General features: G+C 61.6%; 57 protein-coding genes (2 of these 57 running past the window's edge). 29 read left to right on the top strand and 28 right to left on the bottom strand.

Going from position 1 to position 55442, the window contains the following annotated elements; genetic code table 11:
* Both AB4O12_RS19865 and AB4O12_RS19860 read right to left on the bottom strand, forming a co-directional pair.
* Positions 1–561, bottom strand: the start of a protein-coding gene (locus tag AB4O12_RS19865; RefSeq protein WP_041476824.1) for a M16 family metallopeptidase. Its footprint begins 795 nt before the window's first position; 561 of the gene's 1356 nt are visible here — the first part of the coding sequence; it begins with the start codon at positions 559–561; its stop codon lies off the left edge, out of view.
* A 415-nt stretch (positions 562–976) separates the two neighbouring features.
* On the bottom strand, positions 977–1171 hold the full coding sequence (locus AB4O12_RS19860; RefSeq protein WP_056786354.1) for a hypothetical protein: 195 nt from the start codon (positions 1169–1171) through the stop codon (positions 977–979).
* Between AB4O12_RS19860 and ftsY the strand changes: the two genes are divergently transcribed.
* From ftsY to rpoH, 4 genes are all read left to right on the top strand, one after another.
* Positions 1170–2663 (top strand): signal recognition particle-docking protein FtsY, encoded by a 1494-nt coding sequence (gene ftsY / locus AB4O12_RS19855; RefSeq protein WP_460059607.1) that lies wholly within the window; start codon positions 1170–1172, stop codon positions 2661–2663. The two genes, AB4O12_RS19860 and ftsY, sit on opposite strands and share 2 nt — an antisense overlap.
* Complete coding sequence (gene ftsE, locus AB4O12_RS19850; RefSeq protein WP_016772715.1) at positions 2660–3331, top strand: cell division ATP-binding protein FtsE; 672 nt, start codon at positions 2660–2662, stop codon at positions 3329–3331. Before ftsY ends, ftsE begins: the two co-directional genes overlap by 4 nt.
* Entirely contained in the window at positions 3328–4353 is a 1026-nt protein-coding gene (ftsX, locus tag AB4O12_RS19845; protein WP_056786359.1) for a permease-like cell division protein FtsX, read from the top strand. Before ftsE ends, ftsX begins: the two co-directional genes overlap by 4 nt.
* 115 nt (positions 4354–4468) lie before the next feature.
* Positions 4469–5323 carry an RNA polymerase sigma factor RpoH gene (rpoH, locus tag AB4O12_RS19840; protein WP_016772717.1) on the top strand — a complete coding sequence of 285 codons (855 nt, stop codon included), beginning with the start codon at positions 4469–4471 and terminating at the stop codon, positions 5321–5323.
* A gap of 179 nt (positions 5324–5502) precedes the next feature.
* On the opposite strand, the gene mtgA is transcribed toward rpoH, so the two are convergent.
* Entirely contained in the window at positions 5503–6225 is a 723-nt protein-coding gene (mtgA, locus tag AB4O12_RS19835) for a monofunctional biosynthetic peptidoglycan transglycosylase (RefSeq protein ID WP_071172216.1), read from the bottom strand.
* Between the two features lie 74 nt (positions 6226–6299).
* Here mtgA and AB4O12_RS19830 point away from each other — a divergent pair, with 74 nt between their 5' ends.
* From AB4O12_RS19830 to trmB, 4 genes are all read left to right on the top strand, one after another.
* Positions 6300–6680, top strand: a complete 381-nt coding sequence (locus tag AB4O12_RS19830; RefSeq protein ID WP_460059603.1) for a DUF423 domain-containing protein — start codon at positions 6300–6302, stop codon at positions 6678–6680.
* Between the two features lie 71 nt (positions 6681–6751).
* A complete protein-coding gene (thiS, locus tag AB4O12_RS19825; RefSeq protein ID WP_038861193.1) occupies positions 6752–6952 on the top strand; it encodes a sulfur carrier protein ThiS in 201 nt (66 codons plus the stop codon).
* A 61-nt stretch (positions 6953–7013) separates the two neighbouring features.
* Positions 7014–7808, top strand: coding sequence for a thiazole synthase (locus AB4O12_RS19820; RefSeq protein WP_041476820.1), 795 nt, complete (start codon positions 7014–7016; stop codon positions 7806–7808).
* A gap of 9 nt (positions 7809–7817) precedes the next feature.
* A complete protein-coding gene (trmB, locus tag AB4O12_RS19815) occupies positions 7818–8543 on the top strand; it encodes a tRNA (guanosine(46)-N7)-methyltransferase TrmB (protein ID WP_024014663.1) in 726 nt (241 codons plus the stop codon).
* A gap of 129 nt (positions 8544–8672) precedes the next feature.
* Here trmB and AB4O12_RS19810 read toward each other — a convergent pair whose 3' ends face one another.
* The 10 genes from AB4O12_RS19810 to AB4O12_RS19765 all read right to left on the bottom strand — a co-directional run bounded on the left by AB4O12_RS19810 (position 8673) and on the right by AB4O12_RS19765 (position 16115).
* Positions 8673–9221 carry an RNA 2'-phosphotransferase gene (locus AB4O12_RS19810; RefSeq protein WP_460059600.1) on the bottom strand — a complete coding sequence of 183 codons (549 nt, stop codon included), beginning with the start codon at positions 9219–9221 and terminating at the stop codon, positions 8673–8675.
* A gap of 139 nt (positions 9222–9360) precedes the next feature.
* On the bottom strand, positions 9361–9684 hold the full coding sequence (locus AB4O12_RS19805; RefSeq protein WP_008083808.1) for a DUF3392 domain-containing protein: 324 nt from the start codon (positions 9682–9684) through the stop codon (positions 9361–9363).
* A 22-nt stretch (positions 9685–9706) separates the two neighbouring features.
* Positions 9707–10912 carry a radical SAM family heme chaperone HemW gene (gene hemW / locus AB4O12_RS19800; protein ID WP_460059598.1) on the bottom strand — a complete coding sequence of 402 codons (1206 nt, stop codon included), beginning with the start codon at positions 10910–10912 and terminating at the stop codon, positions 9707–9709.
* Positions 10909–11505: an RdgB/HAM1 family non-canonical purine NTP pyrophosphatase gene (gene rdgB, locus AB4O12_RS19795; protein ID WP_108225072.1), complete on the bottom strand. Its 597-nt coding sequence runs from the start codon at positions 11503–11505 to the stop codon at positions 10909–10911. The genes hemW and rdgB overlap by 4 nt, the downstream gene beginning before the upstream one ends.
* Positions 11502–11936 (bottom strand): DUF4426 domain-containing protein, encoded by a 435-nt coding sequence (locus tag AB4O12_RS19790; RefSeq protein ID WP_460059595.1) that lies wholly within the window; start codon positions 11934–11936, stop codon positions 11502–11504. The genes rdgB and AB4O12_RS19790 overlap by 4 nt, the downstream gene beginning before the upstream one ends.
* Positions 11937–11962: 26 nt before the next feature.
* Positions 11963–12583: a methionine biosynthesis protein MetW gene (metW, locus tag AB4O12_RS19785; protein WP_056786380.1), complete on the bottom strand. Its 621-nt coding sequence runs from the start codon at positions 12581–12583 to the stop codon at positions 11963–11965.
* 7 nt (positions 12584–12590) lie between these two features.
* On the bottom strand, positions 12591–13730 hold the full coding sequence (gene metX / locus AB4O12_RS19780; RefSeq protein ID WP_024014658.1) for a homoserine O-succinyltransferase MetX: 1140 nt from the start codon (positions 13728–13730) through the stop codon (positions 12591–12593).
* Positions 13731–13984: 254 nt separating this feature from the next.
* On the bottom strand, positions 13985–14575 hold the full coding sequence (locus AB4O12_RS19775; RefSeq protein ID WP_039757546.1) for a YggT family protein: 591 nt from the start codon (positions 14573–14575) through the stop codon (positions 13985–13987).
* Between the two features lie 11 nt (positions 14576–14586).
* Positions 14587–15405 carry a pyrroline-5-carboxylate reductase gene (gene proC, locus AB4O12_RS19770; protein WP_460059592.1) on the bottom strand — a complete coding sequence of 273 codons (819 nt, stop codon included), beginning with the start codon at positions 15403–15405 and terminating at the stop codon, positions 14587–14589.
* A gap of 23 nt (positions 15406–15428) precedes the next feature.
* Positions 15429–16115: a YggS family pyridoxal phosphate-dependent enzyme gene (locus AB4O12_RS19765; protein WP_071172225.1), complete on the bottom strand. Its 687-nt coding sequence runs from the start codon at positions 16113–16115 to the stop codon at positions 15429–15431.
* Positions 16116–16171: 56 nt separating this feature from the next.
* Between AB4O12_RS19765 and AB4O12_RS19760 the strand changes: the two genes are divergently transcribed.
* Positions 16172–17206 (top strand): type IV pilus twitching motility protein PilT, encoded by a 1035-nt coding sequence (locus tag AB4O12_RS19760; RefSeq protein ID WP_016772732.1) that lies wholly within the window; start codon positions 16172–16174, stop codon positions 17204–17206.
* 150 nt (positions 17207–17356) lie between these two features.
* On the opposite strand, the gene AB4O12_RS19755 is transcribed toward AB4O12_RS19760, so the two are convergent.
* Entirely contained in the window at positions 17357–17974 is a 618-nt protein-coding gene (locus AB4O12_RS19755; RefSeq protein WP_024014657.1) for a C40 family peptidase, read from the bottom strand.
* A 248-nt stretch (positions 17975–18222) separates the two neighbouring features.
* Here AB4O12_RS19755 and AB4O12_RS19750 point away from each other — a divergent pair, with 248 nt between their 5' ends.
* A complete protein-coding gene (locus AB4O12_RS19750; RefSeq protein WP_056786390.1) occupies positions 18223–18657 on the top strand; it encodes an NINE protein in 435 nt (144 codons plus the stop codon).
* Positions 18658–18740: 83 nt separating this feature from the next.
* On the opposite strand, the gene AB4O12_RS19745 is transcribed toward AB4O12_RS19750, so the two are convergent.
* From AB4O12_RS19745 to gshB, 7 genes are all read right to left on the bottom strand, one after another.
* Positions 18741–20012 carry a dihydroorotase gene (locus tag AB4O12_RS19745; RefSeq protein WP_024014656.1) on the bottom strand — a complete coding sequence of 424 codons (1272 nt, stop codon included), beginning with the start codon at positions 20010–20012 and terminating at the stop codon, positions 18741–18743.
* Positions 20009–21013, bottom strand: a complete 1005-nt coding sequence (locus tag AB4O12_RS19740; protein WP_016772736.1) for an aspartate carbamoyltransferase catalytic subunit — start codon at positions 21011–21013, stop codon at positions 20009–20011. Before AB4O12_RS19740 ends, AB4O12_RS19745 begins: the two co-directional genes overlap by 4 nt.
* A 27-nt stretch (positions 21014–21040) precedes the next feature.
* Positions 21041–21547: a bifunctional pyr operon transcriptional regulator/uracil phosphoribosyltransferase PyrR gene (gene pyrR / locus AB4O12_RS19735; protein ID WP_016772737.1), complete on the bottom strand. Its 507-nt coding sequence runs from the start codon at positions 21545–21547 to the stop codon at positions 21041–21043.
* 81 nt (positions 21548–21628) lie between these two features.
* Positions 21629–22066 carry a Holliday junction resolvase RuvX gene (gene ruvX / locus AB4O12_RS19730; RefSeq protein ID WP_041476809.1) on the bottom strand — a complete coding sequence of 146 codons (438 nt, stop codon included), beginning with the start codon at positions 22064–22066 and terminating at the stop codon, positions 21629–21631.
* Positions 22066–22638, bottom strand: a complete 573-nt coding sequence (locus tag AB4O12_RS19725) for a YqgE/AlgH family protein (RefSeq protein ID WP_150636915.1) — start codon at positions 22636–22638, stop codon at positions 22066–22068. Before AB4O12_RS19725 ends, ruvX begins: the two co-directional genes overlap by 1 nt.
* Before the next feature lie 355 nt (positions 22639–22993).
* The gene (locus AB4O12_RS19720; RefSeq protein WP_039757551.1) at positions 22994–23893 is read right to left on the bottom strand and encodes an energy transducer TonB; all 900 of its coding nucleotides are present in this window, start codon (positions 23891–23893) and stop codon (positions 22994–22996) included.
* A gap of 107 nt (positions 23894–24000) precedes the next feature.
* The gene (gene gshB, locus AB4O12_RS19715) at positions 24001–24972 is read right to left on the bottom strand and encodes a glutathione synthase (RefSeq protein ID WP_460059586.1); all 972 of its coding nucleotides are present in this window, start codon (positions 24970–24972) and stop codon (positions 24001–24003) included.
* 225 nt (positions 24973–25197) lie between these two features.
* Between gshB and pilG the strand changes: the two genes are divergently transcribed.
* From pilG to madM, 15 genes are all read left to right on the top strand, one after another.
* Positions 25198–25602, top strand: coding sequence for a twitching motility response regulator PilG (gene pilG / locus AB4O12_RS19710; protein WP_460059584.1), 405 nt, complete (start codon positions 25198–25200; stop codon positions 25600–25602).
* Positions 25603–25662: 60 nt separating this feature from the next.
* Positions 25663–26028: a twitching motility response regulator PilH gene (gene pilH / locus AB4O12_RS19705; protein WP_038359614.1), complete on the top strand. Its 366-nt coding sequence runs from the start codon at positions 25663–25665 to the stop codon at positions 26026–26028.
* Between the two features lie 10 nt (positions 26029–26038).
* Positions 26039–26578 carry a chemotaxis protein CheW gene (locus AB4O12_RS19700; protein WP_016772745.1) on the top strand — a complete coding sequence of 180 codons (540 nt, stop codon included), beginning with the start codon at positions 26039–26041 and terminating at the stop codon, positions 26576–26578.
* Positions 26579–26788: 210 nt separating this feature from the next.
* Positions 26789–28837 carry a methyl-accepting chemotaxis protein gene (locus tag AB4O12_RS19695; RefSeq protein ID WP_041476807.1) on the top strand — a complete coding sequence of 683 codons (2049 nt, stop codon included), beginning with the start codon at positions 26789–26791 and terminating at the stop codon, positions 28835–28837.
* 11 nt (positions 28838–28848) lie between these two features.
* Positions 28849–34758, top strand: coding sequence for an Hpt domain-containing protein (locus tag AB4O12_RS19690; RefSeq protein WP_460059581.1), 5910 nt, complete (start codon positions 28849–28851; stop codon positions 34756–34758).
* Positions 34751–35221, top strand: coding sequence for a chemotaxis protein CheW (locus tag AB4O12_RS19685; RefSeq protein ID WP_071172230.1), 471 nt, complete (start codon positions 34751–34753; stop codon positions 35219–35221). Before AB4O12_RS19690 ends, AB4O12_RS19685 begins: the two co-directional genes overlap by 8 nt.
* Positions 35222–35637: 416 nt before the next feature.
* Entirely contained in the window at positions 35638–37308 is a 1671-nt protein-coding gene (gene mdcA, locus AB4O12_RS19680; protein ID WP_016772750.1) for a malonate decarboxylase subunit alpha, read from the top strand.
* A complete protein-coding gene (locus AB4O12_RS19675; protein WP_460059578.1) occupies positions 37308–38165 on the top strand; it encodes a triphosphoribosyl-dephospho-CoA synthase in 858 nt (285 codons plus the stop codon). Before mdcA ends, AB4O12_RS19675 begins: the two co-directional genes overlap by 1 nt.
* Positions 38165–38464, top strand: a complete 300-nt coding sequence (locus tag AB4O12_RS19670) for a malonate decarboxylase subunit delta (RefSeq protein WP_056786420.1) — start codon at positions 38165–38167, stop codon at positions 38462–38464. The genes AB4O12_RS19675 and AB4O12_RS19670 overlap by 1 nt, the downstream gene beginning before the upstream one ends.
* On the top strand, positions 38457–39308 hold the full coding sequence (locus AB4O12_RS19665; protein ID WP_252877046.1) for a biotin-independent malonate decarboxylase subunit beta: 852 nt from the start codon (positions 38457–38459) through the stop codon (positions 39306–39308). The genes AB4O12_RS19670 and AB4O12_RS19665 overlap by 8 nt, the downstream gene beginning before the upstream one ends.
* Positions 39305–40090: a biotin-independent malonate decarboxylase subunit gamma gene (gene mdcE / locus AB4O12_RS19660; protein WP_460059575.1), complete on the top strand. Its 786-nt coding sequence runs from the start codon at positions 39305–39307 to the stop codon at positions 40088–40090. Before AB4O12_RS19665 ends, mdcE begins: the two co-directional genes overlap by 4 nt.
* Positions 40084–40704 (top strand): malonate decarboxylase holo-ACP synthase, encoded by a 621-nt coding sequence (locus AB4O12_RS19655; protein ID WP_252877044.1) that lies wholly within the window; start codon positions 40084–40086, stop codon positions 40702–40704. Before mdcE ends, AB4O12_RS19655 begins: the two co-directional genes overlap by 7 nt.
* Positions 40701–41621: a malonate decarboxylase subunit epsilon gene (gene mdcH / locus AB4O12_RS19650; RefSeq protein WP_460059573.1), complete on the top strand. Its 921-nt coding sequence runs from the start codon at positions 40701–40703 to the stop codon at positions 41619–41621. Before AB4O12_RS19655 ends, mdcH begins: the two co-directional genes overlap by 4 nt.
* A gap of 67 nt (positions 41622–41688) precedes the next feature.
* Positions 41689–42081, top strand: a complete 393-nt coding sequence (gene madL / locus AB4O12_RS19645; protein WP_016772756.1) for a malonate transporter subunit MadL — start codon at positions 41689–41691, stop codon at positions 42079–42081.
* Positions 42082–42086: 5 nt separating this feature from the next.
* Positions 42087–42851 (top strand): malonate transporter subunit MadM, encoded by a 765-nt coding sequence (madM, locus tag AB4O12_RS19640; protein WP_041476796.1) that lies wholly within the window; start codon positions 42087–42089, stop codon positions 42849–42851.
* A gap of 197 nt (positions 42852–43048) precedes the next feature.
* Here the strand turns inward: madM and AB4O12_RS19635 are convergent, their stop codons facing one another.
* Positions 43049–43969: a LysR family transcriptional regulator gene (locus tag AB4O12_RS19635; RefSeq protein WP_056786436.1), complete on the bottom strand. Its 921-nt coding sequence runs from the start codon at positions 43967–43969 to the stop codon at positions 43049–43051.
* A 140-nt stretch (positions 43970–44109) separates the two neighbouring features.
* Between AB4O12_RS19635 and trhA the strand changes: the two genes are divergently transcribed.
* The gene (trhA, locus tag AB4O12_RS19630) at positions 44110–44727 is read left to right on the top strand and encodes a PAQR family membrane homeostasis protein TrhA (RefSeq protein WP_039757573.1); all 618 of its coding nucleotides are present in this window, start codon (positions 44110–44112) and stop codon (positions 44725–44727) included.
* Positions 44728–44902: 175 nt separating this feature from the next.
* On the opposite strand, the gene AB4O12_RS19625 is transcribed toward trhA, so the two are convergent.
* Both AB4O12_RS19625 and AB4O12_RS19620 read right to left on the bottom strand, forming a co-directional pair.
* Complete coding sequence (locus tag AB4O12_RS19625; protein ID WP_460059569.1) at positions 44903–45622, bottom strand: 16S rRNA (uracil(1498)-N(3))-methyltransferase; 720 nt, start codon at positions 45620–45622, stop codon at positions 44903–44905.
* 152 nt (positions 45623–45774) lie between these two features.
* Positions 45775–47181: an adenosylmethionine--8-amino-7-oxononanoate transaminase gene (locus AB4O12_RS19620; protein WP_056786442.1), complete on the bottom strand. Its 1407-nt coding sequence runs from the start codon at positions 47179–47181 to the stop codon at positions 45775–45777.
* 224 nt (positions 47182–47405) lie between these two features.
* Here AB4O12_RS19620 and AB4O12_RS19615 point away from each other — a divergent pair, with 224 nt between their 5' ends.
* Positions 47406–49175, top strand: coding sequence for a flavin monoamine oxidase family protein (locus tag AB4O12_RS19615; RefSeq protein WP_236167701.1), 1770 nt, complete (start codon positions 47406–47408; stop codon positions 49173–49175).
* A gap of 362 nt (positions 49176–49537) precedes the next feature.
* On the opposite strand, the gene llpB is transcribed toward AB4O12_RS19615, so the two are convergent.
* Positions 49538–50035: a lectin-like bacteriocin LlpB gene (gene llpB, locus AB4O12_RS19610; protein WP_252877040.1), complete on the bottom strand. Its 498-nt coding sequence runs from the start codon at positions 50033–50035 to the stop codon at positions 49538–49540.
* A gap of 300 nt (positions 50036–50335) precedes the next feature.
* Here llpB and AB4O12_RS19605 point away from each other — a divergent pair, with 300 nt between their 5' ends.
* Positions 50336–50887 carry a cytochrome b gene (locus AB4O12_RS19605; protein ID WP_041476792.1) on the top strand — a complete coding sequence of 184 codons (552 nt, stop codon included), beginning with the start codon at positions 50336–50338 and terminating at the stop codon, positions 50885–50887.
* Between the two features lie 31 nt (positions 50888–50918).
* Positions 50919–51497 (top strand): YceI family protein, encoded by a 579-nt coding sequence (locus tag AB4O12_RS19600; RefSeq protein ID WP_039757580.1) that lies wholly within the window; start codon positions 50919–50921, stop codon positions 51495–51497.
* Positions 51498–51747: 250 nt separating this feature from the next.
* On the opposite strand, the gene AB4O12_RS19595 is transcribed toward AB4O12_RS19600, so the two are convergent.
* The 3 genes from AB4O12_RS19595 to AB4O12_RS19585 all read right to left on the bottom strand — a co-directional run.
* Positions 51748–53613: a DEAD/DEAH box helicase gene (locus AB4O12_RS19595; RefSeq protein WP_460059566.1), complete on the bottom strand. Its 1866-nt coding sequence runs from the start codon at positions 53611–53613 to the stop codon at positions 51748–51750.
* A 221-nt stretch (positions 53614–53834) separates the two neighbouring features.
* On the bottom strand, positions 53835–54647 hold the full coding sequence (locus AB4O12_RS19590; protein WP_095181348.1) for a substrate-binding periplasmic protein: 813 nt from the start codon (positions 54645–54647) through the stop codon (positions 53835–53837).
* 87 nt (positions 54648–54734) lie between these two features.
* A protein-coding gene (locus AB4O12_RS19585; RefSeq protein ID WP_460059564.1) for a hypothetical protein crosses the window boundary here: on the bottom strand, positions 54735–55442 show its 3' portion. Its footprint extends 375 nt past the window's final position; only the last 708 of its 1083 coding nucleotides appear in the window; its start codon lies beyond the right edge, outside the window; it ends in the stop codon at positions 54735–54737.

The following is a 55442-nucleotide window of genomic DNA, read 5'->3' as shown; positions in this document are numbered from 1 at the left end:
GCCGATGGTCGGCGTGTGATAACCGCTGGCCGGGTAGGCCATGGCCTTGTAGCGCTCGTAGGCCTTGGACATCGGCTTGTCATCGGTGCGCAGGCGGCGCTCTTCCTTGATGACTTCGATTTCCTTGGCGAACTCGTCGGCCGGCAGGCGCAGATTGGCCATGCGGTCGGCTTCCAGCTCAAAGGCCACGCCGAGGCGATCGCGGGCCAGCACCTGGTAATAAGCAGTGAAGTCGTCGCTGGTAAAGGCGTTCTCTTCGGCGCCAAGGTCGCGCAGGATCAGCGAGGCTTCGCCGGGGCCGACTTTTTCGCTGCCCTTGAACATCATGTGCTCAAGCGCGTGGGACAGACCGGTCTGCCCCGGAGTCTCGTAGCTGGAGCCGACCTTGTACCAGATCTGCGAAACGACCACCGGCGCACGATGGTCTTCGCGCACGACGACCTTGAGGCCGTTGTCGAGGGTGAATTCATGGGTCGGTTGCGGGTCGGCCGCCAAGGCCGAAAGGGGCAGGCAGACTGCGCTGAGCAGCAGGCCAGCAGCGCGGCGGGCTAGAGCATTCATTCGTTTTTCAACCTGTTGGGCTGCCCGCTTGGTCTTAGCGTCGGCGGGCGAGAGGTAGGGCGTGTCATTGATCATTACCAGTACCGCGCCGGCGCCTGATAGTGTGCAGGGCAAGGCGCGAGGAGTGTGGTTTGGTTGTTCCAAATAAACTCCGAGCAACGCAGCCCTGCACACTATCAGGCCCGGCCCTCCGGGTGGCGCCTGAAAACGGGCCATACTGCGTTGCAGTCCTTGGCAAGGAAAGCACATTCCCTGCGGCCTGCGCCTTGTCTGGCCCGTTTTCAGGCGGCCACGCGGTACTGGTAATGATCAATGACACGCCCTAGGATACTGATCCGTTTTACTGGCGGCCACGCCTATCAGGTTTCGATACCCGGTCAGGCTGTATGGGTTTGTCGCGGATAGCAGCAGTTTTTCATCTGAACTGCGCATTTTCGCCGACGATGCCGCTCCAGTCCTTCGTGTTAATTGAAGTTTGAGGTGCCTTCGGTGCCTCGACAAAATGTTGCGCGTGAACAAGCTGGGTGAAACACAGTCTGTTCTGCATCGAATATTTATTTGCCGGGGCGCCCTGTTGGCGCGTCGCTACCGTGAGATAGCCGTCCTCCATGTTTGGTTCCAACGACGACAAGAAGAGCCCAGCTGCGGCTGGCGAGAAGAAAAGCCTGTTCGGATGGCTGCGGAAGAAACCGCAGGAACCCGTCGTCGAACAGCCGCCCGCGATTCCTGAGCCGGCCCCTGCGCCTGCACCTGTAATAGAAGAAGAGCCGGCGCCGATTGTGCTGCCGATCGCCGAGCCGGTGCTGCAACCGGAGGCTGAAGCCGAGCCGGAAGCGCCCGCCGCTCCCGAACTGCCGCTGACGCCCGCCGCCGAGCCGTGGCTGACCTTGCCGGTGGCAGAAGAGCCGGTGGCCCTGGTTGAAGAAGCGGCGTCACATGTGACGCCGGTGATTCCTGCGCCGGTTGCCGAGGTGGCTGCGCAGCCTGTGCCTGAGCCGGTTGTCGAGCCAGCGCCGGTCATTTCTGAACCCGCCGCCCCGGTTGTCCCGCCGTCCGAGCCTGAGCCCGCATCGATTGCCGCTGCGCCGGTTGTCGCTCCGGTCGTGCCGGTCGTGCCGGTCGAAGTCCCTGTAGAAGCGCCAGTCGAAACCCCGCGCACCGAAGAAACCAAAGCCGGTTTCTTCGCCCGCCTCAAGCAAGGCCTGTCGAAGACCAGCGCCAGCATCGGCGAGGGCATGGCCAGCCTGTTCCTCGGGCGCAAGACCATCGACGATGACCTGCTCGACGACCTCGAAACCCGACTGCTGACCGCCGACGTCGGTGTCGAGGCTACGACGCAGATCATTCAGCGCCTGACCCAGAAGGTTGCACGCAAGGAACTGGCAGACGCCGACGCCCTGTACAAATCCCTGCAGGCCGAACTGGCCGCAATGCTCAAACCGGTCGAACAACCGCTGAAAATCGCCTCGCAGAACAAGCCGTTCGTGATTCTGGTGGTAGGCGTCAACGGCGCCGGCAAAACCACCACTATCGGCAAACTGGCGAAGAAGCTGCAACTGGAAGGCAAGAAAGTCATGCTCGCCGCTGGTGACACCTTCCGTGCTGCGGCGGTAGAGCAATTGCAGGTCTGGGGCGAGCGCAACAAGATTCCGGTGATCGCTCAGCACACCGGCGCCGATTCCGCTTCGGTGATCTTCGACGCCGTGCAAGCGGCCAAGGCCCGTGGCATCGATGTGCTGATCGCTGACACCGCCGGTCGCCTGCACACCAAAGACAACCTGATGGAAGAGCTGAAAAAGGTTCGCCGGGTGATCGGCAAGCTCGATGCCGACGCGCCGCATGAAGTGCTGTTGGTGCTCGACGCCGGCACTGGCCAGAACGCGATCAACCAGGCCAAGCAGTTCAACCAGACCGTCGAACTGACCGGCCTGGCGCTGACCAAGCTCGATGGCACAGCCAAGGGCGGGGTGATTTTCGCCCTGGCCAAGCAATTCGGCCTGCCGATTCGCTACATCGGCGTCGGTGAAGGCATCGACGATTTGCGTACCTTTGAAGCCGAACCCTTTGTCCAGGCACTGTTTGCCGAGCGGGAGCGTTCATGATTCGTTTCGAACAGGTCGGTAAACGCTACCCGAACGGTCACGTCGGCTTGCATGAGCTGAGCTTTCGAGTCCGTCGTGGCGAGTTCTTGTTTGTCACCGGCCACTCCGGTGCCGGTAAATCCACGCTGTTGCGCCTGTTGCTGGCAATGGAACGGCCGACCAGCGGCAAATTGCTGCTCGCCGGGCAAGACCTGAGCACCATCAGCAACGCGCAGATTCCATTCCTGCGCCGACAGATCGGCGTGGTGTTCCAGAATCACCAGTTGCTGTTCGATCGCACGGTGTTCAACAACGTCGCCTTGCCGCTGCAGATCCTCGGCCTGTCCAAGGTCGAGATCGCCAAGCGCGTCGATTCGGCGCTGGAACGCGTGGCGCTGTCGGACAAATCCGATCTGTACCCGGGCGATCTGTCCACCGGTCAGCAACAGCGCGTCGGCATTGCCCGCGCCATCGTCCATCGCCCGGCCTTGCTGCTGGCGGACGAACCGACCGGTAACCTCGACCCGCGTCTGGCCGCCGAAATCATGGGTGTGTTCGAAGACATCAACCGTCTGGGCACCAGCGTGCTGATCGCCAGTCACGATCTGGCACTGATCGCGCGCATGCGTCATCGCATGCTGACCCTGCAACGCGGCCGCCTGATCGGCGACGGGGAGGCCGGGGTATGAGTGCGACACGCAGTCCGAAGGTTTCCGAGCGCGTGGCCCCGAAGGCCGCCGATCCGCAACCGCAGAAAAAGAAAAAGCACGACGATGACGACGGCCCGGACTTCGCCACGCTGTTTAGCGCCTGGATCGAAAGCCATCGCGCCAGCCTGCTCGACAGCCTGCGCCGTCTCGGCAAACAGCCGATCGGCAGCTTCTTCACCTGCATGGTGATGGCCGTGGCGTTGAGTCTGCCGATGGGGCTGTCGCTGTTGCTCAATAACGTCGAACGTCTCGGCGGTTCCTGGCAGCGCGCGGCGCAGATTTCACTGTACCTGCAACTCGACGCCAGCCCGGAGCAAGGCGAAGCGCTGCGTGAGCAGATCAAAGGCATGCCCGGGGTAGCTGATGCCGAATATGTCGGCCGCGATCAGGCGCTGGAAGAATTCCAGCAGCAGTCCGGCCTGGGCGAAGCCCTGCGTGAGCTGCCTGACAACCCGTTGCCGGGTGTGGTGCTGGTGACACCGAACGAAGTCGACAAGCCGACACTCGAAGCATTAAGACAAAAACTTTCCGAGCTGCCGAAGGTACAACAGGCGCAACTTGATCTAGTCTGGGTCGAGCGTCTGGCCGCCATCCTCAAGCTTGGCGACCGCTTTGTCTTCGGTCTGACGGTGTTGTTGGTGTCTGCATTACTTTTGGTGATAGGCAATACCATTCGTCTTCATATTGAAAACCGCCGCACCGAGATAGAAGTGATTAAACTCGTCGGCGGCACTGACAGTTATGTGCGCCGCCCTTTCCTTTATATGGGCGCGTTGTATGGCTTCGGTGCAGGGCTGTTGTCCTGGGGCGTATTGGCGTTCGGCCTGAACTGGCTGAACGATGCGGTGGTCGGACTGGCCGGCTTGTACGGCAGTGATTTCGCCCTGGCCGGTGTGCCAGTGGCCGACGGTCTGTCGCTCTTGCTTGGCGCGGTGCTGTTGGGTTATATCGGTGCATGGATTGCAGTCGCACGTCATCTCAGGGAGCTGGCGCCGAAGTAGAATCTTTTTTGCGCGTGATTGACCTTGCGGTTTTTATGGGAACTTGTACCTGAGTTCCCGGTCAATTTTTCGCAGTGCCGAGAGGCACGAGTATGTGAGTGGGAGGTTTTTTCGTATGACCAATTCTTTGCAACCTGCGTATGCGCTGGTTCCGGGTGCGAACCTGGAAGCTTATGTGCACACCGTCAACAGCATTCCATTGCTGACGCCGGAGCAGGAGCGTGAACTGGCCGAGAGTCTCTACTATGAGCAGGATTTGGGGGCGGCTCGGCAGATGGTGCTCGCCCACCTGCGTTTTGTCGTACACATTGCCCGTAGCTATTCCGGCTACGGTCTGGCTCAGGCTGACCTGATCCAGGAAGGTAACGTCGGCCTGATGAAGGCCGTCAAGCGCTTCAACCCGGAAATGGGTGTGCGTCTGGTGTCGTTCGCCGTGCACTGGATCAAGGCGGAAATTCACGAGTTCATCCTGCGCAACTGGCGCATTGTGAAAGTCGCGACCACCAAGGCCCAGCGCAAGCTGTTCTTCAACCTGCGCAGCCAGAAGAAGCGTCTGGCGTGGCTGAACAACGAGGAAGTCCACCGTGTGGCGGAAAGCCTCGGCGTCGAACCACGTGAAGTGCGCGAGATGGAAAGCCGCCTGACCGGCCACGACATGGCCTTCGACCCGGCTGCCGAAGCCGACGACGACAGTGCTTTCCAGTCGCCGGCCAACTATCTGGAAGACCACCGGTACGACCCGGCGCGTCAACTGGAAGATGCCGACTGGAGCGACAACTCCAACACCAACCTGCACGAAGCACTGGAAGTGCTGGACGAGCGTAGCCGCGACATCCTCTACCAGCGCTGGCTGGCGGAAGAGAAAGCCACGCTGCACGACCTGGCGCAGAAGTACAACGTGTCGGCCGAGCGAATCCGTCAGCTCGAAAAGAGCGCGATGAACAAGCTCAAGTTGTCGATCGCCGCGTAACCGGCGCATCAGCAATAAAAAACGCCCCGATCAGCGATGATCGGGGCGTTTTCATTTCTGTTTCAACACAAATCCCTGTGGGAGCGAGCCCGCTCGCGAAAGCGGTTTATCAGTGCCATCAATGCAAGCTGACACACCGCTTTCGCGAGCAGGCTCGCTCCCACATTGGAATTTCGGTGTTATTCAGCCCAAGGCGCCCGCCGCGAATCGTTCAGCCCGAGCAAGTAACTGTCTCCGCCCAACTGACTCATCTGCTGCCGAATCCACCCAGCCCGGCGCGATACATAACCGGTCGGATGACTCGCGCTCCACACCCGTGGATTGGGCAGTACGGCAGCCAGATAACTCGCCTGCTGGCGCGACAATGACTTCGCGCTCACGCCAAAGTGATGCCGCGCCGCCGCTTCAGCGCCAAACACGCCGTCATCCCACTCGACACTGTTCAGGTACACCTCAAGAATCCGCTGCTTGGGCCAGAACACCTCGATCAGCGCGGTAAACCACGCTTCCAGGCCTTTGCGCAGATAACTGCGGCCCGACCAGAGAAAGAGGTTTTTCGACACCTGCTGGCTCAAGGTGCTGGCACCGCGAATCGAACCGCCCAGTTCGTTGTGGGCCAGAGCGGCCTGAATCGCGCGCAGATCGAAGCCCCAGTGCTCGGGGAATTTCTGGTCTTCGCCAGCAATCACCGCCACTTTCAGGTCGTCGGAGATTTCGCCCCACGGTTTCCAGGTGCGCTGCAGATCAATCGGCTCGCCGTCGACCCAGGATTCGACCTTGCGCTCGACCATCAACGCCGTGCCCGGCGGTGGCACAAAGCGAAACACCAGCACCAGCAAGACACTGCCGCCGGCGAACCAGAGCAGAGCCTTCGTGAGACGACGGAAAATTGAACGCAGCATAGAGATGGCTTGGCCGAACCCGTGGAGCGGGCCATTATACAGACCCTGCCGATGGCGTCTGACTGGAGTTCCCCATGCTGCGTGGCTTTTTGATGCTGGCCGCTTTTTTCGGATTCACCGGTGTTGCGCTGGGCGCGTTCGCCGCCCATGGCCTGAAAAACCGCCTGACCCCGGAATACCTGGCGATCTTCCACACTGGCGTCACCTACCAATTGGTGCACACACTCGCGCTGTTCGGCGTTGCGCTGCTGGCCACGCAGATTCAGGGGCGCCTGATTACTTGGGCCGGCCTGTCCTTCACCGTCGGCATTGTGTTGTTCTCCGGCAGCCTGTATCTGCTGACCATGACCGGCATCAGCAAAATCGGCATCATCACGCCGTTTGGTGGCCTCGCGTTTCTCATCGGTTGGGTTTGCCTCGGCCTCGCCGCCTGGCGCTTGCAGCTAACCGCTTGACGCTTGGTACTGACCTTTAGGTCATGATCGGGCTAGAATGCCAGCCCCTAAAAATGATGGCGGCGTTGTGCATGCGCATTCAGTTGAACGGTGAGTCCTTTGAATTGCCCGACGGTGAAACCGTTGCGGGCCTGATCACCCGTCTGGATCTGGCCGGACGTCGGGTGGCGGTCGAGCTCAATCTGGACATCGTCCCGCGCAGCCAGCATGCCGACACCACGTTGAACGACGGCGACAACGTCGAAGTGGTCCACGCCATCGGCGGCGGCTGATTGTCCCGGCCCGCAAGGGCACAGAATTCTGCAAGACCCTCACCCTTAAAGAGGATTCCCCATGAGCATCGTTCGTAGCGACAAGCCTTTTGTGCTGGCCGGTCGTACTTACCAGTCGCGTTTGCTGGTCGGTACCGGCAAGTACCGTGACATGGAAGAAACCCGCCAGGCCATCGAAGCCTCGGGTGCCGAGATCGTCACCTTCGCCGTACGCCGCACCAACCTGGGCCAGATCGAAGGCGAGCCGAACCTGCTCGAAGTGCTGTCGCCGGATCGCTACACCTTCCTGCCGAACACTGCCGGTTGCTACGACGCCATCGAAGCCGTGCGCACCTGCCGCCTGGCGCGTGAACTGCTCGATGGCCACAATCTGGTGAAGCTGGAAGTGCTGGCCGACCAGAAAACCCTGTTCCCCAACGTGATCGAAACCCTCAAGGCCGCCGAAACCCTGGTCAAGGAAGGCTTCGACGTGATGGTCTACACCAGCGATGACCCGATTATCGCTCGCCAGTTGGCGGAAATCGGCTGCATCGCCGTGATGCCGCTGGCCGGTCTGATCGGCTCCGGTCTGGGTATCTGCAATCCGTACAACCTGCAGATCATCCTCGAAGAAGCCAGGATCCCGGTGCTGGTGGATGCTGGCGTCGGTACCGCTTCCGACGCGACCATCGCCATGGAACTGGGTTGCGACGCTGTACTGATGAACTCGGCCATCGCCCACGCCCAGCAACCGGTCATGATGGCGCAAGCCATGCAGCACGCCATCGTCGCCGGTCGCCTGGCGTACCTCGCCGGCCGCATGCCGAAAAAACTCTATGCCAGCGCCTCTTCGCCGCTGGATGGTCTGATCAAGTAAGAGCCATTGATGACTGAATCGAACGACACGCCTGTCCAGCCGGACGAAGGCGACGAGCGCCAACACCGCCGCATCAAGAGCTTCGTGATGCGCGCCGGGCGCATGACCGAAGGCCAGCAACGCGGCCTGGACCAGGGCGCGCCGCTGTACGTGCTGCCGCTGGCCGATGCGCCGGTCGATTACGACCAGGTGTTCGGCCGCTCGGCGCCGCGCTCGCTGGAAATTGGTTTCGGCATGGGCCACTCGCTGCTGGAAATGGCCGCTGCTGCTCCAGAGCAGGATTTCATCGGTGTTGAAGTACACCGTCCGGGTGTCGGCGCGCTGCTCAATGGCGTGCTGACCCAAGGGCTGACCAACCTGCGGGTCTACGATTGCGACGCGATCGAAGTGCTCAACCGCTGCATCGCCGACAACAGCCTCGATCGCCTGATGCTGTTTTTCCCGGATCCGTGGCACAAGAGCCGCCACCACAAGCGACGCATCGTCCAGGCCTCGTTCGCCGAACTGGTGCGTAGCAAGTTGAAGGTTGGCGGCATTCTGCACATGGCCACCGACTGGGAACCGTACGCCGAGTACATGCTGGAAGTGATGAACGTCGCCCCCGGCTACCGCAACCTTGCCGAAGACGGCAAATGCGTCCCACGCCCGGCCGAACGCCCGATCACCAAGTTCGAACGCCGTGGCGAACGCCTTGGCCATGGCGTGTGGGATCTGAAGTTCGAAAAGATCGCTTAAGCATCACGCAATAAAAACTGTGGGAGCGAGCCTGCTCGCGAAAGCGGTCTGACAATCAACGATGATGTTGGATGTCAAGACGCCTTCGCGAGCAGGCTCGCTCCCACAATTGTTTTGTGTATGAGGAGATTACAGGGGGGCAAGAAATCGAGCGGGCACCTGCTCTGTCAACCAGACGCCATTTTCGGCCTGATAGAACTTGAAGCCCTGTTCTTCCATCTGCTTCGCGGCAACCTTCAGAACGACTGGCGTTCCGTAGCGTTGACCCACGGCCGACGCGGTGGCGATCTCGTCGGACAGATGCACCTGATGGCGTTGTCCTGGAATCAAGCCTTGTCTGTGGATCGAGTCGAGAAAACGCGTCGCTGTTCCGTGGTAGAGCGTTTGCGGTGGCTGTTTCTGCTCGAATTGCAGATCAACGCTTTTCGTCGAGTGGCCTTGAACAGCGCGTATACAGTGGCCATCAGCGGAAATCGTAAAACGCTTCTTGTCACTGCTGGTCACGACGTTTTCAATCAGCTCACGACTTAAATGCCTGCCATCACGCGCCGCGCCGCTGATCAGTGCGTCGATATTTGCCCAGCCATCCGAATCCAGCGTAAGACCAATCGCCTGAGGCTCGTGACGCAACACGAAGCTAAGAAATTTGCTCGTCTCATCCAGTAGTTTTTTACTCATGAACTTCCCTTTCATTGCGATCAACTGTGGGAGCGAGCCTGCTCGCGAAAGCGGTCTGACGATCAACGATGATGTTGGATGTCAAGACGCCTTCGCGAGCAGGCTCGCTCCCACATTTTGTTTTGGGGTGTTTGCGGGGTCAGCGGCGATCAGCAACCACACCGATCAACACCAGCACTACCAGCAGCACCGGCGCCAGGCTGTAGTTGTTGAACTGGCTCAGGCCTTTGATCACCCATGGCGTGGCGTAGATCAGCGCGGCGCCGCTGCCGATCAGGCAGAGCAGGGCCATCAGGGGCACGCGCAGGGCGCCGGCGATGCTGCCCAGGCGTTGCTCGACCCAGCCTTTGAAGTCAGCGCCGAACAGCACCAGCAGGCAACCGACCAGCGCCAAAGCGATTTCCGAGAGATTGCTGCGGCTCCAGCGGGAGACGGTGGCCAGCAGGTCGAGTATCAAATCCATGCGTTTTCCCTTTGAGCTGAAGTCAGTTCAGAAATTGTTGCAGCAAATCGTTGAGGAACAGCTGGCCGCGTTCGGTCGCCGCCAGGCGTGACGGTTCGACCTGCAACAGACCGCTTTGTTCGGCCTCGCGCCGGCCTTCGGCGAGGGTGTCCAGCGACAGGCCGGTGCGCTCCGGATACAGGCGCGATTCGACCCCGGCAGTCAGGCGCAGGGCGTTCATCAGGAACTCGAACGGCATCTCGTCATTGCTCAGCGATTTCTCGCCGGCCTGAAAGCTTTTCGCCGGGTTCAGATAATCCTTCGGCAGGCGGGTTTTCCATGTGCGCACGATGCGCCCGTCCGGGTGGCTCAACTTGCCATGGGCGCCGGCGCCGATGCCCATGAAGTCGCCGAAGCTCCAGTAATTAAGGTTATGCCGCGCCGGTCGACCGGCCTGGGCATACGCCGACACTTCGTACTGCGCGTAACCGTGCTCGGCCAGCAGCGCCTGGCCGGCTTCCTGAATGTCCCACAGCGTATCGTCTTCCGGCAGCACTGGCGGCTGATTCCAGAACACCGTATTCGGCTCCAGCGTCAGTTGATACCAGGAAATGTGCGTCGGCTTCAGCGCGATGGCCTGGCGCAGATCGCTCAGGGCATCGTCCAGCGACTGATCGGGCAAACCGTGCATCAAGTCCAGGTTGAAGTTATCGAACCCTGCCTGTCGCGCCATGCCCGCCGCACGCACGGCTTCGTCACCGTTGTGGATGCGGCCGAGGGCCTCAAGCTTTTCCTGCTGAAAGCTCTGGATACCGATCGACAGCCGATTGATCCCCAGCTTGCGATAGGCGACAAACTTCTCTTGCTCGAAGGTGCCCGGATTCGCCTCAAGGGTGATTTCGATGTCGGCGGCGAACGGGATGCGCTGTTCGACGCCCTTCAGCAAACGCCCGAGGGCTTCGGCGCTGAACAGGCTCGGCGTCCCGCCACCGAAGAAAATCGAAGTCAGCTCACGGCCATACACCGCATGCAGATCCTGATCGAGATCGGCCAGCAGCGCGTCGACGTATTCCTGCTCCGGCAGCACCGGGCTGGCGGTGTGCGAGTTGAAATCGCAATACGGGCATTTGCGCACACACCACGGAATGTGGATGTACAGCGCCAGGGGCGGCAGAGTTGGCAGCGGCGCCCGAGGCGAGGACGCGGCGCCGCCGATAATCAGCGACGACGCGGAAGAATCAGTGGTCATTTCAAGCCCAGACGCTGGCGCAGCAGATCCATTGCACGGGCGCGGTGGCTGATCTGGTTCTTGTCGGCCGGGCTCAGTTCGGCGCTGGACACGTCACGTTCCGGCACCCAGAACAGCGGGTCGTAACCGAAACCGTGTTCGCCGCTGGCAGCGGTGAGGATGCGCCCGTGCCACAGGCCTTCGCAGAGAATCGGCAGCGGATCATCGGCGTGGCGCACCAGTGCCAATACGCAGACGAACTGCGCGCCGCGCTCGGCTTGCGGCACGTCCTTCAGCGCATCGAGCAGTTTGGCGTTGTTTGCCGCATCGCCCTGGCCGTCGGCGTAACGCGCCGAGTAGATACCCGGCGCACCGCCAAGGAAATCCACCGCCAGCCCGGAATCATCGGCCAGTGCCGGCAGCCCGGAAATGCGCGCGGCGTTGCGCGCCTTGAGAATCGCGTTCTCGACAAACGACAGGCCGGTTTCTTCCGGCTCGACCTTGCTCCACTCGCCAATCGAGCGCAGTTGCACCGAGTCACCGAGCATGGCCTGAAGTTCTTTGAGTTTGCCGGCGTTATGGCTGGCCAGTACGAGCTGCTTGATGTTCATCATTCGCCGGGAAAGAGTTCTTGGTTGAAATTGATGGTGTTGATCTTGTCGCCGTTCTGCACCTTGATTTCAAAGGTGCGGGTTTCCTGCTGCGGCACCGGGTACTGGGCGATGTAGTAGATCGCACCCTGTTCGGTGACCTGGCGGAATTTCAGCGCCACGCTGTTGCTGGTCAGGTCCTTGATCGTGCCGGTGACGCTGGCGATCATCGGTTTGCCGTCCTTGACCACAGAGACGTTGATCACGCCCTGGTTCTTGCTGCGGATCAGCTCGGCAGCCTTGGCGATGTCCGGTTGCAGGAACGTCGAGTTGAAAGTGTTGTAGTGCACCGTGATGTCGCCAAAGGTTTCCTTGCGTTCACCTTTGATGGCGTCCGCCGCCATGGCGCTGGCGCTCAGGCAGGCGGTGAGTAACAGCAACGCTAGACGGCTCATGTTCGTGCTCCTTCAAATGCCCTGGCTCAGACCGCGACTCGGGCGTCCGCCAACTGCGGACTGCTGACGCGGTAGATACCGATTTCACCTAACAGATTAGGCCATAGCTTACTGGCCCACCCGTGGCGGTGCTGTTGATCCACGGCAAGCCGATCAATGACCTTGGCGTCACGTTCGCGGCACAGTTCTTCGAAATCCTCGAAGGTGCAGAAGTGGATGTTCGGCGTGTTGTACCAAGTGTAAGGCAGGAATTCCGAGACCGGCATGCGGCCCTTGCTCGCCAGATACCAGCGGCAGCGCCAGTGACCGAAGTTGGGGAAGGTAATGATGCACTGGCGACCGACCCGGAGCATTTCGTCGAGGATCTTGTCCGGGTAATGCACCGCTTGCAGGGCCTGGGTCATGACGACGATGTCGAAACTGTTGCTGGCGAAGTTGCCCAGGCCTTTGTCCAGATCCTGCTCAATGACGTTGATGCCCTTGGCCACGCACTCGGCGATGTTGTCGGCGTCGTTTTCCAAGCCATAACCGGTGACGTTCTTGTTGTCGCGCAGCCAGGTCAGCAGCTCGCCGTCACCGCAACCCAGGTCGAGGACGCGGCTGCCGGCGGGGATCCATTCCTGGATGATTTCCAGATCAGCTCTCATGGCTTTCTCACAACGAAATGCGGTTCATGTAATTGCCGAACGCCTGCAAGTAACGCGGGATCGGAATCAGGAAGGCGTCGTGGCCCTGCGGTGCGTCAATTTCCAGATAGCTGACGTCCTTGCGCGCGGCCATCAGCGCATCCACCAGTTCCCGCGAGCGCGCCGGGGAGAAGCGCCAGTCGGTGGTGAACGACATCACGCAGAACTTGGCCGTGGCGTTTTCGAAGGTTTTCGCCAGATCATCGTCGAAGTTCGCCGCCGGATCGAAGTAGTCCAGCGCTTTGGTCATCAACAGATAAGTGTTGGCATCGAAGCGCCCGGAGAACTCTTCGCCCTGATAACGCAGGTAGCTTTCGACCTGGAACTCGACACTGTGGAAGTCGTAGTTGAGCTTTTCGCTCTTCAGGCCGCGGCCGAATTTCTCACCCATGGAGTCGTCGGACAGATAGGTAATGTGCCCGACCATGCGCGCGAGCATCAGCCCGCGCTTGGGGATCACGCCGGCTTCCTGGAACGAACCGCCGTGGAATTCCGGATCGGTGAGGATCGCCTGGCGCGCGACTTCGTTGAAGGCGATGTTCTGCGCCGACAGTTTTGGTGCCGAGGCGATCGCCAGGCAGTGCCGCACGCGATCGGGGTAGGTGATGGTCCACTGCAACGCCTGCATGCCGCCGAGGCTGCCGCCGATCACCGCCGCCCACTGGCCGATGCCGAGCAGGTCAGCCAGGCGCGCTTGGCTGTGCACCCAGTCTTCCACGGTGAGCACCGGGAAATCGGCGCCGAACGGCTTGCCGGTCTCCGGGTTGATACTGCTCGGGCCGGTGGAGCCGTTGCAGCCGCCGAGGTTGTTCAGGCTGACCACAAAGAACTTGTTGGTGTCGATCGGCTTGCCGGGGCCGATGCAGCTGTCCCACCAACCGGGCTTGCGGTCGTCGACGCTGTGATAACCAGCGGCGTGATGATGACCGGACAGCGCGTGGCAGATCAGCACGGCGTTGCTCGCCTGGGCGTTCAGCGTGCCGTAGGTTTCATAAATCAGGTCATAAGCGGCCAGCGAACGGCCACAGGCCAGCGTCAGCGGTTCGCTGAAATGCGCGGTTTGCGGCGTTACCAGACCAACAGAATCGGCGGGAAAGGCAGTTGGCATCGACCCTGCTCTCGTTGAAATGAGGCGTAAGTCTAAAGACCGGGGGGTTAGCGGCAAGCAGCCCTCACCCTAACCCTCTCCCAGAGGGGAGAGGGGACTGACCAAGGTGTTCTGTCGAACTGCGCCGACCTGATAATTGCGAGTCGAACTCCAATCTTGAGCTCAACACAAATCGGCTCCCTCTCCCTTGGGAGAGGGCTGGGGTGAGGGGCGCAGACGACGCCATATCAAGCCGAGCGCCAATCCCTCTCACCTCACATCAGCAAGCGCAGGATTTCCGGCATCATCGTCATCGCCGCCAGATTGTTGATCACCAGCATGTCTATCAATTTCAGCGCAAGGAAGGCGAAGATCGGCGACAGATCCAGGCCACCAAGGTTCGGCAGGAAGCGGCGGAACGGTGCCAGCGCCGGCTCGCAGATCTGGTTGACCAGCTCAGCGCCCGGATTGTGGCTGCCCGGTGCGACCCACGACAGAATCACGCTGATGATCAGAGCGAAGAAGAAGATCTTCAGGAACAGTGCAGTGACGCCGATCAGCGACCAGATCAACAGTTGCAGCGGATTGCCAGTGGTGCCGTAGGTCAGCAGCAGGGTCAGCGCCATCAGCAGCAGTTGCACCAGAATCGCCAGCACCAGCGACGACATGTCGAGGCCGAACAGGCTCGGGATGATCCGGCGCAAAGGCTTGAGCAGCGGCTGGGTGGCCTTGACCACGAACTGGCACAGCGGGTTATAGAAGTTCGCCCGCACCAGTTGCAGGACGAAGCGCAGCAGCACGATCAGCAGGTACAGGCTGCCGAGGGTTTGCAGCACGTAAACCGCTGCGGTGTTCAATCCGATCATGTAAGGCTCCTTTATTTGCCCAGTTGTTCGGCCATTTCGGCCGAGCGGTGCGCGGCGGCGCCGAGTGCGGTTTCAACCAGCGCTTCGAAGCCGCCAGCCTGGAATGATTTGATCGCTGCTTCCGTGGTGCCGTTTGGCGAGGTCACGCGGCGACGCAATTCGGCGGCGTCGACATCGCTGGACACCGCCATGTGCGCGGCGCCCAGAGCGGTCTGCACGGTCAGTTGCTCAGCGATCTCTTGTGGCAGGCCAAGTTTGACGCCGGCGGCGGTCATGGCTTCGATCAGCAGGAAGAAGTACGCCGGGCCGGAGCCGGACACTGCGGTGACCGCGTCCAGTTGCTGTTCTTCTTCCAGCCACAGGGCGATGCCGACGGCGGACAGCAGCTCTTCGGCTTGCTGACGCTGCTCGGCGGTTACTTCGCTGGTCGCGTACAAACCGCTGACACCCTGACGCAGCAGCGCCGGGGTGTTCGGCATGCAGCGCACGATTGGCTGTTCGCCGAGCCACGCGGTCATGCTCGCGCAGGTTATGCCGGCGGCGATCGACACCACCAGTTGATTCGGTTTCAGGCTTGGGCGAATCGCCTCGCACACGGCTTTCATCGCCTGTGGCTTGACCGCCAGCACGATGACATCGACGCCGTCGATGGCCTGGGCGTTGTCAGCGAAGGTTTTGATGCCGTGCTCGGCGCTGACTTTGGCGCGGGTGTCTTCGCTCGGATCGCTGGCGCGGATCTGCGCCGCTTCCAGACCTTTGGCGCGCAAGCCGCCAATCAGACTGGCCGCCATGTTGCCCGCACCGATAAACGCAATACGTGTGTTGCTCATGTGTGGTCCTTATCTGGAAACGTTCAAGACTGGGAGTAATCTCTGGCGCCAAACAGCGCGGTACCGATCCGCACCCAGGTGGCGCCTTGGGCAATGGCCGACTCGAGGTCGTGGCTCATGCCCATGGACAATGTGTCGAGCGGCAGAGCGAGGCTCGCCTGCAATGTCTGCACGGCGGCGAAGGCAGCGTCCTGTTCAGCGCGCTCTTCGGTCGGCTCGGGAATCGCCATCAGTCCGCGCAATTTCAGCCGGGGCAGGGCGCTGATGGCCTCGGCCAGCGCCGGCAGATCGGCCGGGGTGCAACCGGATTTGCTCGCCTCGCCGCTGACATTGACCTGAATGCAGATGTTCAGGGGCGGCAGTTCGGCAGGGCGCTGCTCGGACAGGCGTTGGGCAATTTTCAGACGATCCACGGAGTGCACCCAGTCGAAATGCTCGGCAATCGCGCGAGTCTTGTTCGATTGAATGGGGCCTATGAAGTGCCAGATCAAGGGCAGGTCGGCCAGCTCCAGCTGTTTGCCCAAGGCTTCCTGCAAGTAGTTCTCGCCGAAGTCGCGCAGCCCGGCGGCATAGGCTTCACGCAGAGCCTGGGCGGGTTTGGTCTTGCTCACGGCGAGCAAATGGATGCTGTTTTCGTCGCGGTGCGCAGCTTTCGCCGCTGCCTGGATGCGCGAACTAACCTGAAGAATGTTGTCTGCTATCGTGGACATCAAGAGGCGCCGGCGGTCTGTAGGTTCGCGGCATTCTACTGGAATTGAGGGACGCTATGGATATCACTGAACTGCTGGCCTTCAGCGCCAAACAGGGCGCTTCCGACCTGCACCTGTCGGCCGGCCTGCCGCCGATGATCCGTGTCGATGGCGACGTGCGACGGATCAATCTGCCGGCGCTGGATCACAAGCAAGTGCACGATCTGATCTACGACATCATGAACGACACCCAGCGCATCGAATTCGAGAAAAATCTGGAAACGGATTTTTCCTTCGATGTACCCGGCGTGGCGCGCTTTCGGGTCAACGCATTCAACCAGAACCGTGGCGCTGGCGCCGTGTTCCGCACTATTCCGTCGAAAGTGCTGAGCATGGAAGACCTCGCCATGGGCGATGTTTTCCGCAAGATCACCGATGCGCCGCGCGGGCTGGTGCTGGTCACCGGGCCGACCGGCTCCGGCAAATCGACCACGCTGGCGGCGATGATCGATTACCTCAACACCCATCGCCATCACCACATCCTCACCATTGAGGACCCCATCGAGTTCGTCCATGAATCGCGCAAATGCCTGATCAATCAGCGCGAAGTCCATCGCGATACGCGCAGCTTCGCCACCGCACTGCGCTCGGCCTTGCGTGAAGACCCGGACGTGATTCTGGTCGGCGAAATGCGTGATCTGGAAACCATTCGCCTGGCGCTGACCGCCGCCGAGACCGGGCATCTGGTGTTCGGCACCCTGCACACGACCTCGGCGGCGAAGACCATCGACCGCGTGGTCGACGTGTTTCCCGGCGACGAGAAGTCGATGGTGCGTTCGATGCTGTCAGAGTCGTTGCTGGCGGTGGTGTCGCAGACGTTGATCAAGAAGATCGGCGGCGGGCGGGTGGCGGCGCATGAAATCATGCTCGGGACATCGGCGATCCGTAACCTCATTCGCGAGGACAAGGTGGCGCAGATGTATTCGGCGATTCAGACCGGTGGGTCGTTGGGGATGCAGACACTCGATATGTGCCTGAAGGATCTGGTGACCAAGGGCCTGATCAGCCGCGAGCATGCGCGGGAGAAGGCGCGTACGCCTGATAATTTCTGAGGGTCGCTGGTGCGGCTGCCGGCCCCTTCGCGAGCAGGCTCGCTCCCACATCAAACCGCATTCCTTCAGCTGGAATGCATTCTTCTGTGGGAGCGAGCCTGCTCGCGAAAAGGCCGGTACTGCTGAAGCTGATTCAGGAGATCAAACAGCTCAGCGCTGGACTACGCGCAGCTGCTGTTGTTCTTTCGGCAATACGCGCTTGGCCACGACGTAATGCTTTTCCCAGTACGGCTTGTTCAGCGTGTCGATGCTCACCGCTTTGCCACGGCGCGGGGCGTGGATGAAGCGGTCGTTGCCCAGGTAGATGGCAACGTGGTTGACCCGACGGCTCTTGATGTTGAAGAAAATCAGATCGCCCGGCTTCAGATCCTTGCGCTCGACTTTCTCGCCGTGACCGCTGGCCATGGCGTTGGAGGTGCGTGGCAGGTCGAAAGTAGCGTCGTTGAACGCGTATTTCACCAGACCGCTGCAATCGAAGCCTTTACTTGGGCTGCTGCCGCCCCAACGATAAGGTGTACCGAGGACGTTTACCGCACGGCTCAGCACATTGCTGCTTTCCTTGCTCGCCATCGGTGGCACCAGCTTGCTGCGGCTCTTGCTGCTCAGCGTGGTGGTCTTGCTCTTGCTGCTTTTGCTCGATGGAGCCGAAGCATGGGATTTAGGGGTGAAGCCGTTGACGTTGGGAAGACGTTGCTCACGATTGGTGGCGTGGGCGGCCAGTGGCATTAATAGGCAAATAGTCAGCCATGTCTTGAAAAATGGTCGCATTAGGCGTGGCTCATAAGTGATAGCGCGCAACTTTATAACAGCTTTTTTTACCGTTCCGAGGCCGTTCATCGATTCATTCCGCCGGCTACGGAACCAAAAACGCTCAAAAAGTACGCAATTGTCCGACAGAAGTCAGGTTCTACAAGGGTTTCGCGCTAGCAACGGTAACATTTGCCATACGTCGGCCACCTGTAAAAAAGTCACAAAGAAATGAAGAATATTTATCTATCGAGTGCAATGAGGTCTTAATGAACAGCTATCAGCTCCCCCGCGTGAAAGAAAAAGACACTCACAGCAAAGTCATCGGCTACCTGCTGTGGATTTTCGGATTCACTGGCGCGCACCGCTTTTACTACGGCAAACCGGTGACCGGGACGATCTGGTTCTTCACCTTCGGTTTGCTGGGGATTGGCTGGCTGATCGACCTGTTTCTGATCCCGGCGATGGATCGCGAAGCGGATTTGCGCTTTGCTGCCGGGCCGATCGAGTACAACGTCGCGTGGATTCTGCTGACTTTCCTCGGTGTGTTCGGCGTGCACCGGATGTATCAGGGCAAATGGATCAGCGGCCTGCTATATCTGCTGACCGGCGGGTTGTTCTTTATTGGCGTGCTGTATGACTTCTGGACCCTGAACGATCAGGTGTCGGTGCGCAACGCGCAGAATCGCGGCGCCATCCAGTAAGCTTTCGCGAGCAGGCTCGCTCCCACAGGAATCACCGCAATACCTGTGGGAGCGAGCCTGCTCGCGAAGGGGTCAACTGGCTATCAAGCCTGGTGCGTAATCCGCCCATCCACCAGCGTATAGCGCACCACGCCCGGCAGACTATGCCCGATGAACGGGCAGTTCTCGCCCTTCGACAGCCATTGTTCACCGGCCACCGTGGATGACTTCGGATCGAACAGCACGATATCCGCCGCACCGCCCACCGCCAGTTTGCCCGCCGGCAGGCGCAGCGCTTCGGCCGGGCCTGCGCTCAACCGAGCCAATAGCGTCGGCAAGTCGAGCAAACCATCCTCAACCAGCGTCATCGCCAGCGGCAGCAGCAACTCAACACTGCTGATGCCCGGCTCGGTGGCGCCGAACGGTGCCAGTTTGGCGTCGCGCTCGTGGGGCTGGTGATGGCTGGAAATGGCCGAAACCACCCCGGACTTCACTGCCTCACGCAGGCCATCGCGGTCGGCGCGGGTGCGCAGCGGCGGTTGCACGTGGTAGAGGCTGTTGAAGTCGATCAGGGCTTCGTCAGTCAGGATCAGCTGATACAGCGCTACATCCGCGGTGACTTTCAGGCCACGGGCCTGCGCTTGGGCAATCAGCGCCACACCGCGCGCACTGGTCAACTGGCTGAAATGCGCACGTACGCCGGTTTGCTCGACCAGCAGCAGATCGCGAGCCAGCGCCACGGTTTCCGCCGTCTCCGGAATCCCCGGCAGGCCAAGGAAACTGGCGACCGCGCCTTCGTGGGCCAGACCGCCCTCGGCCAGATCGTGATCCTGCGAGTTGAAGATCACCGTCAGGTCGAAAGTCGCCGCATATTCCAGCGCCCGGCACAGGGTGCGGCTGTTGCGAAAGCTCTCCAGACCGTTGCCGAACGCCACGCATCCGGCGTCGCGCAAGGCCACCAGTTCGGCCAATTGCTCACCGTCGAGACCTTTGCTCAGCGCGCCGATCGGGAACACCTTGGTGTTGCCGGCTTCGCGGGCGCGGTCGAGGATCAGTTCGGCGACGGCTGAGGTGTCGAGCACCGGTCTGGTCTTCGGCGGGCAGCACAGGCTGGTCACGCCACCGGCAGCGGCGGCGCGGGTTTCGCTGACGATCGAGCCTTTGCGGCTGTAGCCCGGCTCGCGCAGGGCAACGTTGAGGTCGACCAGGCCAGGCGCGGCGACCAGACCTTGGGCATCGATGGTTTCTACTGCGCTGAAACCGGCCGGTGCGGCGCCGAGGGCGACGATCTTGCAGGCTTCAACGTGGATGTCGGTGATTTGATCCAGGCCGCTGCTGGGATCGATGACGCGTGCGCCGAGAATGCTGAGCTTCACTGGGCGTTCTCCTGCTCGAATTGACGTTGCGCAGTCTGCCCGCTCATGGCCATGGACAGCACGGCCATACGAATCGCGATGCCGTAGGTCACTTGATTGAGGATCACCGAGTGCGGGCCGTCGGCCACCGCCGACTCGATCTCCACGCCACGGTTGATCGGCCCCGGGTGCATGACGATGCAATCGGGTTTGGCCCCGGCCAGACGCGCGGTGGTCAGGCCGAACAGGCGGTAGAACTCGCCTTCGCTGGGCAGCAGGCCACCGGTCATGCGTTCACGCTGCAGGCGCAGCATGATCACCACGTCGACGTCTTTCAGGCCTTCAGCCATGTCGGTGTAGACCTTGACGCCGTATTGCTCGATGCCGATCGGCAGCAGGGTTTTCGGCGCGATCACGCGGATATCCGGGCAGCCGAGGGTTTTCAGCGCGAGCATGTTCGAGCGCGCCACCCGCGAATGGAGGATGTCGCCGACGATCGCCACCGAGAGGTTTTCGAAACCGCCCTTGTGCCGACGGATGGTGAGCATGTCGAGCATGCCTTGGGTCGGGTGCGCATGCCGGCCGTCGCCGCCGTTGATGATCGCCACCTGCGGGCAGACATGCTCGGCGATGAAGTGCGCCGCGCCCGAGTCGCCGTGGCGCACGACGAACATGTCGGCGGCCATCGCCTCAAGGTTGCGCAGGGTATCGAGCAGCGTTTCGCCCTTGCTCGCCGACGATGTCGACACGTTCAGGGTGATTACGTCTGCCGACAACCGTTGGGCCGCCAGTTCAAACGTGGTGCGGGTGCGCGTGGAGTTCTCGAAGAACACATTGCACACGGTCTTGCCGCGCAGCAACGGGACTTTCTTCACCGCCCGGGCACCGACTTCAAGGAACGAGTCGGCAGTGTCGAGGATTTCCGTCAGCAACTCGCGGCGCAGGCCGTCGAGCGAGAGGAAGTGGCGCAGCTGGCCCTGATCATTGAGCTGCAGCGGGCGCTTGGTATCTAGAGGCGTCATCGCGAGGGGGACTCTCAATAGGGCGGATTAAAGGGTGACGTCTTGCAGTTCGAGCGTCAGCGGCTCGGGGCCGGACAACTTGACCCGCTGGTTGCCGGCCAGGGTCAGGGTGGCGCCGACCACGTTCGGGCGGATCGGCAGCTCGCCGGCGTCCAGGTCCAGCAGGCAGACCAGGGTGACGCTGGCCGGGCGGCCGTAATCGAACAGTTCATTCATGGCGGCGCGGATGGTCCGACCGCTCATCAGCACGTCGTCGATCAGCACCAGATGCTGGCCTTCGATCTCGAAGGGCAGGGCGGACGGGCGCACTTGCGGGTGCAGGCCGTTCTGGCTGAAGTCGTCGCGGTAGAAGGACACATCCAGCGTGCCCAGTGGCGCATCGCTGTTCAGTTCCTTGAGCAGCGCCTGCGCGACCCAGATGCCGCCGGTGCGGATGCCGATGTAACGCGGTTCGCTGATGTCACGCTGGGCAAGGTGCGCCTTGAGGCGGGTCGCCATCTGGCTGATCAGATCGGCGGGATTGGGCAGGCTCATGGTTGCTCCTTCGTGATTCCGCGCTGCGTCCTGCCGGACGAAGCTCGGTTTATAACCAAAAGAAAAGCGCCGAAGCGCTTGTCAGGATTCAAACAATGCAGTGTTTTCATCGAGCCAGCCCTGCAGCAGCAGGGCAGCGGCGATGGCGTCCACCGGGTTGTCGCGGTAACTGCCTTTCTGCCCGCCACGCACCAGTCGCTCGCCCTTGGCTTCGAAAGTGGTCAGGCGTTCGTCGTGGGTATAGAAGGGCAGGTTGTAGCGGCCGTTGAGGCGGCGGGCGAATTTCTCGGCGCGCACGCACATGTCGCTGGGCGTGCCGTCCATGTTCAGCGGCAGGCCGACCACCACGGCGTCGGGTTTCCATTCTTTTATCAGCGCTTCGACCTGATCCCAGTTCGGCACGCCATTCTGTGCTTTGAGGGTGCACAGCTCGCGGGCCTGGCCGGTGATGACCTGGCCGACCGCGACGCCGATCTGTTTGGTGCCGTAGTCGAAGCCGAGAATCAGGCGCAGGGCCATCAGGCGTGACCTGCCTGGCTGGTGAGCAGATTGAGATCGATGCCCAGATGCCGCGCTGCCGCTTCCAGGCGCAATTCGCTGCGAGTGTTGAACAGGATGTCGGCGTTGAACGGGCAGGTCAGCCAGGCGTTGTCGGCCAGTTCGGCTTCCAGTTGCCCGGCTTCCCAGCCGGCGTAACCCAAGGTAATCAGGCTCTGCGCGGGGCCGACGCCGTCAGCGATGGCGAACAGCACGTCCTGCGAAGTCGACAGGGCCAGGTCGCCATCCAGTTGCGCCGTGGCCTGGAACGTTTGGCCCGCCGGGTGCAGGACAAAACCGCGATCGGTCTGCACCGGCCCGCCGATGAAGATCGGCACATCCTGGCAGCGTGCCGGCGGCTCGATGTCCGGGCGCAACTGTTCAAGGATGTCGGCCAGATTCAACTCTTGCGGCCTGTTGACCACCAGCCCCATCGCGCCATTGGCCGTGTGCTCGACGATGTAGGTCAAGGTGTGGGCAAAGTTCGGGTCGGCCATGTGTGGCATGGCGATCAGGAAGTGATGCTTGAGGTAGCTGGGGCTGACGTTTTTCATGAGCGCTAGTGTGGCGTTCGAGGGGCGAACTGACAAGCTGGAGATGCTGACAACAACACAGATCCATTATTGGAACAGAGCTTTTGTGGCGAGGGGATTTGCTGTGGTGAGGGAGTTTATCTGTGGTTAGGGAATTTATCTGTGGTTAGGGGATTTATCTGTGGTGAAGGGATTTATCTGTGGTGAAGGGATTTATCTGTGGTTAGGGGATTTATCCCCGTTGGGGCGCGAAGCGCCCCTGAATCGCTTGATGGGTTCTGCCTGACACTCCGTATGGAATGGTTTTGCGGCTGCTGCGCAGCCGAGCGGGGATAAATCCCCTCGCCACAGATAAATCCCCTCGCCACATAAATATTCAGTTGCTTGAGAGCTTGTCGCCCCGGGCAAATTTCCAGGTGCGGATGATTTCCAGGCGGTCGATGTCCGACAGATCGCCGGTAAACGGTGCAAACGGCGCGGCCAGGCGGACGATGCGCTGCGCGGCCTGATCGAGCAGCGGCTGGCCGGAGGATTCGAGCACCAGCACCTCATACAGCGAACCGTCGCGGTTGATCGAGACCATCAGGCGCAAATTGCCGTAGATCTGCTTGCGCCGTGCTTCTTCGGGGTAGTTGAGGTTGCCGATGCGCTCGACCTTCTTGCGCCAGTCGTCCTTGTACCAGGCGCCCTTGTCGCGCATGGTCGAGGCCGCGCTCAAGCGGTGGATGCGCGGGCGCTTGGCGTACAGCTGTTGTTCCTTGGCCAGCTCTGCTTCGAGGCTGGCGATGTCGCTGGACAACTGCGAGCTGTCGAACACCGGCGCGTCGACGGTCGGTTTGACTTCGGTTTTGCTTTCTTCTTTCTTGGTCGGCGCCTTTTTCGGTTTCGGCGCGACGGTGGTCACCGCTGCCTTCGGTGCCGCTTCCTGCACCACAGGCTTGGCGGCGGGCGGCGGGGTGACCTTTTTGACCTGATTGTCCTGGAAGGGCGCGACTTCGGTGGTCTTGGGCAGGGCTTTCTTGTCCAGCGTGCCGCTGCCTTCCTGGTTTTCCTGAGCGAGAAAATCTGCCTTTTCCGGCTTCTTCTCGGCCTTGAAGGTGGCCAGGGTGATTTCCAGGGTTTTGCTGATCTGCTGCGGCTCGACCATGGTGAAGCCGACGCCGAGCAGCAGCGCCAGGTGAATCAGCGCCGCGAGAAACAGGGTAAAACCGAGGCGATCGGCCGGGCGCACGCCACGATGGGCGAGTTCAGCGGGCAGATCGGACGGGAGGGTCATGACAAGAAAACCAACATCGCGTTTTTCAGAGGCTGCGCATGATAACGCAATGTTGGTTTCGCGCCTTGGGCTTCACGCTTCAAGCGACAGGCTGCATGTGACGTACATCAAGCTTGTGGCTTTTTGCCGGCCGCTTGCAGCTTTTTATCGATCGCATCCATCAGCATCCCGCCGATATCAGTGCCGAACGCATTGTCGATTTCGCGGATGCAGGTCGGGCTGGTGACGTTGATTTCGGTCAGGTGCTCGCCGATCACGTCGAGGCCGACAAACAGCAGGCCTTTCTCGCGCAAGGTCGGGCCGACCTGGGCGGCGATCCAGCGATCCGTCTCGGTCAGCGGACGCGCTTCGCCACGGCCACCGGCGGCGAGGTTGCCACGGGTTTCGCCCAGCGCCGGAATCCGCGCCAGGCAGTAATCCACCGGCTCGCCATCGATCATCAGGATGCGCTTGTCGCCATCGACGATCGCCGGCAGGTAACCCTGAATCATGATCTGCTGCTTGCCGTGCAGGGTCAGGGTTTCGAGGATTACCGAGAGGTTCGGGTGGCCGGCGGTGTGGCGGAAGATCGACGAACCGCCCATGCCGTCCAGCGGCTTGAGGATCACGTCACCGTGATGGTCGGCGAACTCACGCAATACGTCCGGGCGGCGGCTGACGATGGTCGGCGGCGTGCACTGCGGAAACAGCGTGGCGAACAGCTTTTCATTGCAGTCGCGCAGGCTCTGCGGCTTGTTCACCACCAGCACGCCAGCGGCTTCGGCCTGTTCCAGCAGATAAGTGGAGTAGACGAACTCCATGTCGAACGGCGGATCCTTGCGCATCAGGATCACGTCCAGGTCGCTCAGCAGCTTGTCCTGTTCGGCGTCCAGCTCGAACCATTTGTCCGGGTTGGCGAAGACTTTCAGCGGGCTCATCCGCGCCCGCGCCTGGCCTTCGGCCTGATACAGGTCTTTCTGTTCCATGTAGAACAGTTCCCAGCCACGCTTCTGCGCGGCCAGCAGCATGGCCAGCGAGCTATCCTTTTTATAGGAGATGCTGGCGATAGGGTCCATGACAATCCCGACGCGAACGCTCATTGGGTTTTCCTCGAAATTTGGCTACCGGATCGGTATTGAAAAAGTGCCGCCAGAGTGGCGCCGGGCGGGTTTCGGGTCAAGGAAAAACCCGTCGATAGATTGCATCTGGAGACTGTGCTAAAAAGGCTGGCAGATCGCGCCGCCCCATGGGTTTCAAGGGTTTCAGGCCATTATTCACAGCAAAACGGACAATTTGATTCGCAAAGGCGACGGTAGAACCCTCTTATGGAACAGCAGTCCAGCGCCTTGAAGGTCATGGTGATCGACGACTCGAAAACGATTCGCCGCACCGCCGAAACATTGTTGAAGAATGTCGGTTGCGAAGTGATCACCGCCATCGACGGTTTCGATGCGCTGGCGAAGATTGCCGACCACCATCCCGGGATCATCTTTGTCGATATCATGATGCCGCGTCTGGACGGTTATCAGACCTGCGCCCTGATCAAGAACAACAGCGCCTTCAAGGCGACGCCGGTGATCATGCTGTCGTCCGGGGACGGTCTGTTCGACAAGGCCAAGGGGCGGATTGTCGGCTCTGATCAATTTCTGACCAAACCGTTCAGCAAAGAAGAACTGCTCAACGCGATCCAGGCCCATGTTCCGGGCTTCGCCGCCGTTTTGCCGCAGTAAGACACGCACAGTGACGCTCGGCCAGCGGGCCGGCAGTCGACCAGAAAAATGGGGAAGACCATGGCACGTATCCTGATCGTCGATGATTCGCCGACTGAAATGTACAAACTCACCGGCATGCTCGAAAAGCACGGTCATGAAGTGCTCAAGGCCGAGAACGGCGCCGACGGCGTGGCCCTGGCCCGTCAGGAAAAACCCGACGCGGTGCTGATGGACATCGTCATGCCCGGTCTCAACGGTTTTCAGGCGACCCGCCAGTTGACCAAGGATGCCGATACCAGCCACATCCCGGTGATCATCATCACCACCAAGGATCAGGAGACCGACAAGGTCTGGGGCACCCGCCAGGGCGCCAAGGATTACCTGACCAAACCGGTCGACGAAGACACCCTGATCAAGACCCTGAACAACGTACTCAACGGCTGATCGCGCGATCATGAACGAATCGCTGACCGCGTTCGAACTGCTCTGGCAGATCGACCAGCGCTGCCGCCTGCTGGCAGCGGACCTGCCGTCGCAAGCGGCGCGCCCGGATCGCTGGAGCGGCATCGGCTTTCGCCTCGGCGAGCATTGGTATGTGGCGCCGATGGGCGAAGTCAGCGAAGTCCTGCATGAACCGCGCTTCACCCAGTTGCCCGGGGTCAAGCCGTGGGTCAAGGGTGTCGCCAATCTGCGCGGGCGGCTGCTGCCGATCATGGACCTGTGCGGCTTCTTCGGCCATGAGCTGTCGCCGCTGCGCAAACAACGGCGGGTATTGGTGGTGGAACATGAAGACGTGTTCGCCGGGGTAATGGTCGACGAAGTCATCGGCTTGCAGCATTTCGAACAGGGCAGTTTCGAGCCGCTGTCGATCAGCAAGCGCCAGGGCTCCAAGGCCGAATTCGTCAAAGGCTATTTCCGCCGTGAACAGAACTGGCGGGTGTTCAGCCTGTTCGCACTGGCCAGATCCCCGGTGTTCATGGGTGTCGCTCTTTAGCACGAACAACAGAACCCATGTGGACGCGAGCCATGTGGCGAGGGGATTTATCCCCGTTGGGTCGCGCAGCGGCCCCAAAAACTGCAATGCCTGACACTGTCAGCGCATGCGATATTTTTGCGACTGCTTCGCAGCCGAACGGGGATAAATCCCCTCGCCAGCAAGGTTCGCTCCCACAAGGGCCATGGCAGGTTTCATAGGCGAGGACCGATGACAAAAGCAAAAACAGGCAAGTCGGCAGAAGCATCGCGCAGTCGCGCACAGATCATCGTGCTGTTTATCGCACTGATCGTGTTCATCATGCTGCTGTTCGCCAACTTCGCGTACCTCAACACCCAGGCGAACTACGACAAGCAGTACATCGGCCATGCCGGCGAACTGCGCGTGCTCTCGCAACGCATCGCCAAGAACGCCACCGAAGCGGCGGCGGGCAAGGCGGCCGCCTTCAAACTGCTCAGTGATGCGCGCAACGATTTTGCCCAGCGCTGGGGCTACCTGAAGAAGGGTGACCCGAACACCGGCCTGCCGCCGGCACCCGTCGCCGTGCGCCCGGAAATGCGCGCGGTGCAGATGGACTGGGAGCGCCTGTTGAAAAACACCGATGCGATCCTCAGCAGCGAACAGACCGTGCTGTCGCTGCATCAGGTCGCCGCGACGCTGGCCGAAACCGTGCCGCAGTTGCAGATCGAATACGAAAAAGTCGTGGAAATCCTGCTCCAGCGCGGCGCCCCGGCGGCGCAGGTGGCAATGGCGCAACGGCAATCGTTGCTTGCCGAACGCATCCTCGGTGCCGTCAACACGGTGCTTGCCGGTGACGAAAACTCGCAGCAGGCCGCCGACGCCTTTGGCCGCGATGCCGCGCGTTTCGGCCTGGTGCTTAACGGCATGTTGCAAGGCAACCCGGCGCTGAAAATCAGCCAGGTCGAAGACCGCGACGCCCGTGCGCGTTTGAGCGAAATCTCCGAGCTGTTCCAGTTCGTCTCCGGCTCGGTGGACGAAATCCTCGAAACCTCGCCAGAGCTGTTCAAGGTCCGCGAGTCGGCCAGCAACATCTTCACCCTGTCGCAAACCCTGCTCGACGAAGCCTCACACCTTGCTACAGGTTTCGAGCATCTGGCCGGCGGGCGCAACACCGACACCATTGGCGGCTATGTGCTGGGCCTGCTGGCGCTGGCCTCGATCATCCTCATCGGTCTGGTCATGGTCCGCGAAACCAATCGCCAGTTGCGTGAAACCGCCGAGAAGAACGAGCGCAACCAGAACGCGATCATGCGCCTGCTCGACGAAATCGAAGACCTCGCCGATGGCGACCTCACCGTGACCGCTTCAGTGACCGAAGACTTCACCGGCACCATCGCCGACTCGATCAACTATTCCGTCGACCAATTGCGTGATCTGGTAGCCACCATCAACCTCACCGCCGGCCAGGTTGCCGCCGCTGTGCAGGAAACCCAGGCCACCGCCATGCATCTGGCCCAAGCGTCTGAGCAACAGGCCCAGCAGATTTCCGAAGCCTCGACAGCGATCAGCGACATGGCCGAGTCCATCGATCAGGTCTCGGCCAACGCTGCCGAATCGTCGGCGGTGGCCGAGCGTTCCGTGGAAATCGCCAACAAGGGCAACGAGGTGGTGCACAACACCATCCACGGCATGGACAACATCCGCGAACAGATTCAGGACACCGCCAAGCGCATCAAGCGCCTCGGCGAGTCGTCCCAGGAAATCGGCGACATCGTCAGCCTGATCGACGACATCGCCGACCAGACCAACATCCTCGCCCTCAACGCGGCGATCCAGGCATCGATGGCCGGCGACGCCGGGCGCGGTTTTGCCGTGGTTGCCGACGAAGTGCAACGGCTGGCCGAACGTTCATCCGCCGCGACCCGGCAGATCGAAACCCTGGTGCGGGCGATTCAGGCCGACACCAACGAAGCGGTGATTTCCATGGAGCAGACCACCACCGAAGTGGTGCGCGGCGCGCGACTGGCGCAGGATGCCGGTGTGGCCCTGGAAGAAATCGAAGGCGTGTCCAAGACCCTCGCGGCGCTTATCCAGAGCATTTCCAACGCGGCGCAACAGCAGACGTCTTCGGCCGGGCAGATCTCGCTGACGATGAACGTGATCCAGCAGATCACCTCGCAGACTTCGTCGGGGTCCACGGCCACCGCCGAGAGCATCGGCAACCTGGCGAAAATGGCCAGTCAGTTGCGCCGTTCGGTGTCCGGTTTCACCTTGCCGGCGGCGACAGATAAAGCGTGAGTGGAGTGGTTATGGGTGATCGGCACGACTACGTGGCCCTGGAATGGGTCAAGGGCGAAATTGCCGAAACGCTGAAGCTGGCGCATCAGGCGATCGAGGCCGTGCTCGACGATCCGCAGGCCTTTCCCGGTCTGGACGAGTGCCTGGCCTACATTCATCAGGTCCACGGCAGTCTGCAAATGGTCGAGTTCTACGGCGCAGCGTTACTGGCCGAAGAAATGGAGCACTTGGTCGAAGCCCTGCAACATGATCGTGTACCGCACCGCGACGAGGCCTTGCACCTGCTGCTGCAAGCCCTGGGGCAACTGCCGCTTTACCTTGACCGCGTGCAGAGCGCCCGCCGCGACCTGCCGCTGGTGGTGTTGCCGCTGATCAACGATCTGCGCAGCGCCCGTGGTGAAAGCCTGCTGGCGGAAACCAGCCTGTTCAGCCCGCCACTGCCCGAGCTGGCGCCGCTCGGCGACGGGGCACTCGCCGAGCTGGAACCGCCCGATCTGCCGAACGTGCTGCGCAAACTGCGGCAGATGCTGCAAATGGCTCTGGTCGGTCTGCTGCGCGAACAGGACGACCAGACGCACCTTGGCTATCTGGCCAAAGTCTTCAGCCGTCTCGAAGCGCTGAGCGGCGACGCGCCGTTGAGCCCTTTGTGGCAAATCGCCTCGGCATTGGTCGAGGGCATGCGCGAGGGCGTCATCGCCAACAGTCCGGCGCTGCGCAGCCTGTTCAAGGACGCCGACCAAGAGCTCAAGCGCCTGCTCGAGCAAGGCGTCGTCGGGCTCAATCAACCGGCGCCGGCCGAGCTGCTGAAAAGCCTGTTGTTCTATATTGCCAAAGCCGAACATCCCACCGGGCAGATGCTGACCATGAAAGATCACTACTCCCTGGACGACGCGTTGCCCGACAGCGCGATGGTCGATGAAGAACGCGCACGCCTCGCCGGCCCCGACCGCGATGCCATGCGCTCGGTGCTGGCGGCGCTGTGCGAAGAGCTGGTGCGGGTCAAGGAGCGCCTCGATCTGTTCGTGCGCAGTGACCGCCAGCACGCCTCGGATCTGGACAGCCTGCTCGCGCCGCTGCGGCAGATTGCCGACACCCTCGCGGTGCTTGGTTTCGGCCAGCCGCGCAAAGTCATCATCGACCAACTGGCAGTGGTGCTCAGCCTCGCCCAAGGCCAGCGCGAACCGAACGACGCGATCCTCATGGACGTCGCCGGGGCCTTGCTCTACGTCGAAGCGACGCTGGCCGGCATGGTCGGCACGGTGGAGACGCAAAGCGCCGAAGACGCGCGCCTGCCGACCACCGACCTGACGCAGATCCATCAGATCGTGATCAAGGAAGCGCGCATCTGCCTGCAACAGGCCAAGGACATGATCGTCGATTACATCGACGCCGATTGGGACCGCCAGCATCTGCAACCGCTGCCCGAACTGCTGACGCAGGTGCGCGGCGCGCTGGCGATGATTCCGCTGGCCCGCGCGGCGAGTCTGGTCGAGGCCTGCAACGGTTTCATTCGCGAGCATTTGATGCTCGATGCCCACGAACCGGGCTGGGAACAACTCGATCATCTGGCCGATGTGATCAGCAGCCTGGAGTATTACCTCGAACGCCTGAGCGACGACCCGCAGGCGCCCGCCGAGCATCTGCTCGATGTCGCGCAAAACAGCCTCGCCAGCCTCGGCTTCTTCGCTAACGAGCAGCCCGGCGAAGCGCAAGTGCCGTTGCTCGATGAGGTGCTCAGCCCCAGCGAAGCGCAGCTCATGCAGGATCTGCAAACCCTCGACGACCCTGACGTCGTGCAGTCGCTGGCCGAGGTGCTGGCCAGCCCGCTGTCGGCGCTCAACCCGCCGGCGCGCAACAGCCCCGACAGCCTGATGCCGCCGCCAGCGGATGAAGAACCGGTCGACGATGAGCTGCGCGAAGTGTTCCTCGAAGAGACCGACGAAGTCCTCGCGGTCCTCCACGAATACCTGCCGCGCTGGACCGCCAATCCCCAGGACCGCGCCGCGCTGACCGAACTGCGTCGGGCCTTCCATACCTTGAAGGGCAGCGGGCGCATGGTCCGCGCGTTGGTCCTTGGCGAACTGGCCTGGGCGGTGGAAAACCTGCTCAACCGCGTGCTCGAACAAAGCGTCGAACCCGGGGCAGTGCTGCGCCAATTGCTCGGCGACACGCTGTTGCTGCTGCCCGAGCTGATCAACGAATTCGCCACCCAGCGCCAGCGCCAACGCAACGATGTCGACCAACTCGCCGCCCGCGCCCACGCGTTGGCCAAAGGCGATGAGCCGCTGGCAGCCGAAGATACCGATGATGTCGCCGCGCTTGATCCGCTGCTGCTGGAAATCTTCCGCAAAGAAGCCGAAACCCACCTCGCCAGCCTCAACCGTTTCCTCGATCAGGCCGCCGAACAGGTGCCGTTACCGGCCAGCGACGAGCTGCAACGGGCGCTGCACACGCTCAAGGGCAGTGCCTCGATGGCCGGCGTATTGCCGATGGCCGAACTGGCGGCTTCACTGGATCAACTGGCCCGCGAGTTCAAGGCGCATCAGTTGCCGCTGGATCTGGACGAGGTCGAATTGCTGCTCGAAGCCGAGGGCTTGTTCCGCGTCGGCCTGCGTCAGCTCAAACACGATCCGCTGGCGCCGATTGTCGGTGCGCAGTCGCTGATCAAACGCACCGAGGCGCTGCTCGCCGAGCGCCTGCAAGCCAGCTCCGATGGCGCTGACAGCGGCCTGCGCCTCAAGCGCGATCCGCAACTGATCAACAACTTCCTCGCCCAGGGCATGGACATCCTCCTCGACGCCGAAAACCTCTTGCAGCGCTGGCAGCAACACCCCGGCGAGCGCCAGGAACTCAGCGCCCTGCTCGATGAACTGACCACCCTCGGCGAAGGCGCGCACCTTGCCGATCTGCTGGCGGTCGATGGCCTCTGCGAAGCCTTGCTCGACCTGTATGGCGCGGTGGAAGAAAGCAGCCTGGCGGTCAGCGAGCGGTTTTTCCACGAAGCGCAACTGGCCCACGAAGCGCTGATCAACATGCTCGACGAGCTCGCTGCCGGCCAGGAAATCACCGCGCAACCGGAGCGGATTCGTGCCTTGCAGGAACTGCTCGACGAAGGCCTCGACCCGGCGGCGATGGGCCTGATCCGCAGCGACGGCAGTCGCACCCTGGATATTCGCGAACTGGGCAGCGCCACCGCGCAATTGCAGCAATCGGTTGCCGCCCTCGAGCCTGACGACGAGATCGTCGAAATCTTCCTCGAAGAGGCGGTGGACATTCTCGACAGCGCCGGGCAAGCCTTGCAGCGCTGGCGCAAGGATCCGGACAACGCCGCGCCGCTGTCGTCATTGCAGCGCGACTTGCACACGCTGAAGGGCGGCGCGCGCATGGCCGAGGTCGAGGTCATCGGCGACCTCGCCCAGGAACTGGAAAACCTCTACGAAGGGCTGGTCGATCGACGCTACAACCACAGCACCGCGCTCGAAGGTCTGTTGCAGCACAGTCATGAGCGTTTGGCGCTGATGCTGGAGCAACTGCAAGCGCATCAAGCGCTGACCCCGGCGCAAGATCTGATCGACGCGATCCGTCAGTTGCGTCAGGGCCAGGCCGCCAGCGAATCTGCCCACGCAGCGGTCGAACATGACAACGCCGGGCATGATCCAGAGTTGCTGGAGATCTTCCTCGAAGAAGGTTTCGACATCATCGAAAGCTCCGGCGCCGCGCTGTTGCGCTGGCAGGCCGAGCCGGGCAACCGTCAGGAAATCGAAACCCTGCTGCGCGATCTGCACACCCTCAAGGGTGGTGCGCGGATGGTCGAAATCGGCCCGATCGGCGACCTCGCCCATGAGCTGGAATTTCTCTACGAAAGTCTCTCTAGCGGTGTGCTGCAACCGTCCGCCGAACTGTTCGCGCTGGTGCAGCGCGGCCATGACCGACTGGCGCAAATGCTCGATGGTGTGCGCGCCGGGCAGCCGTGCCCACCGGCCGATCGGCTGATCAATGCGATCCAGAATTTCAGTCACCCGGTGCAGGTTGAAGCGCCGCCAGCGCCGGCTCCAGTCATCAAGCCCGAGGCCGCGCCGCCGAGCGCCGATGCTGGCGCGGACATGGTCAAGGTCTCGTCCGAACTGCTCGATGAGCTGGTCAATCTGGCCGGGGAAACCTCGATCTTTCGTGGACGGATCGAGCAGCAGGTCAACGATGCGCAGATTGCCCTCAACGAGATGGAAACCACCATCGAGCGTATGCGCGATCAGTTGCGCCGCCTCGACACCGAAACCCAGGGGCGCATTCTCAGCCGCCAGCAAGTCGATGGCGAACGCCTCGGTTATGAAGACTTCGATCCGCTGGAAATGGATCGCCATTCGCAGTTGCAGCAATTGTCGCGGGCGCTGTTCGAATCCGCCTCGGACCTGCTCGACCTCAAGGAAACCCTCGACCGCCGCAATCACGATGCGGAGAACCTGTTGCAGCAACAGGGGCGGATCAACACCGAATTGCAGGAAGGCCTGATGCGCACGCGCATGGTGCCGTTCGAACGCATGGTGCCGCGTCTGAAACGCATCGTTCGTCAGGTCGCCGAAGAGCTGGGCAAGGATGTCGCTTTTGTCGTCGGCAATGCCGATGGCGAGATGGATCGCAATGTGCTGGAACGCATGGCCGCGCCGCTGGAACACATGCTGCGCAACGCCGTCGACCATGGCCTCGAACCCGCCGATGTGCGGCTGGCGGCAGGCAAACCGGCGCAAGGGCAGATCACCCTTGATCTGTCCCGCGAAGGCGGTGACATCGTTTTCGACATCCGCGACGACGGCGCCGGGGTGCCGCTGGAAGCCGTGCGGCGCAAGGCGATCAAACGCGGCTTGCTGGCGCCCGACGCCGAGATCAGCGACCGCGACGTGTTGCAGTTCATCCTCCAGCCGGGTTTCTCCACGGCGGAAAAGATCACCCAGATTTCCGGGCGTGGCGTCGGCATGGACGTAGTCCACGAAGAGGTGCGTCAGCTCGGCGGCAGCATGAGTATCGATTCGGTGCCGGGGCAGGGCGTGCATTTCCGCATTCGCCTGCCGTTCACCGTGTCGGTCAACCGCGCGCTGATGGTGCAGTGCGGCGAGGATCAGTACGCGATTCCGCTGAACACCATCGAAGGCATCGTGCGTGTGTTGCCGAATGATCTGGAAGGGCATTTCCGTCACGATCCACCGAGTTATCAATACGGCGGCCAGCGGTATGAGCTGTGCTATCTCGGCGAGCTGTTGAAGACTGCGCCACGGCCAAAACTGCTCGGGCAGAACCTGCCGTTGCCGGTGCTGCTGGTGCATTGCAACGACCGCCACATTGCCGTGCTGGTCGACGCCATGGCCGGCACTCGCGAGATCGTGGTCAAGAGCCTCGGCCCGCAGTTCGCGGCGGTGCAGGGCGTGTCGGGGGCGACGATTCTCGGCGACGGCCGGGTGGTGCTGATTCTGGATCTGCTCGCACCGATCCGCGCGATGCAGGCGCGCCTGGCGCAAGAGCCGGCGCGCACGGACATCGACAGCGAACCGCACAAGCCGCTGCTGATCATGGTCGTCGATGACTCGGTGACGGTGCGCAAGGTCACCAGCCGTTTGCTCGAGCGTCACGGCATGAACGTGCTGACCGCCAAGGACGGTGTCGATGCGATGCTGCTGCTCGAAGAGCACTTGCCCGACCTGATGCTGCTCGACATCGAAATGCCGCGCATGGACGGCTTCGAAGTCGCCACCCAGGTGCGCGCCGACGAACGCCTGCAACATCTGCCGATCATCATGATTACCTCGCGTACCGGGCAGAAACACCGCGACCGCGCCATGGCCATCGGCGTCAACGACTACCTCGGCAAGCCGTATCAGGAATCGGTGTTGCTGGAGAGCATCGCCCAGTGGAGCAAGAAACATGCATGAGCACCGGCACAACCCGCGCACCAGCCAGCTCACCGGGCTGCTGCTGCCGCTGGCCGATCGCAACCTGATCCTGCCCAATGTCGCCATTGCCGAGCTGATCGATTACCAGGCCAGCGCCTTCGATCTCGACACGCCGCCGTGGTACCTGGGGCGGGTAACGTGGCGCGAGCGGCAGATTCCGCTGATCAGTTTCGAATCGGCCTGCGGGCAGAAAATCGTCATCGGCGAACGGGCGCGGATCGTCATCCTGAATGCGCTGGGCGGCTTGCCCGAGCTGAGATTCATCGCCCTGTTGGTGCAGGGGATTCCTCGGTCGTACAAGCTGGACAGTCAGTTGAGTTATGTCGATGTGCCGTTGTGTGCGCTGGAGCAGGCGGCGGTGCAGGTCGGCGAGCAGGTGGCGAAGGTGCCGGATTTGTTGGGGCTGGAGCAGTTACTGGTGGATGCGGGATTGGCCCGCTGATCCAAGGCTTGACTGATCATTCCCACGCTCCGCGTGGGAATGCAGCCCGGGACGCTCCGCGTCCCATCAAGAGCCGAACGCGGAGCGTCCGTGGAGGCATTCCCACGGAGAGCGTGGGAACGATCAAAAGCCCCTCACCCCAGCCCTCTCCCAAAGGGAGAGGGAGCCGACCGAGGTGTCTCGCGTCCTACATCGACCTGAATGACCGAGTCGATTATGGATTCACTACAACGGGCTCAGGTCAGCGTCATTCCCAAGCATCCCCCAATCGGTTCCCTCTCCCTCCGGGAGAGGGCTAGGGTGAGGGTAGCTTTTGAACGTTACGCTCAGCGTAATGATTCACCGCCCAGCTTGATTGATGCCCTCACCGCACACGCCTAACTTGGCTCCACGACAGCGAACCCCGTGGAGTGAGCATGACAACAACAATTTCCCCCGACTCGCGCTGGACGCGGCGGCGTGACGAGAAGCAGCGCCGGCTCGACAAGGTGCGCGGGCTCGCCGATGGCGCGGTGTTGCCCAGCGACAAGATCGTCGCCGCGCTCGAAGCGCTGATCCATCCCGGCGACCGTGTGGTGCTGGAGGGCAACAACCAGAAGCAGGCGGATTTCCTCTCGCGTTCGCTGGCCAAGGCCGACCCGGCCAAGCTCCACGATCTGCACATGATCATGCCCAGCGTCGGCCGCTCCGAGCACCTTGATCTGTTCGAACGTGGCATTGCCCGCAAGCTCGATTTCTCCTTCGCCGGCACCCAGAGCCTGCGCATCAGCCAGTTGCTCGAAGATGGCTTGCTCGAAGTCGGCGCCATTCACACGTACATCGAACTCTACGCCCGCCTCGTCGTGGACCTGATCCCCAACGTTGTGCTCTCGGCCGGCTTCATGGCCGACCGCGCCGGCAACATCTACACCGGCCCGAGCACCGAAGATACCCCGGCACTGATCGAACCGGCGGCGTTCAGCGATGGCATCGTTATCGTTCAGGTCAACCAATTGGTCGATGACGTCAGCGAGCTGCCTCGCGTAGACATTCCCGCTTCATGGGTCGATTTCGTCGTGGTGGCCGACAAGCCGTTCTACATCGAGCCGCTGTTCACCCGCGACCCACGCCACATCAAGCCTGTGCACGTGCTGATGGCGATGATGGCGATTCGCGGGATCTACGAAAAACACAATGTGCAGTCACTCAACCACGGCATCGGTTTCAACACCGCCGCCATCGAACTGATCCTGCCGACCTACGGCGAATCCCTCGGTTTGAAAGGCAAGATCTGCCGCAACTGGACGCTCAACCCGCACCCGACGCTGATCCCGGCGATTGAAAGCGGCTGGGTCGAGAGCGTGCATTGCTTCGGCACCGAACTGGGCATGGAAAACTACATTGCCGCTCGGCCGGATGTGTTCTTCACTGGCCGCGACGGCTCGCTGCGCTCCAACCGTATGGTCTGCCAACTCGCCGGGCAGTACGCGGTGGATCTGTTTATCGGCGCGACGTTGCAAGTCGATGGCGACGGCCATTCCTCGACCGTGACCCGTGGCCGTCTCGCCGGTTTCGGTGGTGCGCCGAACATGGGTCACGATCCGCGCGGCCGCCGTCACGGCACCCCGGCGTGGCTGGACATGCGCCACGCCGACGGGCCGCAACCGATGCTCGAACGCGGCAAGAAACTCGTGGTGCAAATGGTCGAGACCTTCCAGGAGGGCGGCAAACCGACCTTTGTCGAAACGCTCGACGCGGTGGAAGTGGCGAAGAAAAGCGGCATGCCGCTGGCACCGATCATGATCTACGGCGACGACGTTACCCACCTGCTCACCGAAGAAGGCATCGCCTACCTGTACAAGGCGCGCTCGCTGGAAGAACGCCAGGCGATGATCGCAGCGGTCGCCGGGGTTACCGCCATCGGCCTGCGGCACAATCCGAAAGACACCGAACGCATGCGCCGCGAAGGCCTGATCGCCTTGCCCGAAGACCTTGGCATCCGCCGCACCGACGCCACCCGCGAATTGCTCGCGGCGAAAAGCGTCGCCGATCTGGTCGAGTGGTCCGGCGGCCTGTACAACCCGCCCGCCAAATTCAGGAGCTGGTAATGCACGCATTCAACCTGCAAGCGAAACCGCTGTCACTGGCTGAACACCTGGCCGATCTGGCGGTGGACGCGCTGATCGACGAAGCGGATCTGTCGCCGAAACCGGCGCTGGTCGACCGTCGTGGCAATGGCGCACACACCGATCTGCACCTGGGCCTGATGCACGCGTCGGCGCTGGCCTTGTGGCCGGCATTCAAGGAAATGGCCGAGGCCGCGCTGGAGACCGGTGAAGTCGGTGTGCCGTTGCGCGAAGCGATTGGCCGCATCGGTCGTGAAGGCGAGCAAGCCATGCTCGTGACCACCAACGGCGTCAACACCCATCGCGGTGCGATCTGGGCATTGGGGCTGTTGGTGACGGCCGCCGCGCTGCAACCGAAATCCATCGCCCTGTGTGCCGCACGCCTGGCACTGCTCGACGACCGCTACGCACCGACACCGCTCAGCCACGGCGCACAAGTCGCCCAGCGTTACGGCGCACGCGGTGCTCGCGAAGAAGCGCAACTGGGCTTCCCATCCGTGCTGCAACGCGGCCTGCCGCAACTGCAGAAAAGTCGCGCCAACGGCCACGGCGAACAGAACGCCCGGCTTGATGCGTTGCTGGCGATCATGACCGAGCTGGCCGACACCTGCGTGCTCTACCGCGCCGGCGAGCCCGGTCTGCACGCCATGCAGGCCGGCGCGCAAGCGGTACTCGATGCCGGCGGCAGCGCCAGCCTCAGCGGTCGCCGGCGCCTGCACGAACTCGATCAACAACTCATCGCATTGAATGCCTCGCCCGGTGGCGCCGCTGACTTGCTCGCGGCCACGCTGCTGCTCGATCGCATCGAGCGCGACGGCATTGTTCAGGGAGCGTTTTGATGGAAAGCCTATCGTTTGAATTCCCCGCCGGGCAGCCGCCACGCGGGCGGGCGCTGGTCGGTTGTGTCGGCTCGGGTGATCTGGAAGTGCTGATCGAACCGGGTCTGGCCGGCAAGCTGACGATCAACGTGCAGACCTCGGTCAACGGCGCGCAGCAGCGCTGGCAGCACCTGTTTGCGCGGATGTTCGACGGCACCACGCCACCGGCGATGGCCATCGATATCCACGATTTCGGCGCGACGCCGGGGGTGGTGCGCTTGCGTCTGGAACAGGGTTTCGAGGAGATCGGCCATGACTGACAGCGCAGCGTTGCTGAACAAACACAGTTTCGTTGAACTTGGCGCACGGCAGCGGGCGAAAGCCTTGCTCGACGCCGGGACCTTTCGCGAACTGCTTGATCCGTTTCAACGGGTCATGTCGCCATGGCTTGAGCGCCAAGGTGTGGTGCCGCAAGCCGACGACGGCGTGATCATCGCCAAGGGCAGCCTCGACGGTTTGCCGGTGGTCATCGCAGCGATTGAAGGTGCGTTTCAGGGCGGCAGCCTTGGCGAAGTCGGCGGGGCGAAGATTGCCGGTGCGCTGGAACTGGCTGCCGAAGACAACCGCAACGGCATCCCCACCCGCGCGGTATTGCTGCTGGAAACCGGTGGCGTGCGCTTGCAGGAAGCCAATCTAGGGCTGGCGGCGATTGCCGATATTCACGCGGCGATTGTCGATCTGCAGCAATACCAACCGGTGGTCGGCGTGGTCGCCGGCAGCGTCGGTTGCTTCGGCGGCATGTCGATTGCTGCGGCGCTGTGCAGTTATTTGCTGGTGACCCAGGAAGCACGTCTCGGCCTGAACGGCCCGCAGGTGATCGAGCAGGAAGCCGGGATCGAGGAATACGACTCCCGCGACCGGCCCTTCATCTGGAGCCTGACCGGCGGCGAACAGCGTTTCAACACGGGACTAGTGGACCGTTATGTCGGCGATGATGTGGCGCAGATTCGCCAGCAGGTCGGTGAATTGCTCCAGCAAGGCTTGCCGGCACAGGCACGCAGTCAACGCGCCGAGTGGTTCCTGCAACGCCTCGGCAAGCTGAACACTGACCAGCAAATCGAACCGTCGGTGGTTCGCGATCTGTATCAAGGAGTGCGCTCATGAGCGGTTATTCATTGCGCGGTTTGCACTGGTTCAACGCCTTGAGCACCGGCGCTGAAAGCGTCGAAGGGTTGCCGCCGTCATTGAAAGCGGCCGACGCTGAGCTCGGGCGTTTTATCGCCGTGGTCGCCGACCCGGACAATCGTTTCCCCCGCGCCCGAAACGGCGAAGTCGGTTTGCTCGAAGGCTGGGGGCTGGCCAAGGCTGTGGATGACGCGATCAGCGCCGACCGCGACAACGCGAAGAAGCGCCCGATCATCGCCATCGTCGATGTACCGAGCCAGGCGTATGGCCGCCGCGAAGAAGCCCTCGGCATTCATCAGGCGCTCGCCGGCGCTGCGGACAGTTATGCCCGTGCACGCTTGGCCGGCCATCCGGTGATTGCGCTGCTGGTGGGCAAGGCCATGTCGGGTGCGTTTCTCGCCCATGGTTATCAGGCCAATCGCCTGATCGCGCTGCGCGACCCCGGCGTGATGGTCCACGCGATGGGCAAAGCCTCGGCGGCGCGGGTGACCTTGCGCAGTGTCGAGGAACTGGAAGCGCTGGCCTCGAGCGTGCCGCCGATGGCCTACGACATCGACAGTTACGCCAGCCTCGGCCTGCTCTGGGAAACCCTCTCGGTGCAGCAGATCGAACAACCGACGGCGGAAGATCTGACGCGCGTGAGTGAGTGCCTCAAGCAAGCGATCAACGACGTGGCCAGCACTGATTTGAAAGGGCGCCTTGGTGCGAGTAATCGTGCCGCCTCCAGCCGCGTCCGCGAACTGCTGAGGGCGCAGTGGTGAACCTGCCCCTGGCCCACGATCTGCTCTGGGGCATGACCCCGGCGCAGTTGCCGGCGGATGCGCCGCAGTGGGCGGTCGCGGCGCTGGCGGCCGGGCAACCGGTGGTGGTGCGCCGGGCGGTGAGTGCTGACGGTTTTGTCGCGGTCGGCGTGCGCGGTGTGTTGCGTCAACAACGGCTGGCGGCATTTATGGCGCTGGATTCGATTGCCTGTCGAGTCAGTCCCGAAGCCCTTTGTCATGTTGAGTGTGAGCGAGATCTGCCGGTGATGCAGGCGCTCAAACAACTGCGGCCGATGCTCGATGACTGCCGTTGGGTCTGGGGTGTCAGCGGCAGTGTCGGGTTTGAATTGGCCAGTGGTTTCAGAGCAATGCATGCGGCCAGTGATCTCGATCTGATTCTGCGTGCGCCGCAGATGATCGGCCGTGATCAGGCGCGCGAACTGGTCGCGCTTTTAGATCAAACTGTGTGCCGGGTCGACATGCAATTGCAGACGCCGTTCGGCGCTGTGGCGTTGCGGGAATGGGCCAGCGGTTCGTTCCGAGTGCTGCTGAAAAATGCTTATCAGGCCTGTCTGGTGACGGATCCGTGGAACCCGCAGGAGCAGGCAGCGTGAGCAGCCTGTTGGTGTTTCCCGGCCAGGGCGCGCAGCAAGCGGGCATGCTCCAGCGTTTGCCAAGGGAAACGCTGGTCGAGGCCAGTGATGTACTGGGCGAAGATGTTGCGCTGCTGGATTCAGCCGAGGCATTGCCCACTACACGAGCGGTTCAGCTGTGCCTGCTGATCGCCGGTGTCGCTGCTTCGCGGCAGTTATTGCAGGATGAACTGACTGCGGATTACGTCGCCGGCCTGTCCATCGGCGCTTATCCGGCGGCGGTGGTGGCGGGGGTCTTGAGTTTCAGCGATGCGCTGCATCTGGTCAGTCTGCGCGGTGAGCTGATGCAACAAGCCTATCCACAGGGCTACGGCATGACCGCGATCATCGGCTTGCAGTTGTCCACAGTCGAAACCCTGCTGGCGCAAGTGCACAGCGAAGATGCGCCGGTGTATCTGGCCAACATCAACGCCGATAACCAAGTGGTGATTGCCGGCAGCGACAAGGCCATGCACGCGGTGGCCGAACTGGCACGCAGTCGCGGCGCCGGAGTGGCGAAACGGCTGGCGGTGAGCGTGCCGTCGCATTGCCCATTGCTGGAAAAACCGGCGCAGGCGCTTGCCGAAGCCTTCGCCAGGGTCGAACTTAAAACGCCACGGATCGGCTATCTCAGCGGCAGCCGCGCCCGCCCTGTGAGCAAAGTCGAAGCGCTGCGTGACGACCTCGCTTTCAACATGTGCCGCGTGGTGGACTGGCGCGGCACCGTGCAAAGCGCCTACGAGCGCGGCGTACGTCTACAGATCGAACTGCCGCCCGGTGCGGTGCTGACCGGGCTGGCGCGCCGGGTGTTCGAGCAGGGCACCGTCACTGCCTTCGACAGTGCCCGCCTCGATACCCTGCAAGCGCTGTTGCGCGAGGAGGGTGGCCGCCAACTCTAAAACCGCCGCGACTCAAGCTTCGAACAACAAAAACAACATTCGACGATGCACTTTGAGGACTACAACAATGATTATTTACGGTGTGGCATTTCTCGCCTTTTGCACGCTGGTCGGTATCTGGGTCGGTGAATTGCTCGGCAAGCTGATCGGAGTGCCGGCCAATGTCGGCGGTGTCGGTATTGCGATGCTGCTGTTGATCGGCCTGGGCAGCTATCTCTACAAGAGCGGCTGGCTCAAGGGCAAGACCGAGCAGGGCGTGGAGTTCTGGAGCGCGATCTACATCCCCATCGTGGTCGCCATGGCCGCGCAGCAGAATGTCTACGGTGCGCTGAAGGGCGGGCCGATGGCGATTCTCGCCGGCACCCTCGCCGTAGTGATCGCTTTTGCCCTGGTGCCGGTGCTGACGCGCATGGGCAACAAGCAAGAGACGCCGATTGCTCCTGCCAAGACTGCGGGGTAATCGCCATGTACGAATCAATGATGAAAGTGATCACCGGCTACGGTCTGATCAGCGGCTTTTTGATTGTCGGGCTGACCATGTGGGTGTCCTACTGGATGTCCAACACTTTCACCAAGGGCCGTCTGCACGGTTCGGCGATCGCCATTCTGCTCGGGCTGGTGCTGTCGTATATCGGCGGCGCACTGACCGGTGGGCAAAAAGGCGTGGTGGATATTCCCCTGCTGTCCGGCATCGGCCTGCTCGGTGGTGCGATGCTGCGGGATTTCGCGATTGTGGCGACGGCGTTTGGGGTGAGTGTCGATGAGCTCAAACGCGCCGGATTCGTCGGTGTGCTGGCGCTGTTTGTCGGCGTTGGCACCTCGTTCGTCGCCGGGGTCGGCGTGGCGATGGCGTTCGGCTACACCGATGCGGTGAGCCTGACCACCATTGGCGCGGGTGCCGTGACTTACATTGTCGGCCCGGTGACCGGCGCGGCGATTGGTGCCAGTTCCGAGGTGATGGCGCTGTCGATTGCGGCGGGGCTGATCAAGGCGATTCTGGTGATGGTGATGACACCGTTCGTGGCACCGATGATCGGCCTGAACAATCCGCGCAGCGCGGTGATTTTCGGTGGGTTGATGGGCACCTCCAGCGGCGTTGCCGGAGGTCTGGCGGCCACCGATCCGAAGCTGGTGCCGTACGGTTGCCTGACGGCGGCGTTCTACACCGCGCTCGGGTGTCTGCTGGGGCCTTCGCTGTTGTTTCTGGCGATGCGCGGGTTGATGGGTTAGTCAATTTAAGCTGCCCTCACCCTAACCCTCTCCCGGAGGGAGAGGGGACTGACCGAGTTGTTTTGGCGTTATACATCGACCTGAAATTTCTAAGTCGAACTCAGGTTCTGAAAAAGCCCCCGATCTGCTCCCTTTCCCCCTCTACCCCTTGGGGAGAGGGCTGGGGTGAGGGGGTAGCTCTTGATTTTGATCTTGATCTAAACCCCAGCCTGCCGATTGGCATACATCCGACACTCTGCCAGCAACGCCAGCAAATTCGGGTCACGCTCCTTGGCCTTCAGAAACACCACGCCAATGTGCTGCTGCAACCGGTACTTCTCCTGCAACGGAATCAGCTTCACCCGATTCTCGTACACCGCCGCAATCCGCCCCGGCAACAAGGCGTACCCCACCCCTGAGCTGACCATGCTCAGCAGGGTGAAGATGTCATTGACCTGCATCGCCACCTTCGGTTCGAACCCCGCTTGCTTGAATACCCGCACACCATCCTGATGCGTGGCGAAGCCCTGGGTCAGGGTGATGAAGGTTTCATCGCGCACTTCCGCCAGATCGACTTCACTGCGCTGAGCGAATTTTGAATCGGCCGGGGTGGCGAGGAAGATGTCGTCGGAGAACAGCGCAATCTGTTCGCAATCGGGGTCGTTGATGCTGTCGTCCAGCGACACCAGAATCGCGTCGACTTCCATGTTTTTCAGCTTGTAGAGCAGGTCGATGTTCGAGCCGAGGATCAGGTCGATGTTGAGTTCGCTGCGGCGGATTTTCAGGCCCATGATCAGCTGCGGCACGGTTTTCACCGTCAGCGAATACAGCGAGCCGAGCTTGAAGCGCTCGGCGGAGAACCCGGCGGCTTCGCGGGTCAGGCGCACGCTGTCGACGACGTCGTTGATCAGCTTCTGCGCACGTTCTTCCAGCACATAAGCGCTTTCCAGCGGCGTCAGGTTGCGCCCTTCGTGTTTGAACAGCGGGCAGCGCAGGGCGTTTTCCAAAGAGTGAATGGCGCGGTGCACGCTGACGTTGCTGGTCTGCAGTTCGGCGGCAGCGCGGGCGAGGTTGCCGGTGCGCATGAAGGCGAGGAACACCTCGAGTTTTTTCAGGGTCAATTCTTCGTCGATCAGCATGGCGCGGACTCTTTTTGATATCGGCCGATTGTGCCCAATTCCCGCGGGCCGCGCAGGCGAGGTTGAACAGAAACATTGCGCTTTTACGCTCAAGGCCCGAGCCTTGCGCGCTGCGGTAACGAATGTGAGGTGAGCAATACATGTATCACGGGGAAAAACTCAACGCCTGGACCCATCTGGTCGGGGCCATCGCCGCGTTTATCGGCGGCGTGTGGATGCTGGTGATTGCCAGCCTCGACGGCAGTCCGTGGAAGATTGTCAGCGTGGCGATCTACGCCTTCACTTTGCTGGTGCTCTACAGCGCCTCGACCGTGTATCACAGCGTGCGCGGGCGCAAGAAAGCGATCATGAAGAAGGTCGATCATTTCTCGATCTACCTGCTGATCGCCGGCAGCTACACGCCGTTCTGCCTGGTGACGTTACGCGGGCCTTGGGGCTGGACGCTGTTCGGGATTGTCTGGGGGCTGGCGCTGATCGGCATCCTGCAAGAGATCAAACCGCGTTCCGAGGCGCGGATTCTGTCGATCGTGATTTACGCAGTGATGGGCTGGATCGTGCTGGTCGCAGTCAAACCGCTGATTGCCGCACTGGGCACGGCCGGGTTTGCCTGGCTGGCGTCGGGCGGGGTTTTGTATACGGTGGGGATTATCTTCTTTGCCCTGGATCACCGCCTGCGGCATGCCCATGGCATCTGGCATCTGTTTGTGATCGCGGGAAGTCTGCTGCACTTTGTCGCGATTCTGTTTTACGTCCTGTAAATGCAATCCCTGTGGGAGCGAGCCTGCTCGCGAAGGCGTCAGGTCAGCCAACACCTTCGTTGAATGAAACACCGCTTTCGCGAGCAGGCTCGCTCCCACAATAAATCTTCAGTGAACTCTGGTTTTGTGAACACCCTAGATCCAATGTGGGAGCGAGCCTGCTCGCGAAGGGGCCTTAGAAGTCACCCCACAGTTGCTGGGCCACCGCCAACGCCACCACCGGCGCGGTCTCGGTGCGCAACACGCGCGGGCCGAGGCGGGCGGCGTGGAAGCCATTGCCTTTGGCCTGCTCGACTTCGCCGTCCGTCAAGCCACCTTCCGGTCCGATCAGGAACGCCAGCGTCGCCGGTTTGGCATGGCTGACCAGCGGTTCTGCGACCGGATGCAGCACCAGTTTCAATTCGGCTTCGGTCTGCTTGAGCCAGTCCGCCAGCAATACTGGTGGATGAATCACCGGCACCCGTGAACGCCCGCACTGTTCGCAGGCACTGATTGCCACTTGGCGCCAATGCAGCAAGCGCTTGTCGGCGCGTTCGTCCTTGAGCCGCACTTCGCAGCGTTCGCTGAAGATCGGGGTGATTTGCGTCACGCCGAGTTCAGTGGCTTTCTGAATCGCCCAGTCCATGCGCTCGCCCCGGGACAGGCCCCGGCCGAGGTGGATCTGCAGCGGCGATTCGATTTGCCCGGCGAACTGCTCGTCGATCTGCACGACCACGCGCTTCTTGCCGACTTCGACGAGCGATCCGCGAAACTCATGGCCGGAACCGTCGAACAACTGCACCGCATCGCCTTCGGCCATGCGCAGCACGCGGCTGATGTAATGCGCCTGGGCCTCCGGCAGTTCGTGTTCGCCAGTGCTCAGCGGGGCGTCGATAAAGAAGCGGGACAGTCTCATTTCGGGTCTCTGGAAAGATATGAATCAGTTGGATCGGTGTCGACTTCATTCGCGAGCAGGCTCGCTCCCACACTTGAAATGCATTCCCCTGTGGGAGCGAGCCTGCTCGCGAAAGCGGCAGTCCAGCCACCGCAAATCTCAAGCAAGGCGAATCAGCCCGGGTCGCGGAATCCCGGATGGAAGTCTTTCGGCACCGCAACACTGACGCTGTCACGCGTAGCAATATCAATACCTTCACTGGCCACTTCGGCCAGAAAGTCGATCTGCTCCGGGGTGATCACATACGGCGGCAGGAAATACACCACGCTGCCCAGCGGCCGCAACAACGCGCCACGTTCCAGCGCATGCTGGAACACCTTCAAGCCACGACGCTCCTGCCAAGGGTAGGCCTCTTTCGTGGCTTTATCCTTGACCATCTCGATGGCCAGGACCATGCCGGTCTGGCGCACTTCGGAGACGTTCGGGTGATCGACCAGATGCGCGGTCGCCGAGGCCATGCGCTGAGCCAGCGCCTGGTTGTTCTCGATGACGTTGTCCTGCTCGAAGATATCCAGCGTCGCCAATGCCGCCGCGCAGGCCAGCGGGTTGCCGGTGTAGCTGTGCGAGTGGAGGAAGGCGCGCAGGGTCGGGTAGTCGTCGTAGAAGGCGCTGTAGACCTCGTCGGTGGTCAGGCACGCGGCCAGCGGCAGGTAGCCGCCGGTGAGGGCTTTGGACAGGCAGAGGAAGTCCGGGCGGATGCCGGCCTGTTCGCAGGCGAACATCGTTCCGGTGCGGCCGAAGCCGACGGCGATTTCGTCGTGGATCAGGTGCACGCCGTAACGGTCGCAGGCCTCGCGCAACAGCTTGAGGTAGACCGGGTGATACATGCGCATGCCGCCCGCGCCCTGAATCAACGGCTCGACGATCACTGCCGCGACGCTGTCATGATTCTCTGCCAGCGTCTGTTCCATGGCCGCGAACATATTGCGTGAGTGTTCTTCCCAGCTCATGCCGTCGGGCCGGCCGTAGCAATCCGGGCTCGGCACTTTGATGGTGTCCATCAGCAGCGCTTTGTAGGTCTCGGTGAACAGCGGCACATCGCCGACCGCCATCGCCGCCATGGTCTCGCCGTGGTAGCTGTTGGTCAGGGTGACGAAGCGCTTCTTGTTCGGCTGGCCGCGATTGAGCCAGTAGTGAAAGCTCATCTTCAGCGCGACTTCGATGCAGGACGAGCCGTTATCGGCGTAGAACACCCGGTTCAGGCCTTGCGGGGTCATCTTCACCAGGCGCTCGGACAGCTCGATCACCGGCTGGTGGCTGAAACCGGCAAGGATCACGTGTTCGAGTTGATCGACCTGATCCTTGATGCGCTGGTTGATGCGCGGGTTGGCGTGGCCGAACACGTTGACCCACCATGAACTGACTGCGTCGAGGTAGCGCTTGCCTTCGAAGTCTTCGAGCCAGACGCCTTCGCCGCGCTTGATCGGGATCAGCGGCAGCTGTTCGTGGTCTTTCATCTGGGTGCAGGGATGCCACAACACCGCGAGATCGCGTTGCATCCACTGGTTATTCAGGCCCATTTACAGTCTCCTCGAGGCGGCTCGCGTCAGGCGCGGGCGAACAATCGCGCAAGCCTATGCAATGCATCGCGCGGGAACAACCCATTGTGTCGATTGAGCTACTTTGTCTGAGCCGATAGACGTCGCTGGCGGCGTTTTGATGGCTAACGTATTCTTCGCGGTTCTTTGAGTCGTCTGACTCGCAAAACTGCTTTTTTCCCACATGTTTTTCCGGAGTTCGCTGAATGTCTGTCGGTTGGCTGCGCGCCTGTGCGCTGGTGATGTTGGGGCTGTTCAGCGTTACGGCGCTGGCCAAGGATAAAACCGCAATCGTGATCGGCGGCGGCCTCTCGGGTCTGACCGCTGCTTACGAACTGCAGAACAAAGGCTGGCAGGTCACCCTGCTGGAAGCCAAACCGAGCCTGGGCGGGCGCTCGGGCATGGCCACCAGCGAGTGGATCGGCAACGACAAGACTCAGCCGGTGCTGAACAAGTACGTTTCGACCTTCAAGCTCGGCACCACGCCGGCGCCGGAATTTGTGCGTACGCCGGGTTATCTGATCGACGGCGATTATTTCTCCGCCGCTGATCTCGCCACTAAACAGCCAGCCACCGCCGATGCGCTCAAGCGCTACCAGAAAACCCTCGACGATCTGGCGCGCTCGATCGACGACCCGCAGAACCCGGCGGCGACCGCCACCCTGCATGCACTGGACCAGATCACCGTATCGAGCTGGCTCGACAAGCAGAACCTGCCGGCCACCGCGCGTCAGTTGATCAACCAGGACATTCGCACCCACTACGACGAACCTTCGCGTCTGTCGCTGCTGTATTTCGCTCAGCAGAACCGCGTCTATCGCGGCGTTTCCGACCGCGACCTGCGCGCCTCGCGTCTGGTCGGCGGCAGCCAGGTCCTGGCCCAGGCCTTCGTCAAACAGATCAAGACCATCAAGACCAGCTCGCCGGTCTCGGCCATCATCCAGGACAAGGACGGTGTGACCGTCAAAGTCGGCAGCGTCGGCTATCAGGCCGACTACGTTGTGCTGGCGGTACCGCTGCGCGCGCTGAACAAAATCGCCCTGACCCCTGCGCTGGATGCCCAGCATCTGGCGGCGATCAAAGGCACCAACTACGGCTGGCGCGACCAGATCATGCTGAAGTTCAAGACGCCAGTGTGGGAAAGCAAATCGCGCATGTCCGGCGAGATCTACAGCAATACCGGTCTGGGCATGCTCTGGATCGAACCGGCACTGAAGGGCGGCGCCAACGTGGTGATCAACCTGTCCGGCGATAACGCCCGTGTGATGCAGGCGTTCGGCGACAAGCAGATGGTCGATCAGGTGCTGATCCGTCTGCACGCGTTTTACCCACAGGCCCGTGGCTCGTTCACCGGTTATGAAATCCGTCGCTACAGCACCGATCCGTCGATGGGCGGCGCCTACCTGGCTTACGGCCCGGGGCAGATCAGCAAGTTCTGGCGCCTGTGGGAACGTCCGCTGCAACGCGTAGCGTTTGCCGGCGAACACACCGACACCTTGTACCCGGGCACTCTGGAAGGCGCACTGCGCACCGGCCAGCGCGCGGCCAGCCAGGTTGAAGATCTGGCGGCAGGCAAGTCGTTCGAACCGGCCAAAGTGGTTCCGGCTGCAGCTGCGGCAGGCGCGGCGGGTGCGGTAGCGGCGAAGAAGGGCAACTTCTTCAGCAACCTGTTCGGCGGTTCGGATGACGAGAAGAAGCCAGAGCCTGTGAAAGCGCCAGAGCCAGCACCTGCTCCGGCCGCTCCAGCGCCTGCACCGACCCCGGCACCTGCGCCAGCGCCGGTGGAAGCACCGAAGCCAGCGGCCCCGGTAAAAGCCGAGCCGGCGAAAAAAGCAGCGGCCAAGCCAGCGGCGAAGAAACCGGCGGCAAAAACCGAAACGAAAAAGCCGGCGGCCAAACCGGCGGCGAAGAAGGCTGAACCGGCGAAGAAGCCAGCGGCCAAGCCTGCTGCAACGACCGAGACCAAGGCGCAGTAAGGCTTTGTTCACATGAAAACGCGGCCCTCGGGTCGCGTTTTTTTTGCCCTGCGTTTCAGTCCTTCGTCATCCGGTTACGGGACTTACCGGCGTACCGGAGCCTTCCCACAAGATGCTCGGAATGAGGTGATAGCCGCTGCCAGCGCGCCAATTTTATGCTGGAAAAAATTGGAGGCATGCTATGAAAACGCTTATCGCGATACTGGTTTTGATTGCACTTTCCGGATGTAGCAACGGGCAATTTTTCCCCGGCGGCTATGGTTCTGAACTGGCGCACAAGTGCCACATAGACCCCTACAGTGCCGAATGCCTGCAACCGCCGGCAGTACTCCATAACTGATCGGCCATGAATGGCTGGTCAGTCAAAACTCCCACTTGAAGAATTCTGTCCCGTTCGGCAGTTTCCTCAGCCACTTTTGCTTGGGTTTGCGCAGGCGCCCGGGAATGAAACCGAAACGCGCCCAGCGCAGACTGCCCGTGCGCTGGTCGTAAATCACCAGGTTTCCATCGTCCTGCACAGTCATGTACGTGTTGTACCAAAGCGACTTGTCGGTGCTGTGCGTGCTTTCCGCGATCCATAATCGTCGCCTGGAGGGGTCATAAAGAAAGCCGCTGTTGCTGATCACAAACTGCAACGGCTCGCGCATCTTCTTCGGGTGCAAAGTTGCGCTGTAAGGTTGATTGGCGTCGGCGATCCAGATGATCGCCTCACCGTCCTTGAGCACGAGGTTCCCGTCGCTTTGCAGCATCAGACGAAATCGACCGTTCTCGGATTGCAGGAATTGGCCCGCAGACATCGTTTGATTGGGCGGCAGTACAGAAGAACCACTTGCTTGAAAGGGCGTATATCGCAGAGCCATGTTTTCGTGCCTGTTTGAATAATGAAAAGAAGCATCATTCGAGCAGGTTTGAATTGCGCATCAGCGGTACATAGTTATCAGGGTCGAGTTTCGCCGTATGCGTGTGCAGAGATGACGATGGTCAATGCAGCCCCCGTCATTTGTACAAGCGCTCTACGCAGGAATCGCCTTTAATGCTTCCTTAACACCCCGCTCGCAGACTCTTGATCGTATTTATCGATATTTCAAAGCAAAATTTTCCGCTTTAATTCGATAGATAACTCGCTAGTCTTGGTTCGCAGTTCTCACAGGATTTGGGCAATGCAGCTACGTAACTCTTCTTCGCGCTATGGTTGGGTCAGCATCTTCATGCACTGGGGCGTGGCGCTGGCGGTCTTCGGGCTGTTTGCACTGGGTCTGTGGATGGTTGGGCTGGATTACTACAGCACTTGGCGCAAAGACGCGCCGGATCTGCACAAGAGCATCGGTCTGGTGCTGCTTGGTGTGATGGTGCTGCGGGTGCTGTGGCGCTTCATCAGCCCACCGCCGCCAACGCTGCAAAGCTACAGCCGCATGACCCGTATCGGCGCTAAGTTCGGCCACGGGTTTCTGTATCTGGCGCTGTTCGCTGTGATGATTGCCGGTTACCTGATTTCCACCGCAGACGGTGTCGGGATCCCGGTGTTTGGCCTGTTTGAAGTCCCTGCTCTGCTCTCCGGACTACCGGATCAGGCAGATACCGCTGGGGTGATTCATCTGTGGCTGGCGTGGGCACTGGTAATTTTTTCCGGTCTCCATGCGTTGGCAGCATTGAAGCACCACTTTATCGATCGTGATGCGACCCTCACTCGAATGCTCGGTCGCAAAGCCTGAAATTCAACCTCGACTCAAAGGAAAAGAAAGCATGTTGAAAAAGACTCTGGCCGCTCTGGCAATCGGTTCGGCCGTGCTGTCCGCCAACGTAATGGCTGCTGACTATGTAGTAGACAAGGAAGGCCAGCACGCCTTCGTCGACTTCAAGATCAGCCACCTGGGCTACAGCTACATCACCGGTACCTTCAAGGACATCGACGGCAAGTTCAGCTTCGACGCTGCCAAGCCTGAAGACAGCAAGATCGAGTTCAACGTCAACACTGCCAGCGTGTTCACCAACCACGCCGAGCGCGACAAGCACATCGCCAGCGCTGACTTCCTCAACGCCAGCAAGTTCGGCAAGGCTACTTTCGTATCCACCAGCGTCAAGTCCACCGGTGCGAACACCGCTGACGTGACCGGCGACCTGACCCTGCTGGGCGTAACCAAGCCGGTTGTCGTCAAGGCCACCTTCCTGGGCGAAGGCAAGGATCCATGGGGCGGCTACCGTGCCGGCTTCGAAGGCACCACCACCATCAAGCGCTCCGATTTCGGCAAGCAGAAAGACCTCGGTCCGAAGTCCGATGCGGTCGAGCTGTATGTTTCGTTCGAAGGTGTGAAAGCGAAATAAATTTCGCCGCCACATGAAAACGCCCCCGGTCGAAAGGCCGGGGGCGTTTTTTTTTGCCATAACACGCTATTCCTTGTGGGAGCGAGCCTGCTCGTGAAAGCGGTGTGTCAATCGGCAAAGATTCAGCTGACCCGCCGCCTTCGCGAGCAGGCTCGCTCCCACAGGGGTATTGCGGTGTGGCAGAGATAATCGAGGTAAAAAAATGCCCCGGCTCTTTCGAGTCGGGGCATTTTTCATGGCGGGTTGAAACTCAGCGATTGCGGGTCAGCAAGGCTGGTTTCTCGCCACGTGGGCGGCTTGGCAGTTGATCGAGTTGCTCAGGCGTCGGGAAGCGGTCGGCTTTCGATTCCTTGTGCATGATCTTCGGACCGCTGCTGCGCGGATTCTGCACGGCCGGTTCGCTGCGAGGCTGATCGTCACGGGCCGGGCGGCGATTGCGCGGCGCGGATTCGTCGCGACGACCCTGACCGTCACGCGGTGCGCCATTGCGCGGGCCGCTGCGTTTGGCTGGTGGCGTGCCGGTGCTCGAGCCGTTGCTGTTGCGCGGACCGTTCTGGCGACCCTGAGGCTGGCCACCGCGTGGTGCGGGTGCGCCAGCGCCTTGCGCCGGTGCGCCCGGACGACGGCCACGGCCGCCGGCAGGGGCGGCTTTCGGCACGTAGTCGACGCGGTTACCGAAGTTATCGATATCGTCGTCGAGGAATTCGTCCGGGGCACGGTCAGCCGCTGCACGCGGTGGCTGGCTCGGGCGCTGGTCGCGGCTCGGGGTGCCTTCGCGCGGTTTCTGCTGACGGGCAGGGCGCTCGCCACGTTCACCGGCCGGTTTTTCCTTGCCCTTGTCTTTGCCTTTGTCCTTGCGACCACCACCACCGCCGCCATTCGGACCGTCGCCACGCGGGCCACGGGAATTGCGCGGGTTGCGGATGTCCGGACGCTCGCGGGCTTCCGGCTTCTCGGCTTCGATGGTGCTGGAGTCGAAGCCCATCAGATCGCCGTCGGCAATCTTCTGCTTGGTCATGCGCTCGATGCTTTTCAGCAGTTTTTCTTCGTCCGGCGCGACCAGCGAGATCGCCTCGCCCGAACGACCGGCGCGGCCGGTACGGCCGATACGGTGCACATAGTCTTCATCGACGTTCGGCAGCTCGAAGTTGACCACATGCGGCAACTGATCGATGTCCAGGCCACGGGCAGCGATGTCGGTGGCAACCAGAATGCGTACTTCGCCGGCCTTGAAGTCGGCCAGGGCTTTGGTGCGCGCGTTCTGGCTCTTGTTACCGTGGATTGCCACAGCCGGCAGGCCGTGTTTGTCCAGGTATTCAGCGAGACGGTTGGCGCCGTGCTTGGTGCGGGTAAAAACCAGTACCTGTTCCCACGCGCCGGCGGTGATCAGGTGCGCCAGCAGCGCACGCTTGTGGCTGGCCGGCAGGCGGAACACGCGTTGTTCGATGCGCTCGACCGTGGTGTTTGGCGGCGTCACTTCGATGCGTTCCGGGTTGTGCAGCAGCTTGCCGGCGAGGTCGGTGATGTCTTTGGAGAAGGTCGCCGAGAACAGCAGGTTCTGACGCTTGGCCGGCAGACGCGCGAGGACTTTCTTCACGTCGTGGACAAAACCCATGTCGAGCATGCGGTCGGCTTCGTCGAGAACGAGAATTTCCACGTGGGACAGATCGACGCTGCCCTGGCCGGCGAGGTCGAGCAAGCGACCCGGGCAGGCGACGAGAACGTCGACGCCACGGGACATGGCCTGGACCTGCGGGTTCATGCCGACGCCGCCGAAGATGCAGGCGCTGACGAATTTCAGGTCACGGGCGTAGATCTTGAAGCTCTCGTGCACCTGGGCCGCGAGTTCGCGGGTCGGGGTCAGGACCAGCACGCGCGGTTGGCGCGGGCCGTGACGCTGGGATTTGTCCGGGTGACCGTTGGGGAACAACCGCTCCAGAATCGGGAGGGCGAAGCCGCCGGTTTTACCGGTACCTGTCTGAGCCGCCACCATCAGGTCGCGACCTTGCAACACGGCGGGAATGGCCCGCTGTTGCACCGGAGTAGGCTCGGTATAGCCCGCATCTTCGATGGCACGGACTAAAGCCTCGGAGAGACCGAGGGAAGCAAAGGACATGAGTAATCCTGTTTTAGTTAGGGCTTGGCCCAATGGGAGTCTTGCCTGGCGCGAATCACGTTTAAGAGGACGCAATCCCGTCCGGTCCAGCGGCGGTTCCGAAGGCACGTCAGGAGCGCTCGCGCGGGCTGGAAGCTGCGCTGTAGCGGGTCGAGAGGCCTGTTACGGTTCCGGGCGTCCGGGCGTGAGCCTGGCGGGAACGCCGGAGTATAACAGAGCAATCACTGCGCGCTGCTTTCCTGCTGCTCAACGGTTTTGCCGCCGGCCGTGGCCGAGCGCATTGGTGCGCCCTCAACAGGTGCGGCACCATAGCGCGCGCTGAGCTCGGCGTAGGCCGGTTCGCGCTTGAAACGCTTGAGCTCGGCGCCGAAACGCTGCACCAGCAAGTCCATACCGGCATTGCGCCGAACCGCAAGAAACTGGCTCTGACGGCTGATAACCGTCGGGTTTTCCGTGATCAGATCGCGAATATTCAGCTCATCGAGCAAATGCTGACCGACGCGGCGATCGGTAATCAGCAGGTCGATCCGCCCGCGCACCAGTTTGCCGAAATTGGCTTCATGAGTTGGCGCCGGCTCACGGGTAAACAGGTCCGACTGGCTGAAGTCAGGGCTGTACAGATAACCCGGCGAGGTGCCGATGGTCAGGCCTTTGAGTTGTTCGAGGGTGTTGAATGGATGCGGCCGCTCGTTGGCGTAGAACATCACGAATTCGACGTCGGACAGCGGTTCGCTGGGGTAGAGCAGAGTGGCGTCGCGTTCGGCGCTGTGAAAGATGTCCAGCGCACCGTCGGCCTGTCCGGTCTCGAGCATCGACAGGCAGCGCTTCCACGGCAGGAACTGCCATTCCACTTCAATGCCCAGGCGCTGGAACACGATGGCGGTGGTTTCGTAGTCAAGACCGAGGTTTTTACCACCCTGTTCGTAGACGTAAGGCGCCCACGGCTCGGTGACAATACGCAACTTCTCCCCCCGAGCGGCGACGCTCAGGCAAGTCAGAAGAATAACGCTCAGCAGTTGGGCAATAAGGGGCATGGCCTGAGGTTAGTACGCGAAACGCCTGATGAGAAGCTCTGGCATGCATGTTTCGCGCAGACCCCGGGCGCAATGGCCGCGATGGCCTTATTTGCTTGCGGTTTTCAGCAGGTGTTGGTGGACCTTCGCGTGACGCGAACCAAGGATCCGCTTGACCAGGCCGCGACTGAACCAGTCCCTGAGCAAGTGCCTGCAAACCGGCTTGCCGATGCGTTGCTGCTGGTTTTCCAGCGCCTTGTCCCACCAGACCGCTGCACACGCCTGATCGAACTCGTTGGGATGTTCATAGCAGCCGTAAAGGATTTCGCGAATGAACTGACGCAGATGTGCCGGCAGCAGCAACGTGACGAGCTTGTAGAACATCCGCTGCAGTCGCGGTGGTCGAGGCAGTTGCGGTGATACACGTCGGGTGTCGTCCAGTGCAGTCTCGCCGGTCGGGTTGTCGCCATGTTTGGCGACCCAGGCCTGAACCTTGGCCCTGAACAGGTGCTTGCGGCTCCAGTAATGGTGAATCAGATCCGGGCACTTGTTGACGTCCAGCGTGCGGTAGGCGGCCACTGACAGGCAGAACTCTTCGAGGGTGTAGGCGCCCTGTGCCGACGGGAACAGCTCATCGATCAAAGCGATGGAGCGGTCGAGCACGTGTGCGTCCTGCCGGTGCAAGCCGATGACGCCGGAGTTGAGCAGGCGCATGTGATCGTCAGTCAGGCCTTTGTCCAGCAGTGTTGCCGACAGCGTGCGATAGAGCAGGCTCATCTTGTTGTCGCCATAGCGGGCGTAGTAGTCGTTGCACAG

Source organism: Pseudomonas sp. S2_A05, from assembly GCF_054668485.1.
The sequence above is the reverse complement of the archived record's forward strand: the minus strand, read 5'-3'. Positions and strand labels throughout refer to the sequence as shown.

Bases quoted from the DNA above. Each gene is read 5' to 3' on its own strand.
- ftsY (WP_460059607.1), top strand. From the start codon at position 1,170: ATGTTTGGTTCCAACGACGACAAGAAGAGCCCAGCTGCGGCTGGCGAG.
- AB4O12_RS19860 (WP_056786354.1), bottom strand. From the start codon at position 1,171: ATGGAGGACGGCTATCTCACGGTAGCGACGCGCCAACAGGGCGCCCCG.
- ftsE (WP_016772715.1), top strand. From the start codon at position 2,660: ATGATTCGTTTCGAACAGGTCGGTAAACGCTACCCGAACGGTCACGTC.
- ftsX (WP_056786359.1), top strand. From the start codon at position 3,328: ATGAGTGCGACACGCAGTCCGAAGGTTTCCGAGCGCGTGGCCCCGAAG.
- rpoH (WP_016772717.1), top strand. From the start codon at position 4,469: ATGACCAATTCTTTGCAACCTGCGTATGCGCTGGTTCCGGGTGCGAAC.
- mtgA (WP_071172216.1), bottom strand. From the start codon at position 6,225: ATGCTGCGTTCAATTTTCCGTCGTCTCACGAAGGCTCTGCTCTGGTTC.
- AB4O12_RS19830 (WP_460059603.1), top strand. From the start codon at position 6,300: ATGCTGCGTGGCTTTTTGATGCTGGCCGCTTTTTTCGGATTCACCGGT.
- thiS (WP_038861193.1), top strand. From the start codon at position 6,752: ATGCGCATTCAGTTGAACGGTGAGTCCTTTGAATTGCCCGACGGTGAA.
- AB4O12_RS19820 (WP_041476820.1), top strand. From the start codon at position 7,014: ATGAGCATCGTTCGTAGCGACAAGCCTTTTGTGCTGGCCGGTCGTACT.
- trmB (WP_024014663.1), top strand. From the start codon at position 7,818: ATGACTGAATCGAACGACACGCCTGTCCAGCCGGACGAAGGCGACGAG.
- AB4O12_RS19810 (WP_460059600.1), bottom strand. From the start codon at position 9,221: ATGAGTAAAAAACTACTGGATGAGACGAGCAAATTTCTTAGCTTCGTG.
- AB4O12_RS19805 (WP_008083808.1), bottom strand. From the start codon at position 9,684: ATGGATTTGATACTCGACCTGCTGGCCACCGTCTCCCGCTGGAGCCGC.
- hemW (WP_460059598.1), bottom strand. From the start codon at position 10,912: ATGACCACTGATTCTTCCGCGTCGTCGCTGATTATCGGCGGCGCCGCG.
- rdgB (WP_108225072.1), bottom strand. From the start codon at position 11,505: ATGATGAACATCAAGCAGCTCGTACTGGCCAGCCATAACGCCGGCAAA.
- AB4O12_RS19790 (WP_460059595.1), bottom strand. From the start codon at position 11,936: ATGAGCCGTCTAGCGTTGCTGTTACTCACCGCCTGCCTGAGCGCCAGC.
- metW (WP_056786380.1), bottom strand. From the start codon at position 12,583: ATGAGAGCTGATCTGGAAATCATCCAGGAATGGATCCCCGCCGGCAGC.
- metX (WP_024014658.1), bottom strand. From the start codon at position 13,730: ATGCCAACTGCCTTTCCCGCCGATTCTGTTGGTCTGGTAACGCCGCAA.
- AB4O12_RS19775 (WP_039757546.1), bottom strand. From the start codon at position 14,575: ATGATCGGATTGAACACCGCAGCGGTTTACGTGCTGCAAACCCTCGGC.
- proC (WP_460059592.1), bottom strand. From the start codon at position 15,405: ATGAGCAACACACGTATTGCGTTTATCGGTGCGGGCAACATGGCGGCC.
- AB4O12_RS19765 (WP_071172225.1), bottom strand. From the start codon at position 16,115: ATGTCCACGATAGCAGACAACATTCTTCAGGTTAGTTCGCGCATCCAG.
- AB4O12_RS19760 (WP_016772732.1), top strand. From the start codon at position 16,172: ATGGATATCACTGAACTGCTGGCCTTCAGCGCCAAACAGGGCGCTTCC.
- AB4O12_RS19755 (WP_024014657.1), bottom strand. From the start codon at position 17,974: ATGCGACCATTTTTCAAGACATGGCTGACTATTTGCCTATTAATGCCA.
- AB4O12_RS19750 (WP_056786390.1), top strand. From the start codon at position 18,223: ATGAACAGCTATCAGCTCCCCCGCGTGAAAGAAAAAGACACTCACAGC.
- AB4O12_RS19740 (WP_016772736.1), bottom strand. From the start codon at position 21,013: ATGACGCCTCTAGATACCAAGCGCCCGCTGCAGCTCAATGATCAGGGC.
- pyrR (WP_016772737.1), bottom strand. From the start codon at position 21,547: ATGAGCCTGCCCAATCCCGCCGATCTGATCAGCCAGATGGCGACCCGC.
- ruvX (WP_041476809.1), bottom strand. From the start codon at position 22,066: ATGGCCCTGCGCCTGATTCTCGGCTTCGACTACGGCACCAAACAGATC.
- AB4O12_RS19725 (WP_150636915.1), bottom strand. From the start codon at position 22,638: ATGAAAAACGTCAGCCCCAGCTACCTCAAGCATCACTTCCTGATCGCC.
- AB4O12_RS19720 (WP_039757551.1), bottom strand. From the start codon at position 23,893: ATGACCCTCCCGTCCGATCTGCCCGCTGAACTCGCCCATCGTGGCGTG.
- gshB (WP_460059586.1), bottom strand. From the start codon at position 24,972: ATGAGCGTTCGCGTCGGGATTGTCATGGACCCTATCGCCAGCATCTCC.
- pilG (WP_460059584.1), top strand. From the start codon at position 25,198: ATGGAACAGCAGTCCAGCGCCTTGAAGGTCATGGTGATCGACGACTCG.
- pilH (WP_038359614.1), top strand. From the start codon at position 25,663: ATGGCACGTATCCTGATCGTCGATGATTCGCCGACTGAAATGTACAAA.
- AB4O12_RS19700 (WP_016772745.1), top strand. From the start codon at position 26,039: ATGAACGAATCGCTGACCGCGTTCGAACTGCTCTGGCAGATCGACCAG.
- AB4O12_RS19695 (WP_041476807.1), top strand. From the start codon at position 26,789: ATGACAAAAGCAAAAACAGGCAAGTCGGCAGAAGCATCGCGCAGTCGC.
- AB4O12_RS19690 (WP_460059581.1), top strand. From the start codon at position 28,849: ATGGGTGATCGGCACGACTACGTGGCCCTGGAATGGGTCAAGGGCGAA.
- AB4O12_RS19685 (WP_071172230.1), top strand. From the start codon at position 34,751: ATGCATGAGCACCGGCACAACCCGCGCACCAGCCAGCTCACCGGGCTG.
- mdcA (WP_016772750.1), top strand. From the start codon at position 35,638: ATGACAACAACAATTTCCCCCGACTCGCGCTGGACGCGGCGGCGTGAC.
- AB4O12_RS19675 (WP_460059578.1), top strand. From the start codon at position 37,308: ATGCACGCATTCAACCTGCAAGCGAAACCGCTGTCACTGGCTGAACAC.
- AB4O12_RS19670 (WP_056786420.1), top strand. From the start codon at position 38,165: ATGGAAAGCCTATCGTTTGAATTCCCCGCCGGGCAGCCGCCACGCGGG.
- AB4O12_RS19665 (WP_252877046.1), top strand. From the start codon at position 38,457: ATGACTGACAGCGCAGCGTTGCTGAACAAACACAGTTTCGTTGAACTT.
- mdcE (WP_460059575.1), top strand. From the start codon at position 39,305: ATGAGCGGTTATTCATTGCGCGGTTTGCACTGGTTCAACGCCTTGAGC.
- madL (WP_016772756.1), top strand. From the start codon at position 41,689: ATGATTATTTACGGTGTGGCATTTCTCGCCTTTTGCACGCTGGTCGGT.
- madM (WP_041476796.1), top strand. From the start codon at position 42,087: ATGTACGAATCAATGATGAAAGTGATCACCGGCTACGGTCTGATCAGC.
- AB4O12_RS19635 (WP_056786436.1), bottom strand. From the start codon at position 43,969: ATGCTGATCGACGAAGAATTGACCCTGAAAAAACTCGAGGTGTTCCTC.
- trhA (WP_039757573.1), top strand. From the start codon at position 44,110: ATGTATCACGGGGAAAAACTCAACGCCTGGACCCATCTGGTCGGGGCC.
- AB4O12_RS19625 (WP_460059569.1), bottom strand. From the start codon at position 45,622: ATGAGACTGTCCCGCTTCTTTATCGACGCCCCGCTGAGCACTGGCGAA.
- AB4O12_RS19620 (WP_056786442.1), bottom strand. From the start codon at position 47,181: ATGGGCCTGAATAACCAGTGGATGCAACGCGATCTCGCGGTGTTGTGG.
- AB4O12_RS19615 (WP_236167701.1), top strand. From the start codon at position 47,406: ATGTCTGTCGGTTGGCTGCGCGCCTGTGCGCTGGTGATGTTGGGGCTG.
- llpB (WP_252877040.1), bottom strand. From the start codon at position 50,035: ATGGCTCTGCGATATACGCCCTTTCAAGCAAGTGGTTCTTCTGTACTG.
- AB4O12_RS19605 (WP_041476792.1), top strand. From the start codon at position 50,336: ATGCAGCTACGTAACTCTTCTTCGCGCTATGGTTGGGTCAGCATCTTC.
- AB4O12_RS19600 (WP_039757580.1), top strand. From the start codon at position 50,919: ATGTTGAAAAAGACTCTGGCCGCTCTGGCAATCGGTTCGGCCGTGCTG.
- AB4O12_RS19595 (WP_460059566.1), bottom strand. From the start codon at position 53,613: ATGTCCTTTGCTTCCCTCGGTCTCTCCGAGGCTTTAGTCCGTGCCATC.
- AB4O12_RS19590 (WP_095181348.1), bottom strand. From the start codon at position 54,647: ATGCCCCTTATTGCCCAACTGCTGAGCGTTATTCTTCTGACTTGCCTG.